48 protein-coding genes (1 of these 48 cut by a window edge) are annotated in these 57671 nt (G+C 73.0%); 32 read left to right on the top strand and 16 right to left on the bottom strand.

The genetic code is table 11. From position 1 onward, the window contains the following. Positions 1-595 precede the first annotated feature (595 nt). On the top strand, positions 596-1336 hold the full coding sequence (locus tag H297_RS43725; RefSeq protein ID WP_027737413.1) for a tetratricopeptide repeat protein: 741 nt from the start codon (positions 596-598) through the stop codon (positions 1334-1336). Positions 1337-1455: 119 nt separating this feature from the next. Here H297_RS43725 and H297_RS0113010 read toward each other — a convergent pair whose 3' ends face one another. The 5 genes from H297_RS0113010 to H297_RS0112990 all read right to left on the bottom strand — a co-directional run bounded on the left by H297_RS0113010 (position 1456) and on the right by H297_RS0112990 (position 8276). After that, positions 1456-3285 carry an IucA/IucC family protein gene (locus H297_RS0113010; RefSeq protein WP_027737412.1) on the bottom strand — a complete coding sequence of 610 codons (1830 nt, stop codon included), beginning with the start codon at positions 3283-3285 and terminating at the stop codon, positions 1456-1458. Further along, positions 3282-3863: a GNAT family N-acetyltransferase gene (locus tag H297_RS0113005; protein ID WP_027737411.1), complete on the bottom strand. Its 582-nt coding sequence runs from the start codon at positions 3861-3863 to the stop codon at positions 3282-3284. The genes H297_RS0113010 and H297_RS0113005 overlap by 4 nt, the downstream gene beginning before the upstream one ends. Continuing rightward, positions 3860-5197: a SidA/IucD/PvdA family monooxygenase gene (locus tag H297_RS36095; RefSeq protein ID WP_106959605.1), complete on the bottom strand. Its 1338-nt coding sequence runs from the start codon at positions 5195-5197 to the stop codon at positions 3860-3862. Before H297_RS36095 ends, H297_RS0113005 begins: the two co-directional genes overlap by 4 nt. A gap of 32 nt (positions 5198-5229) precedes the next feature. Then, a complete protein-coding gene (locus H297_RS0112995) occupies positions 5230-6747 on the bottom strand; it encodes a pyridoxal phosphate-dependent decarboxylase family protein (protein WP_027737410.1) in 1518 nt (505 codons plus the stop codon). 209 nt (positions 6748-6956) lie between these two features. Next, positions 6957-8276 (bottom strand): DUF1015 domain-containing protein, encoded by a 1320-nt coding sequence (locus H297_RS0112990; RefSeq protein ID WP_027737409.1) that lies wholly within the window; start codon positions 8274-8276, stop codon positions 6957-6959. A 194-nt stretch (positions 8277-8470) separates the two neighbouring features. Here H297_RS0112990 and H297_RS0112985 point away from each other — a divergent pair, with 194 nt between their 5' ends. Beyond that, positions 8471-9541, top strand: coding sequence for an HAD hydrolase-like protein (locus H297_RS0112985; protein WP_027737408.1), 1071 nt, complete (start codon positions 8471-8473; stop codon positions 9539-9541). Positions 9542-9587: 46 nt separating this feature from the next. On the opposite strand, the gene H297_RS0112980 is transcribed toward H297_RS0112985, so the two are convergent. Together H297_RS0112980 and H297_RS0112975 are read right to left on the bottom strand one after the other, a co-directional pair. Further along, entirely contained in the window at positions 9588-10475 is an 888-nt protein-coding gene (locus tag H297_RS0112980) for a siderophore-interacting protein (protein WP_027737407.1), read from the bottom strand. Positions 10476-10549: 74 nt separating this feature from the next. Further along, complete coding sequence (locus tag H297_RS0112975; protein WP_027737406.1) at positions 10550-11572, bottom strand: ABC transporter substrate-binding protein; 1023 nt, start codon at positions 11570-11572, stop codon at positions 10550-10552. Positions 11573-11738: 166 nt separating this feature from the next. Between H297_RS0112975 and H297_RS0112970 the strand changes: the two genes are divergently transcribed. From H297_RS0112970 to H297_RS0112945, 6 genes are all read left to right on the top strand, one after another. Then, positions 11739-12818, top strand: coding sequence for an iron chelate uptake ABC transporter family permease subunit (locus tag H297_RS0112970; RefSeq protein ID WP_027737405.1), 1080 nt, complete (start codon positions 11739-11741; stop codon positions 12816-12818). Then, on the top strand, positions 12815-13846 hold the full coding sequence (locus H297_RS0112965) for an iron chelate uptake ABC transporter family permease subunit (protein ID WP_027737404.1): 1032 nt from the start codon (positions 12815-12817) through the stop codon (positions 13844-13846). The genes H297_RS0112970 and H297_RS0112965 overlap by 4 nt, the downstream gene beginning before the upstream one ends. Before the next feature lie 59 nt (positions 13847-13905). Then, positions 13906-14793: an ABC transporter ATP-binding protein gene (locus H297_RS0112960; protein ID WP_027737403.1), complete on the top strand. Its 888-nt coding sequence runs from the start codon at positions 13906-13908 to the stop codon at positions 14791-14793. An 89-nt stretch (positions 14794-14882) separates the two neighbouring features. Further along, on the top strand, positions 14883-15449 hold the full coding sequence (locus H297_RS44215) for a hypothetical protein (RefSeq protein WP_486589493.1): 567 nt from the start codon (positions 14883-14885) through the stop codon (positions 15447-15449). A gap of 3 nt (positions 15450-15452) precedes the next feature. Then, positions 15453-16259, top strand: coding sequence for a TlyA family RNA methyltransferase (locus H297_RS0112950; RefSeq protein ID WP_027737402.1), 807 nt, complete (start codon positions 15453-15455; stop codon positions 16257-16259). Between the two features lie 50 nt (positions 16260-16309). Then, on the top strand, positions 16310-17248 hold the full coding sequence (locus H297_RS0112945) for an NAD kinase (RefSeq protein ID WP_027737401.1): 939 nt from the start codon (positions 16310-16312) through the stop codon (positions 17246-17248). Between the two features lie 60 nt (positions 17249-17308). Here H297_RS0112945 and H297_RS36085 read toward each other — a convergent pair whose 3' ends face one another. Further along, positions 17309-18727 carry a S41 family peptidase gene (locus H297_RS36085; protein ID WP_064744814.1) on the bottom strand — a complete coding sequence of 473 codons (1419 nt, stop codon included), beginning with the start codon at positions 18725-18727 and terminating at the stop codon, positions 17309-17311. Between the two features lie 285 nt (positions 18728-19012). On the opposite strand from H297_RS36085, the gene recN reads away from it, so the two are divergent. Together recN and H297_RS0112930 are read left to right on the top strand one after the other, a co-directional pair. Further along, positions 19013-20764, top strand: a complete 1752-nt coding sequence (gene recN, locus H297_RS0112935; protein ID WP_027737400.1) for a DNA repair protein RecN — start codon at positions 19013-19015, stop codon at positions 20762-20764. 208 nt (positions 20765-20972) lie between these two features. Further along, positions 20973-22199 (top strand): glycosyltransferase family 4 protein, encoded by a 1227-nt coding sequence (locus tag H297_RS0112930; protein ID WP_027737399.1) that lies wholly within the window; start codon positions 20973-20975, stop codon positions 22197-22199. A 109-nt stretch (positions 22200-22308) separates the two neighbouring features. Here the strand turns inward: H297_RS0112930 and H297_RS0112925 are convergent, their stop codons facing one another. After that, complete coding sequence (locus H297_RS0112925) at positions 22309-24141, bottom strand: glycoside hydrolase family 15 protein (RefSeq protein ID WP_078513949.1); 1833 nt, start codon at positions 24139-24141, stop codon at positions 22309-22311. A 426-nt stretch (positions 24142-24567) separates the two neighbouring features. Between H297_RS0112925 and pyrG the strand changes: the two genes are divergently transcribed. The 9 genes from pyrG (at position 24568) to H297_RS0112880 (ending at position 36566) form a co-directional block, all read left to right on the top strand. Beyond that, positions 24568-26217, top strand: coding sequence for a CTP synthase (pyrG, locus tag H297_RS0112920; protein WP_027737397.1), 1650 nt, complete (start codon positions 24568-24570; stop codon positions 26215-26217). 5 nt (positions 26218-26222) lie between these two features. Beyond that, positions 26223-26861, top strand: a complete 639-nt coding sequence (locus H297_RS0112915) for an NUDIX hydrolase (protein ID WP_027737396.1) — start codon at positions 26223-26225, stop codon at positions 26859-26861. Positions 26862-27060: 199 nt separating this feature from the next. Then, entirely contained in the window at positions 27061-29601 is a 2541-nt protein-coding gene (locus H297_RS41530) for a tetratricopeptide repeat protein (protein ID WP_078513948.1), read from the top strand. A gap of 461 nt (positions 29602-30062) precedes the next feature. Further along, positions 30063-31187, top strand: a complete 1125-nt coding sequence (gene ald / locus H297_RS0112905; RefSeq protein ID WP_158693669.1) for an alanine dehydrogenase — start codon at positions 30063-30065, stop codon at positions 31185-31187. Positions 31188-31724: 537 nt separating this feature from the next. Continuing rightward, entirely contained in the window at positions 31725-32789 is a 1065-nt protein-coding gene (locus H297_RS0112900; protein WP_486589499.1) for a ParA family protein, read from the top strand. Further along, the gene (locus H297_RS0112895) at positions 32786-33460 is read left to right on the top strand and encodes a hypothetical protein (RefSeq protein ID WP_027737393.1); all 675 of its coding nucleotides are present in this window, start codon (positions 32786-32788) and stop codon (positions 33458-33460) included. The genes H297_RS0112900 and H297_RS0112895 overlap by 4 nt, the downstream gene beginning before the upstream one ends. Positions 33461-33485: 25 nt before the next feature. Then, a complete protein-coding gene (locus H297_RS0112890) occupies positions 33486-34706 on the top strand; it encodes a segregation/condensation protein A (protein WP_078513945.1) in 1221 nt (406 codons plus the stop codon). Continuing rightward, positions 34699-35427 carry an SMC-Scp complex subunit ScpB gene (gene scpB / locus H297_RS0112885; protein WP_078513944.1) on the top strand — a complete coding sequence of 243 codons (729 nt, stop codon included), beginning with the start codon at positions 34699-34701 and terminating at the stop codon, positions 35425-35427. Before H297_RS0112890 ends, scpB begins: the two co-directional genes overlap by 8 nt. Further along, positions 35427-36566, top strand: a complete 1140-nt coding sequence (locus H297_RS0112880; protein ID WP_027737390.1) for a pseudouridine synthase — start codon at positions 35427-35429, stop codon at positions 36564-36566. The genes scpB and H297_RS0112880 overlap by 1 nt, the downstream gene beginning before the upstream one ends. 84 nt (positions 36567-36650) lie before the next feature. Here the strand turns inward: H297_RS0112880 and H297_RS0112875 are convergent, their stop codons facing one another. Next, the gene (locus tag H297_RS0112875; RefSeq protein WP_027737389.1) at positions 36651-36971 is read right to left on the bottom strand and encodes a DUF952 domain-containing protein; all 321 of its coding nucleotides are present in this window, start codon (positions 36969-36971) and stop codon (positions 36651-36653) included. Positions 36972-37074: 103 nt separating this feature from the next. Between H297_RS0112875 and aroH the strand changes: the two genes are divergently transcribed. The 5 genes from aroH (at position 37075) to der (ending at position 41877) form a co-directional block, all read left to right on the top strand. After that, positions 37075-37452, top strand: a complete 378-nt coding sequence (gene aroH / locus H297_RS0112870; RefSeq protein ID WP_027737388.1) for a chorismate mutase — start codon at positions 37075-37077, stop codon at positions 37450-37452. Beyond that, positions 37452-38543: a prephenate dehydrogenase gene (locus tag H297_RS0112865; protein WP_027737387.1), complete on the top strand. Its 1092-nt coding sequence runs from the start codon at positions 37452-37454 to the stop codon at positions 38541-38543. Before aroH ends, H297_RS0112865 begins: the two co-directional genes overlap by 1 nt. 325 nt (positions 38544-38868) lie before the next feature. After that, positions 38869-39639 carry a (d)CMP kinase gene (cmk, locus tag H297_RS36075; protein ID WP_486589492.1) on the top strand — a complete coding sequence of 257 codons (771 nt, stop codon included), beginning with the start codon at positions 38869-38871 and terminating at the stop codon, positions 39637-39639. A 65-nt stretch (positions 39640-39704) separates the two neighbouring features. Continuing rightward, on the top strand, positions 39705-40292 hold the full coding sequence (locus H297_RS0112855; protein ID WP_078513993.1) for a lysophospholipid acyltransferase family protein: 588 nt from the start codon (positions 39705-39707) through the stop codon (positions 40290-40292). Positions 40293-40398: 106 nt separating this feature from the next. Then, the gene (der, locus tag H297_RS0112850) at positions 40399-41877 is read left to right on the top strand and encodes a ribosome biogenesis GTPase Der (protein ID WP_027737385.1); all 1479 of its coding nucleotides are present in this window, start codon (positions 40399-40401) and stop codon (positions 41875-41877) included. A 25-nt stretch (positions 41878-41902) separates the two neighbouring features. Here der and H297_RS0112845 read toward each other — a convergent pair whose 3' ends face one another. Both H297_RS0112845 and H297_RS0112840 read right to left on the bottom strand, forming a co-directional pair. Further along, positions 41903-42163 (bottom strand): hypothetical protein, encoded by a 261-nt coding sequence (locus tag H297_RS0112845; protein ID WP_027737384.1) that lies wholly within the window; start codon positions 42161-42163, stop codon positions 41903-41905. A 274-nt stretch (positions 42164-42437) separates the two neighbouring features. Then, positions 42438-43280 carry a hypothetical protein gene (locus tag H297_RS0112840; RefSeq protein ID WP_027737383.1) on the bottom strand — a complete coding sequence of 281 codons (843 nt, stop codon included), beginning with the start codon at positions 43278-43280 and terminating at the stop codon, positions 42438-42440. A 464-nt stretch (positions 43281-43744) separates the two neighbouring features. On the opposite strand from H297_RS0112840, the gene H297_RS0112835 reads away from it, so the two are divergent. The 5 genes from H297_RS0112835 to H297_RS0112815 all read left to right on the top strand — a co-directional run bounded on the left by H297_RS0112835 (position 43745) and on the right by H297_RS0112815 (position 48493). Beyond that, on the top strand, positions 43745-44389 hold the full coding sequence (locus H297_RS0112835) for a transglycosylase family protein (RefSeq protein WP_027737382.1): 645 nt from the start codon (positions 43745-43747) through the stop codon (positions 44387-44389). A 284-nt stretch (positions 44390-44673) separates the two neighbouring features. Continuing rightward, on the top strand, positions 44674-45927 hold the full coding sequence (locus tag H297_RS0112830) for a glycosyltransferase family 4 protein (protein WP_027737381.1): 1254 nt from the start codon (positions 44674-44676) through the stop codon (positions 45925-45927). Further along, positions 45924-46946, top strand: coding sequence for a hypothetical protein (locus H297_RS0112825; RefSeq protein ID WP_027737380.1), 1023 nt, complete (start codon positions 45924-45926; stop codon positions 46944-46946). Before H297_RS0112830 ends, H297_RS0112825 begins: the two co-directional genes overlap by 4 nt. Positions 46947-47009: 63 nt before the next feature. After that, on the top strand, positions 47010-48002 hold the full coding sequence (locus tag H297_RS0112820; RefSeq protein WP_027737379.1) for a helix-turn-helix transcriptional regulator: 993 nt from the start codon (positions 47010-47012) through the stop codon (positions 48000-48002). Positions 48003-48277: 275 nt separating this feature from the next. Continuing rightward, positions 48278-48493 (top strand): hypothetical protein, encoded by a 216-nt coding sequence (locus H297_RS0112815; protein WP_027737378.1) that lies wholly within the window; start codon positions 48278-48280, stop codon positions 48491-48493. 36 nt (positions 48494-48529) lie between these two features. Here H297_RS0112815 and H297_RS36070 read toward each other — a convergent pair whose 3' ends face one another. After that, positions 48530-49429: a phosphatase PAP2 family protein gene (locus H297_RS36070; protein WP_051351776.1), complete on the bottom strand. Its 900-nt coding sequence runs from the start codon at positions 49427-49429 to the stop codon at positions 48530-48532. Positions 49430-49707: 278 nt separating this feature from the next. Continuing rightward, on the bottom strand, positions 49708-50874 hold the full coding sequence (locus tag H297_RS0112805; protein ID WP_027737377.1) for a glycosyltransferase family 39 protein: 1167 nt from the start codon (positions 50872-50874) through the stop codon (positions 49708-49710). A gap of 332 nt (positions 50875-51206) precedes the next feature. On the opposite strand from H297_RS0112805, the gene H297_RS0112800 reads away from it, so the two are divergent. Further along, positions 51207-52883, top strand: coding sequence for an MFS transporter (locus H297_RS0112800; RefSeq protein ID WP_027737376.1), 1677 nt, complete (start codon positions 51207-51209; stop codon positions 52881-52883). A 45-nt stretch (positions 52884-52928) separates the two neighbouring features. Continuing rightward, positions 52929-54122: an acyl-CoA dehydrogenase family protein gene (locus H297_RS0112795; RefSeq protein WP_027737375.1), complete on the top strand. Its 1194-nt coding sequence runs from the start codon at positions 52929-52931 to the stop codon at positions 54120-54122. An 89-nt stretch (positions 54123-54211) separates the two neighbouring features. On the opposite strand, the gene H297_RS0112790 is transcribed toward H297_RS0112795, so the two are convergent. Further along, the gene (locus H297_RS0112790) at positions 54212-54679 is read right to left on the bottom strand and encodes a cell division protein SepF (protein ID WP_027737374.1); all 468 of its coding nucleotides are present in this window, start codon (positions 54677-54679) and stop codon (positions 54212-54214) included. A 798-nt stretch (positions 54680-55477) separates the two neighbouring features. Here H297_RS0112790 and H297_RS0112785 point away from each other — a divergent pair. Further along, the gene (locus H297_RS0112785) at positions 55478-56521 is read left to right on the top strand and encodes a S1 family peptidase (RefSeq protein WP_027737373.1); all 1044 of its coding nucleotides are present in this window, start codon (positions 55478-55480) and stop codon (positions 56519-56521) included. 125 nt (positions 56522-56646) lie between these two features. On the opposite strand, the gene H297_RS0112780 is transcribed toward H297_RS0112785, so the two are convergent. Next, on the bottom strand, positions 56647-57671 hold the 3' portion of the coding sequence (locus tag H297_RS0112780; RefSeq protein ID WP_027737372.1) for an aspartate-semialdehyde dehydrogenase. Its footprint extends 4 nt past the window's final position; only the last 1025 of its 1029 coding nucleotides appear in the window; its start codon lies off the right edge, out of view; it ends in the stop codon at positions 56647-56649.

Genomic DNA, 57671 nt, shown 5'->3' with positions numbered 1-57671 from the left:
CGACCGCCCCCGGAGTGAGCGTCCGCGTGGTGACCGTTCCCGTGAGGAGCGGCGTAACGACCGCCCGCGTGACGAGCGTCGGCGTGACGACCGCGACCGTGATGGGCGGGACGATCGCCGGGGTGGGGGCTTCCGCCGCGACCGGGACCGTGAACCGGGCCGGGACCGCGATTCCTACCGGCGCGACGACCGTGATCGGGACCGGGGGAGCTCCTACCGGCGCGATGACCGGGACCGGGATCGCGGCTCCTACCGGCGTGACGATCGTGGCGGCGCCCCCGCGCGGCGCGACAACCGGGACCGTGGTGGTTACCGGCGGGACGACCGGGACCGGGAGCGTGCAGGTGGTCGGCCGCAGGGTGGCCGTGGGCCGCGAAGCGAAGGGGACCGGGACCGTGGGCGGAGGCCGTACGGGGGTCAGGACGGTGGCCGTGGACGGGGTGACCGGCGGGACGAGCGTCGGGGCGGCGGATTCCGGCGGGACGACGACCGTGCGGGCGGGTTCCGGCGGGGCGGCCAGGACCGGGGCCGGCCGTACGGGCGGGACGACCGTGAGCGGGGCCGTGACCGGCACGACCGTGAGCCGCTGCGGCGGTTGCCCGTCGACGAGGACGTGACCGGCGAGGAGCTGGACAAGGACGTCAAGCAGGAGCTCAGGAGCCTGCCGAAGACGCTGGCCGAGGACGTGGCGCGGAACCTGGTGATGGTTGCGCGGCTGTTGGACGAGGAGCCGGAGCGGGCGTACGCCTACGCGAAGGTGGCGTTGCGGCTGGCGTCCAGGGTGCCGTCCGTGCGGGAGGCGGCGGGTTTCGCCGCGTACGGCGTGGAGAAGTACTCCGAAGCGCTGGCGGAGTTCCGCGCGGCGCGGCGGATGACGGGTCTGCAGCACCTGTGGCCGGTGATGGCCGACTGCGAGCGCGGGCTGGGGCGTCCGGAGAAGGCGCTGGCGATGGCCGGTGAGCCCGAGGTGCGTCAGCTCGACAAGTCGGGGCAGGTCGAGATGCGGCTGGTCGCCGCGGGGGCCCGGCGCGACATGGGGCAGGCGGACGCCGCGGTGGTGACGTTGCAGAGCCCGGAGCTGGCGTCCACGTCGATACAGCCGTGGACTGCGCGGCTGCGGTACGCGTATGCGGACGCGCTGCTGGAGGTCGGCCGTGAGGAGGAGGCCCGCGAGTGGTTCGCGAGGGCCCTGGAGTCCGACCAGAGCGGTGTGACGGACGCATCCGACCGGCTCGCCGAGCTGGACGGTGTGGAGTTCATCGACGCGTTGGACGAGGACGCGGAGGAACCCGGAGCGGGCGAGGACGGCGGCGACGGCGCGGCGTCGCACAGCTGAACGCACGCCCCAGGCCGTGGCGGCGTCTTTGAAGACATCGGCCTCGGTCCGGGCAAGAAGGCGGACACATGGATGAGGGCGGGCCCCCGGCCGGGGCCCGCCCTTCCTCGTTCGTCCCGCTACGCGTGCCGGGCCAGCGGGTTTCGTAGCGTGCCGGTGAGCTGGAGGGCGCCGGCGGGGTCCTGGAGGTCGACCATCTGCTGGTTGTTGCGCAACTGGAGACGGTTGAGGCAGGAGAGGGCGAACTCGTCGGTGAACAGGTCGTAGCGGGCATGCCGCTCGGCCAGGTGCGGGGTCGCCTTCTGGTAGGTCTTCACCACGTCGGCGACGGTGGCCCAGAAGGTGTCCTCGTCCAGGACTCCGGCGGTCTCCAGCGTGGGGGCGAGGAAGCGGAAGAAGCAGTCGAAGACGTCCGTGAAGAGGGAGAGGAGCTTCACGTCCTCGGGGACGTCGGCGCGGACGCGTTCGACCTCGGGCGGGAGCTGTGCGTCCTCGCTCATGACGGCGATCTCTTCGGCCAGGTCCTTGAAGAGGGTCCGGCGGGGGACGCCGTGTTCGTCCAGGACCAGGATGACGTTCTCGCCGTGCGGCATGAACACCAGGTCGTAGGCGTAGAAGCAGTGCAGCAGCGGGGTGAGGTAGCCCTCCAGGTAGCTGCGGAGCCACTCGGTGGGCTCCAGGCCCGAGGAGCGGATGAGGGCGGCGGCGAGGGAGTTGCCGTCGCGGTCGACGTGGAGGAGCGCGGCCATGGTGGCGGGCTTCTCGCCGCCGCGGAGGAAGGGGACAGGGCTCTCGCGCCAGAGGGCGGCGAGCATCTTCAGGTAGGGGGAGCCCTTGGGGGCGGCTGCCTCGTAGGGGGCAGGGTGGTAGCCGACGGCGGCGCGTTCACGCAGCAGGCCGAGGCCGGTGTCGCGCAGGATCTCGTCGCCGGACACCAGCTCGGCCAGCCAGTCGTTGATGGCCGGGGTGGCTTCCATGTAGGCGGCGGACAGGCCGCGCAGGAAGCCCATGTTGAGGACCGAGAGAGCGGTCTTGACGTAGTGCTTGGTGGGGTGGGTCGCGTTGAAGAAGGTGCGGATGGACTGCTGGGGCAGGTGCTCGTCGTCGCCGTGGCCGAGCGGCACCAGGTGGCGCTGGGCGACCTCGGCGGCGAAGGTGACCGACAGCTTGTTCCACCACTGCCAGGGGTGGACGGGGACGAGGTAGTAGTCGTCCAGGTCGAGGCCCTGTGCGGTCATGGCGGCCGAGAAGCGGCGCAGGGTGGCGCCGGAGAGTTCGGAGAGGACGAGTTTGTCGTAGCTGAGGTCGGCCCCGGCGGTGAAGGTGGCGTGGTCGCGGTGCGCCGCGACCCAGACGAGGCGGACGGGGGAGCCGGTCTCGGGGGCGTAGGCGCGGTACTCGGCGATGTCGAAGCCGAGGCGCCCGTTGTTGGCGATGAAGCAGGGGTGGCCCTCGGTCATGCCGGACTCGATGTCCTGGAAGCCGGAGGCGGCCAGCTGTTCCGCACTCACGTGGGGCGCCGCGAGTTTGTAGGCGGTGCTGGCCAGGGTGGAGCTGATCTCTTCCAGGTAGACGGGGAGGATCTTTTCACCCAGGCCCAGCGAGGTGCGCAGCTCGGTGATGAACGCGAGCGCGTCGAGGGGGAGTTCGTGCCCGTCGCGGTGGCGGGTGACGCTGTCGGCGTCGACCTGCCAGTGGTCGAGGGCGAAGCGGCGGGCGGCGAAGCGGTATTCGGTGGTGCCGTCGTCGGAGCGGACGGCGTACCGGTGGGTGCCCGCTTCGGTCGGGGTCTCCCCCTCCAGCGGAGTGGGGGTGAGGAGGCGTTCGTGGGTGAACTCGGCCAGGGCCTTGCGGACGAGGAGCCGGGTGGCCTGCGCCCAGCGTTCGGGCGTCAGATGGCTGACGGGGGCGTGCGGCGGGGTCGGCTGGGGGGTGGTGGGGAGACTCATGCGGGGGTCACTCCTGTGGCGGCCTGGAACTGCTCGCGGGTGCAGAAGCTGAGCAGGGCTTCCTTCTCCGGTTTGGTGAGGGTGGCTGCGGGGCGGAAGCCGACCGCTTCGTTGAGGGTGTGGACGGCGGTGTTGCGCACGTCCGGTTCGACGACGACGCGGCGGGTGTCCGGGTCGCTGAAGAGCATCGCCATGACGGTGGTGAGGACGGCCCGGGTGAAGCCGTGGACGGGCGCTTCGGCCGGGGCGCACAGGAAGTGCATGCCGACGTCGCCGTCGGCGTGCGGGTAGAGCCCGGCCAGTTCGATGTGGCGGGGGTCGTAGCGCTCCATGAGGAAGGCGGGCTCGCCGTTGTGGTGGCCGAGGAAGGCGTCGTGGTGGGGCGAGGCCGCGATGCCCATGAACTCGCGTTCGACGTCGGGGAGCGTGGCGTCCTGGAGCAGGTAGAACGCCGACTTGGGGTGGGTGACCCAGGTGTGCAGCAGCTCCGCGTCGGTGAGCGGGTCGACGGGGCGCAGCGAGAAGGTGCCCAGTTCCGCGTCGGTGCGGGAGAAGACGGTGGCGTCGGCGGGGGTCACAGCGTGGCCTCCGCTTCAGCGGTGGGATCGGCGGTGGGGGCGGTGAACTCCTGGAAGGCGATGGACCGCTCGATCGGGTACACCTCGCGGCCGAGCAGGGCACGGATGATGCTGGAGTTGCGGTAGGCGGCCATGCCCAGGTCAGGGGCGACGAAACCGTGGGTGTGCAGCTCCGCGTTCTGGACGTAGATGTCCCGCCCGGCGGTGTCGACGCTGTAGTCGCGGCGTACGGCGAACCGGCCGCGCGGGTCCCATTCGATGCGGTCGGTGATCGCGTCGAGGAAGGCGGGACGCTGGTAGCGGTAGCCGGTGGCGAGGACGAGGCCCTCGGTGGTGAGGGTGAAGTCCTGCTTCTGTTCCTCCTGCCGCAGCTCCAGGGTGTAGCTGCCGTTCGGCTCGTCGTAGGAGGCGCCGGTCAGTGCCGTGTTGGTCATCAGCCGGGTGGGGCAGGAGCGGAGGCGGTTCTTCCGGTAGAGCAGGTCGAAGATGGCGTCGATCAGCTCGGAGTTGATGCCCTTGTACAGGTTCTTCTGCGAGGCGACGAGGCTGTCGCGGGTGTCGGGCGGGAGGGAGTGGAAGTAGTCCACGTACTCCGGCGAGGTCATCTCCAGCGTCAGCTTGGTGTATTCGAGAGGGAAGAAGCGGGGGGAGCGGGTCAGCCAGGTCAGGGAGTAGTCGTGGCTGTCGATGTCCTGGAGGAGGTCGTAGTAGATCTCCGCCGCGCTCTGGCCGCTGCCCACCAGGGTGATGCTGTCCTTGCGCTGGAGGGCTTCCTTGCTCTCCAGGTAGCGGGAGTTGTGGATCAGGTCGCCGCCCAGGCCCCGGCAGGGCTCGGGTATGTACGCGGGGGTGCCGGTGCCCAGGACCAGGCGCGGGGCGCGGAAGAGGCGGGTCCCGCCGGTGGGCAGGTGGGTGGCGTGGACGGTGTAGAGCCCGTCGGTCTCGTCGTACTCGACGGTGGTGACGTGGTGGCCGAAGCGGACGGTGTCCGTGCCGAGGCGTTCGGCGGCCCAGCGGCAGTAGTCGCTGAACTCGGCGCGGAGCGGATAGAAGCTCTCGCGTATGTAGAAGGAGTACAGCCGGCCGGACTCCTTGAGGTAGTTGAGGAAGGAGAACGGCGAGGTCGGATCCGCCAGGGTGACCAGGTCGGACAGGAAGGGGGTCTGCAGCGTGCTGTCGTCCAGCATCATGCCGGGGTGCCAGGCGAACTCCGGCTTGTCGTCCAGGAAGACGCCGTTCAGGTCCGGTATCGGCTCGGTCAGGCAGGCGAGGCCCAGGTTGAAGGGGCCCAGGCCGATGGCGACGAAGTCGTGCACGGGGGAGTCGGGGATCACGTCGGGGCTCCGTGGTGTGGGGACGGCGGTGGTCAGCAGGCCTGGGCGGCGCTGAGGGTGGGGGTGTGCCGCTGGAGGTACTGCTCGGCGTGGCCGGCGATCAGGTCCAGGACCGTGGTGATGTCGGCCAGTGACGTCTCCGGGTTGAGCAGGGTGAACTTGAGGTGGTGGCGGCCGTCGACCACGGTGCCGGCGACGAGGGCGTCGCCGGAGGCGAACAGCGCGTCGCGGGCGTGCAGGTTGGCGCGGTCGGTCAGCGACTGTGCGGCCTCCTCCTCCGCGGGGAGTCCGCCGGCGGGGACGTACCGGAAGACGAGGGTGGACAGCTCCGGCTCGACGACGACCTCGAACCTGTCGTCGGCGGCGAGTGTCTGCCAGGCGTCGGCGGCGCGGTCGACCACCTCGTCGAAGAGCTCGCCCACCGCGTCGGCCCCCATGACGCGCAGTGTCATCCACAGTTTGAGCGCGTCGAAGCGGCGCGTCGTCTGGAGGGACTTGTCGACCTGGTTGGGCAGGCCCTTCTCCACGCTGCGGGTGGGGTTGAGGTAGTCGGCGTGGTAGGTGACGTGGCGGAGGGTCTCCTTGTCGCGGACGAGGACGGCGCTGGAGGAGACCGGCTGGAAGAACGACTTGTGGTAGTCGACGGTCACCGAGTCGGCGCGTTCGATGCCGTCGAGCAGGGCCCGGCGGCGGGAGGCGAGCAGCCCGCAGCCGTAGGCGGCGTCGACGTGCAGCCAGGTGCCGGTTTCCTCGCACAGGTCGGCGAGGGCGGGCAGCGGATCGATGCTGCCGAAGTCGGTGGTGCCGGCGGTGGCGACGACGGCCATCACCGTCTGCCCCTCGCTCTCGCAGCGGGTGAGCTGCTCGGCCAGCGCGTCGACGCGCATCCGGCGCCGCTCGTCGCAGGGCACCGACACGACGGACTCGGGGCCGAGTCCGAGCAGGACGGCCGCCTTCTCGATGCTGAAGTGGCTGCACTCGGAGGTGAGGATGCGCAGCGTCGGCAGGATCTGCGGGGTGTTCAAGGGGGTCGCGGAGTTCTTGCGCACCAGGCGGCAGGCCTCTTCGCGGGCCAGCAGCAGGGCCTGGAGGTTGGACTGGGAGCCGCCGCTGGTGAAGATGCCGTCCGCGTCCCGGCCCAGACCGATCCGCTCCGCCGTCCACGATACGAGGCGGCGTTCGATGAGGGTGCCGCCGGCGCTCTGGTCCCAGGTGTCCAACGAGGAGTTGACGGCGGCGATGACGGCTTCGCCCAGTACCGCCGGGATCACGACGGGGCAGTTGAGGTGCGCGAGATAGCGGGGGTGGTGGAAGTAGACCGCGTCGCGCAGGTAGACCTGCTCCAACTCGTCCAGCGCCGCGCCGGCCGTGCCCAGGGGCCGGTCCAGGTCGACGGCGGCGACGGTGGGGGCGAGCTCGGCGGGGGTGACGCCGGTGAACGGCTGTGCGGTCCCGGCGAGTTTCGCGGCCACACGCTCGACCCCGTCGTGCAGGGAGCGACGGTAGTGCTCCGCTGTTTTGTCGTTGAGCAGGTGGGACCTGCTGCTCATGAAAGTGTCCTCCTGACACGGGCGTGGCACACCGCGCGGCTCGCGCGGCCAAGTAAGGCTAGCCTAACTTGGCTGGTCGGCCGGGTCGCAAGGGGACCTACCCGGTCAGCCGCAGGGGTGCGGGGCGGGACGGAATTGGGCCGGAATGACCAGGCCCCGAGGGCGGGTTGGGCGGGTCGACGGGGCGGGGGAGCGGTGCGCGGTGCTGGTCAGCAAGGGGCGTCGGCGAGCGTGCGCAGGACGAGCCCGGTGGCCGGTTTCGGACCGAACGAAGTGGACTTACGGGGCATCGTCACGCCCTGCTCGGCGAGTGCCCGCACCGTCTCCTCCGGCACCGGCCGCATCAGCACCGCCGTACCGCCGTTCGCCGCCGCCTGCGCGAGGGCGGCCTCCGTGTGGTGGAGGTAACGGATGTCCGCCGGACGGTCGGGGACCCGCCAGACGGTGTCCAGCAGCGTCGCGTGGAGCACCGTGGCGTCCAACTCCCGCCACGCGGCGGGCCGCCCGTCCGGCACCGTGCGGTCGAGCAGCGCCGGGTCCGGCCGGTCCAGCAGATGGAAGACGCCGTCACCGGAGGTCAGCAGATAGGCGTTGCCGGATACCGACGCCAGCTCCTTCAGCGCCTCGGCGAGCGGCACCTCCAGCCGGCGTACCCGGAAAGCGGCCTGGCCCCCACCCGCACCGTGACCTTTCCCACCCGAGGTGCCGAGCAGATCGAGCGCCCTGCCCAAGGGCAGCCTGGGCAGTACGCGGTGGATGGCGCGCACCTGGAGCGGGTAGCGCGCGGTGTCGACCAGCAGCACCAGGCCGTAGTCCCACGGGGACGGCGCCGCATCGGGTCCGGCAGCCTTCTCCTCCCGCAGCCGCAGATACGTCGCCCAGCGGTGGTGCCCGTCGGCGATCAGCGCGTGCCGGGCGGACAGATCGTGCTCCACCGCAGCGGTCTCGTCGGCGTCGGTGACCGCCCACAAGCGGTGGGAGAAGCCGTCCTCCGTCGTGGTGGCCACCAGCGGCGGGCGCCGACTGGCCCGCTCGATCACGGCGGTGGCACCGGTCCGGGCGCCGTCGCCCCGGTAGGAGAGCAGCAGCGGCTCGGGGTTGGCGGCCATCTGCCGCATCAGCGCCGCCCGGTCGGCGACGACCTCCTCTATGACGTCCTCGTGCGGCAGCACCACGCCCTCCTCGGGCGGCGTCAGCCGCAGGGCGCCGATCAGGCCGCGCTGCACCAACTCGCCCTTGCGTTGCTCGTACACGTACAGCGCGGGTTGCGCGTCGTGCGCCAGCACGCCGTCGGCCTGCCATCGGCGCAGGGTCTCGGCCGCCTGGTGGTGGCGGGTCGCCGGGTCCGCGGCCTGCGGCAGGATGAGCCGCACGATGTTGTACGGGTCGGCCGTCTCCAGGTGCCGCAGCCCATCGGGCCTGACCACCACGTCGTAGGGGGGAGAGGTCACCGCGGCGAGGCTGCCCACCCTCTCGGGCGCGTAGCGCAGTCCCCGGAACGGGGCGAGTCGGAGGCCTCGGGCGGTCATCCGAGCATGGTATGCCCCGAACGTGCGGTTCGGGGAGCGGGGGACAGGGGGCGCAGGGGAGGGCGGGGTGCGTGGCGAGGTGCGAGAGGATCGGGACGGCGCCCCAGCCGTCCGGGCCCGGCACGTGGGCCCCGGCCCCGCGCCCGCAGCGCCGTGACGACCAGCGCCGCGACGACCAGGAGAGAGCGAGCCCCATGCACGACAGCCCGTCCGCGGACCAGTCCGCCTCCCGCCCGCAGTCCAGCGAGCGCGCCCTGCATGTCTCGTACGACACCGCGCTGCTCGACCTGGACGGGGTGGTCTACGCGGGGGGCGAAGCGCTGCCGCACGCCGTCGACTCGCTGGCCGAGGCCCGTCGGGGAGGCCAGCGGCTCGCGTTCGTGACCAACAACGCAGCCCGTACCCCGCAGACCGTCGCCGGGCACCTGACGGAGCTGGGTGTCGCCGCCGAGCCGGCGGACGTCGTCACCTCGGCGCAGGCCGTGGCGCGGCTCATCGCCGAGCGCGTCCCGGAGGGAGCGCGGGTACTCGCCGTGGGGGCCGAGGGGCTGCGGGTCGCCCTGAAGGAACGCGGCCTGCACGTCGTCGAGTCCGCCGACGACGCGCCCGCCGCCGTGGTCCAGGGCTACGGCGGCCCCGACATGGAATGGGGGCGGCTGGTCGAGGCGGCGCTGGCCGTGCAGCGCGGCGTACCGTGGTTCGCCTCGAACACCGATCTGACCATCCCCAGCGGGCGCGGCATCGCGCCCGGCAACGGTGCGGCCGTCGAGGTCGTGCGCCTGGCCACCCGCTGGATGTCCCGTCCGCCCGAGCCGGAGGTGGCGGGCAAGCCGCTGCCGCCGATGCACCGGGAGTCCGTCATCCGTACCGGGGCGCGGCGCCCGTTGGTCGTCGGAGACCGGCTCGACACCGACATCGAGGGGGCGCACGCCGGGCGCGTGGACTCGCTGCTGGTCCTCACCGGCGTGACCGACGCCGCTCAACTGCTGGCCGCACCACCGCTCCACCGCCCCACCTATGTGGCCGCGGACCTGCGTGGTCTGCTGGAGACCCACCCCGACGTGACGGGCGACGCCGAGGCGGGTTTCACCTGCGGCGGCTGGCGGGCGCACGCCGGCGCGGGGCAGCTGGAGGTGGAGGGCGACGGCGCCCCGATGGACGGGCTGCGCGCCGCGTGCGGGGCCGCCTGGTCGGCGGCGGGCGCCACGGGGTGCCGACTCGACGCGGACGAGGTGCGCAGGGCGCTGACCCGGCTGGGCCTCTGACTCTCACGCAGCCCGTGCGGTCACCTCACGCGGTGGCCGGTCCCGCTCAGGCGGTGGCGGTCGCCAGGGCCTCCGCCACGAGCTGTTCCTCCGAGGCGCCCAGGCGCCAGTACCCGGTGAACTTCACGGCACGGCGGTCCATACCGCGCTCGTGCACCAGGTGGCGGCGGAGCGTCCGGACGGTGGCGGCCTCGCCCGCCAGCCAGGCGTACGGCGTTCCGGCGGGCAGCTCGGCCGCGCGGACGGCCTCCACCATCCGCTCGGTCCGCGACCTGCCGGGCGCCTCGTCGCGCACCAGCCAGGTGATCCGCGCCGCGGAGACCGTCGGGAGATCCTGCACGTCCTCCAGGTGCGGGACCTCGGCGAACACGCGCACGGGCAGGCCGGCGGGCAGCCACTCCAGGATGGCGCCCAGCGCGGGCAGCGCCGTCTCGTCGCCGCTCAGCAGTACCCAGTCGGTACCGGCAGGCGGGCGGAAGTCGACGCCGCCGTTGTTCTCGACGACGGGCCCCAGCAGCGTGACCCGGTCGCCGGGCGCGGCGCGCAGCGCCCACCGCGAGGCGGGGCCCGTCTCGCCGTGCAGCGCGAAGTCGATGTCGAGCTCGTCGGCTGCGCCGTACTCACTGCCCCGCCGCAGCGCCCGCACCGTGTAACTGCGCATGATGCCGCGGATGTTCTCGTCCATCGCGCGCCAGGCGGGGAACCAGTCGTTGCCCGCGTCGGTGGGCACCACCGGCGCCGTCTGGCCGGGCTGCGGGAGGAACAGCTTGATGCGCTGGTCCCGGCCGCCGGAGGCGAAGCAGTCCAGCCGCGCGCCGCCGAGCGTGACCCGCAGCATGGTCGGGCCGAGCCGGCGCGTCCGTACCACGTGCAGATCGAAGAACTCGAACGGAACGGCGGGGGGCGCGGGCTGCGTCGTGGTGACCGTGCTCATCGTGTCTGCTCTTCCTTGAAGGGTGTGCGGGGTCGAAGGACTCTGGGCGGCTGGGGCGGGGCTTCGGCGGCCTGTCAGCGCACCTTCTTCGCCTTCTCGATCGCCTCGGCGAGGTCCTCCAGCAGCGGCGCCGCACCGGCGTAGGAGAAGCGCGGCTCGGCCGCCCACTGCGCGACCTGTCCTGCCTTGACGGCGGGCAGGTTGTTCCACGACGGCTTCGACTTGAGCGCCTTGGGCTGCAGGGACTGGGTGCGGTTGTCCAGGATGATCAGGTCCGCGTCGTACTTGTCCGCGTTCTCCCAGCTCAGTTCCTCGAAGTAGCCCTGCTTGCTGACCTTCTTCGGAGTGATGAGGTCGACGCCGAGCTGCTTGAAGTACTTCAGGTCCGCGTTGGCCTTCGGGTCGGAGACGTAGAACAGGTCGGGCGCGCCGGAGGCCGCCATGACGCGGATGTCGCCCCTGGCGGCCTTGCGCAGCCGCTCGGCGGCCTTCTCGAAGCGCGTCTTGGCCTCGGTGACGGACTTCGCCTTCAGGTCCGCTCCCAGCGACTCGGCGAGCTTGCCGAACTGCTGGATGATCTCGTTCATCGGCACGTGTGCGGCGGTCATGCCCACCTGCGGGGCGAGCTTGAAGATCTTGTCCTTGCTCTCGGCCGGGACGTAGAAGAACTCGCCCTTGTTGTACATGTTGCTGACCAGGAGCTGCGGGCGGACCTTGGCGTACTTCTCCAGGTCGAACTCGCCGAAGGCGTTGCCGATGATCGTCAGCTTCGACAGGTCGAGGTCGCCGGCGAGGACGTCCGGCTCGCCGTTCTTCTGCTTCGTCGGCCCGAAGACCCCGACGATCCTGTCCCGGACGCCGAAGTCCCACAGCGCGGCGGCCGTGCCGGTGTAGGCGACGATGCGCTCGGGTACGGCGCCCAGGCTGACCTTTTTGCCGCGGCCGTCGGTGAAGGACCAGCCGTCTCCCTTGGAGCCGCTTCCCGAACCCGAACCGTCGCCACCGCAGGCGGCGAGCAGCGCACCGAGACCGGCTGCGCCGCCCGCGGCCAGCAGGCCGCGGCGCGAGAGGTGGGGCGTAGAGGAGGGGCTGGGCATCTTCACGGGCCTTCTCTCACTGTCCTGACGACACACCGCGGGCATGCCGCGGATCATCCGTACGGGGCGGCCTGAGGCCGACTTCGCAGTTAGGCTAACCTAACCAAAGTCGTTGTTGTCCAGTGGCCGGGCGGCCCGATCTCCCGGCCCCGACCGGAGCGCGTACGTGACTCTCACCAAGTCCCCGCAGCTGCAAGCGGGTCCGGCGGCCGGAGGGGGGCCGCCGACCGCCGGGCCGGAACGGCCCGAGCGCGCACGCGCCTCACTCGCGCGGGCCGCCGGGCTGGTGGCCTCCCTGCTTCTGCTGCTGCTCGTCGTGCTGCTCAGCCTGGCCTTCGGGGCCCGGCAGCTCTCCCTCGTGCAGGCGTGGTCCGGGCTGGTCGACAGCGGCTCCGCGAACTGGACCGTGGTCCACGAGATGCGGCTGCCCCGCACACTCCTCGGCCTGCTCGCCGGGGTGGCCCTCGGCCTGGCCGGCGGCGTGATGCAGGCCCTCACCCGCAACCCGCTGGCCGACCCCGGACTGCTGGGCATCAACGCGGGCGCGGCCGCTGCCGTCGTCACCGCCCTCTCCTTCTTCGGCGTCGCCGGCTACACCGGCTACATCGGCTTCGCCTTCCTGGGCGCGGCTGCCGTCTCGGTGCTCGTCTACGCCGTCGGCGGCGGCCGCGGCGCCACCCCCGCCCGGCTGGCCCTCGCGGGAACGGCGCTGAACGCCGCCCTCGTCTCCTACGTGAGCGCCGTCCAGCTCATGGACAGCGCCTCGCTGGACCGGATGCGGTTCTGGCAGGTCGGTTCGCTGGCCCGCGCCCAGGACGCGACCGTCACCTCCGCGCTGCCCTTCATCGCCGTCGGCGCCCTCATCGCCCTGGCGCTGGCCCGGCCGCTGAACGCGCTCGCCCTCGGCGACGACGCCGCCCGTGCGCTGGGCTCCCGGCCCGCCCGGACGCGGGTGGCCGCCATCGTGGCCATCACCCTGCTGTGCGGCGCGGCCACCGCCGCCTGCGGCCCCATCGTCTTCGTCGGGCTGATGGTGCCGCACATGGTGCGCGCCCTGACCGGACCCGACCAGCGCTGGATGCTGCCCTACTGCGCCGTCCTCTCGCCCGTGCTGCTGCTCGGCGCCGACATCCTCGGACGCATCCTGGGGCGGCCCAGCGAACTCCAGGTCGGCATCGTCACCGTGGTGCTCGGCGGCCCGTTCTTCCTCTACTTCGTGCGCCGGCGGAGGGTGGCCCAGGCATGAGCGTCCTGCGCACCTCCGGCGGCCTGTCCGTCAGCTACCGGCCGCGGGCGCTGCTGGTCGGCGCGGGGTGCCTGGTGCTCGCCGCCGTCGCCGCCGTCCTCGCCATCGGCAGCGGCGAGTACCCCATGGCGCCCGGCGACGTGCTCCGCACCCTGGCGGGGCAGGGCGACCCGGCCGACGCCTTCATCGTGCAGGAGCTGCGGCTGCCCCGTACCGTCACCGCGCTGCTCGTGGGCGCGGGGCTGGGCCTGTGCGGCGCCGTCTTCCAGGCCGTGGTCCGCAATCCGCTGGGCAGCCCGGACATCCTCGGCTTCACCACCGGAGCCTCCGCCGGCGCGCTGGTGGCGATCGTCCTGGCGGGCGCCGGCAGCGCCTTCCTCGCGGGCGGCGCCGTCCTCGGCGCCCTGGCCACCGGCCTGCTGATCTACGCCCTCGCCTGGAAGGGCGGGATGCACGGCTACCGGCTGGTGCTCGTCGGCGTGGGTGCGACGGCCATCCTCACCGGCGTCAACAGCTACCTGATCACCCGCGCTGACATCACCGACGCCTCCCGGGCCGTGCTGTGGATGACCGGCAGCCTGGACGGCCGCGGCTGGGACGACGTGCTGCCGCTGGCCGTCGGCATGGTGGTGCTCGTCCCGCTGATCCTGCTCGGCTGCGGGCGCGCCCTGCGGATGATGGAGATGGGGGACGACGCCGCCGCCGCGCTCGGTGTCCGGGTGGAGCGCACGCGGGTGGCGCTGCTGGTCGGCGCGGTGCTGCTGGTGGCGCTCTCGGCCGCCGCCGCAGGACCCGTCGCCTTCGTCGCGCTGGTCGCCCCCCAGGTGGCCCGCCGGCTCACCAAGGCGCCGGGCCCCAACCTGCTGGCCTCGCTGAGCATGGGCGCGGCTCTGCTGATCTGCGCCGATCTGGTGGCCCAGCGGGCCTTCGCCGGCCACCAGCTGCCGGTCGGTGTGGTCACCGGCGTCCTGGGCGGCGGCTACCTGGTGTGGCTGCTGGCCACCGAACGCAAGGCGGGACGGATATGAGCGGCCGCACGGACGCGGGCACGGACGCAGGAACGGACACGAGGGAGGCGCAGGGGACGATGAAGACGGCGACCAGCTCGACGGACGAGGCGGCGGCGACGGGTACGGAGCCGGGTACGGAGGCCGCGCCCCTGCGGGGCGGCGCGGGTGCGGCGCGCGACGGGGCGGCGCGGCTGACCGGCCACGGCCTCACCCTGGCCTACGACCAGCGCACCATCGCCCGCGAGCTGGACGTGACCGTGCCGGACCAGTCCTTCACGGTCGTCGTCGGCCCCAACGCCTGCGGCAAGTCCACGTTGTTGCGCGCCCTGTCCCGGATGCTCAAGCCCGCGCAGGGCCAGGTCCTGCTGGACGGTCAGAACATCGCGGGCATGCAGGCCAAGGCGCTGGCCCGCACCCTCGGACTGCTGCCCCAGTCGTCCATAGCCCCCGACGGCATCACCGTCTCCGACCTGGTGGCCCGCGGCCGGTACCCGCACCAGGGGCTGCTGCGCCAGTGGTCGCGGGACGACGAGCGGGTGGTGGCCGAGTCGATGGCGGCCACCGGCGTCGACGACCTCGGCGACCGCTTCGTGGACGAGCTCTCCGGCGGCCAGCGGCAGCGCGTGTGGATCGCCATGGCCCTCGCTCAGCAGACGCCCCTGCTGCTGCTGGACGAGCCCACCACCTACCTGGACATCGCCCACCAGATCGAGATTCTCGACCTGTGCGCCCGGCTGCACGAGGAGGAGGGGCGCACGCTGGTCGCCGTGCTGCACGACCTCAACCATGCGGCCCGCTACGCCACCCATCTGATCGCGATGCGCGACGGCCGGATCGTCGCCCGGGGCGAGCCGCGCGAGGTCGTCACCGCGGAGCTGGTCGAGGAGGTCTTCGGCATGCCGTGCCGGGTCATCGACGACCCGGAGACCGGCACCCCGCTGGTGGTGCCCGCCGCGCGGCGCTGAGACCGCCGCCCGGAGTCCGGTACGACGGATTCCGGGTGCCGCCGATCGCGGTCGCCCCCGATGTCGGACCCGGGAGGTAGCGTCGGGGCATGAGCGAGTTCGCGCAGGGGGCCGGGCCCCGGCACGCCCCCGACCAGCACCGGTTCGAGGACGGCAGCGAGCGGCACCGCCCGCCGGAGCGCCGCGGAGCGTACGAAGCGTCCGGGCCGCGGGAGGCCGCTCCTGCGGCCGGGCCCGCTGCCCCTTTTGCCGCCGCTGCCGGCGCCGGGCCCGACGCCGAAGAGGACCCCGCAGCCCCGGGACGCTTCGCCGCGGCCGGTGCGGCGGAAACGGGGACCCCGGAGGCCGGTGCCAGAACGTCCGACGAGCCGACGGCCGGTGCGGGTGCGGCCGCCTCCGAGCACCCTTCCGAAGGGCCGGAGACCGGTTCCGGCGACCCGGAGGCCGACTCCGGCGCGGCGGAGGACGACGGTCCTCGGCCGCTGGGCGTTCCCCGGCGCCCCACCGGGTACGGCCCCGTCGACGGGCGGATGAAGCGGTTGGAGGACGCCGACCACCTCGCCGTCTCCGGCCACCAGGAGGTGTACGAAGATGTCCACCGTGGCCTGCGGGAGACGCTGGCCGCGCTGGACCGCCCCCACACCCCCCGGAGCTGACCCGTGGCACGACGCCGACTCGACGCGGAGCTGGTGCGCCGTAACCTCGCCCGTTCGCGGGAGCACGCCGGCCAGTTGATCGCCGCCGGCCGGGTCACGGTCGGCGGCAACGTCGCGGCCAAACCGGCCACCCAGGTCGAGACCAGCGCCGCCCTGGTCGTGCGGGAGGACGCGAGCGATCCGGGCTACGTCTCCCGGGGCGGCCACAAGCTCGCAGGCGCCCTGGAGGCGTTCGTCCCCCGCGGGCTGCGGGTGGAGGGCCGCAGGGCGCTGGACGCGGGCGCCTCCACCGGCGGTTTCACCGACGTGCTGCTGCGCGCCGGTGCCGGCCACGTGGTCGCCGTGGACGTCGGCTACGGGCAGTTGGCCTGGTCCTTGCGCAGCGACCCGCGGGTCACCGTCAAGGACCGCACCAATGTCCGGGAGCTGACGCTCCCGGACCTCGACGAGAAGCCCGCGGAACTCGTGGTGGGGGATCTGTCGTTCATCCCCCTGGGGCTGGTGCTGCCCGCGCTCGTCCGCTGCGCCGTGCCGGAAGCCGATCTCGTGCTCATGGTGAAACCGCAGTTCGAAGTGGGCAGGGAAAGGCTGGGCAGCGGCGGTGTCGTCCGCAGTCCGTCGCTGCGTGCCGAGGCGGTCCGCACGGTCGCCGGGCACGCGGCCGCCCTGGGTCTGGGCGTGCTGGGTGTCACCTGGAGCCCGCTGCCGGGGCCCTCGGGAAACGTCGAATACTTTCTGTGGCTGCGCGCCGGGGCCGACGACCTCGACCCGGCCGAAGTCGAGCGAGCGGTGGCGGAGGGGCCCAAGTGACCGAGGACAGCCGAACGACGACGCCCTCCGGCAGCACCGGCGCGGGCCCGGTGCCCCCCGCCGCGGCGGCCGACGACCGTACGGTCTTCCTTCTCGCCCACACCGGCAGACCGGCTGCCGTCCGCAGCGCCGAGCTGGTCGTCCAGGGGCTGCTGCGCTGCGGCATCGGCGTGCGGGTGCTGGACGACGAGGCCGCCGACCTGCCGCTGCCCGGCTCGGTCGAGGCAGTCGCCGCCAAGCCCGGCGCCGCCGAGGGCTGCGAGCTGCTGGTGGTGCTCGGGGGCGACGGGACGCTGCTGCGCGGCGCCGAGTTCGCCCGCGCCTCCGGCGTGCCCATGCTCGGCGTCAACCTCGGCCGTGTCGGCTTCCTCGCCGAGGCCGAACGGGACGACCTCGACAAGGTCGTCGACCGCGTCGTCTCCCGCGCCTACGAGGTGGAGGAGCGGATGACCCTCGACGTCCTGGTACGCAACGGCGGCGTCACCGCGCAGGGCCGCAGCGGCGGGCACGTCGTGCACGCCGACTGGGCGCTCAACGAGGTCTCCGTCGAAAAGGCCGCACGGGAGCGGATGCTGGAGGTCGTCATCGAGGTCGACGGCCGCCCCGTCTCCAGCTTCGGCGGGGACGGCGTGGTGTGCGCCAGCCCCACCGGCTCCACCGCCTACGCCTTCTCCGCGGGTGGGCCCGTGGTGTGGCCCGAGGTGGAGGCGCTGCTGATGGTGCCCATCAGCGCCCACGCCCTGTTCGCCAAGCCGCTGGTGACCGCGCCGGATTCGGTGCTGGCCGTCGAGGTACAGCCGCAGACGCCGCACGGAGTGCTGTGGGCCGACGGGCGCCGCAGCGTCGAACTGCCGCCCGGGGCGCGGGTGGAGGTGCGGCGCGGTGCCGTCCCGGTGCGGCTCGCGCGGCTGCACCACGCCTCGTTCACCGACCGCCTCGTCGCCAAGTTCGCCCTGCCCGTCACCGGCTGGCGAGGCGCCCCGCGCTGACCGGCGGGGCCACCTTCGCCGACGGCGGCCGGGCGCGCCGTGGCTCCCGCCGGCCTCCTGTCAACCTTCGGGCCGACGCCCGCCCAGCAGGTGGCGGGCCAGGCCGAGGGCGGAGTCCCGGTGGTGGGCGAACTCCTCCTCGGTGAAGACCGGGGTGCGGTGACGGGGCGGGATGCCCGTGATGTCGAATGTGCGGCCAGCGCGGGTACGGAACTCCTCGTTCGGCAGTACGAAGCTCCAACCCCCCGGCAGTGAGCGTTCCATCGTGTCGGAGAACACCCCCTGGGTGTTCTCACCGATCAGCACGGGCGCGGGGCGGCGGTCGAGCAGCGCCTGGGTGAAGGTCTCACCCGCGCTGACGGTCAGCCGGCCGGTCAGCACCGCCACCGGACCGGTGAAGACGGGGCCGTGGTGCGGGCGCACGGTCACCGGCTGCTCCGCGGTGAAGCCGCGGGGGTCCGCCGGATCGTTGCGGGCGCGCTTCGCGTAGGCACGGTAGGCCCGGTCGGTCAGCCGGGCGGCGACGCGCAGTCCGAGCCGGTCCGAGCCCCCGGCGTGGAAGCGGACATCGACGATCAGCCCCTTCATGCGCCGCACCCGGTGTGCGGTGAACACCTTGTCGAGCGCCTTGTCCATCGTCCGCGTGTCCCCGGCGAAGTCGCCCTTGTCGGTGAGGTCCTGCAAGCGGGTGAGCCGCAGGTAGCCGGTGCCGTCGGGAAGGTCCGCGAAGGAGACCGCCCCCTGGCCCCAGGTGTGCAGGGGAACCCCCACGGCCCGGGAGGTCGCTTTGTCGATGCGGGCGATCGACTGCGGTGTCGGGGCGGGGGTGCCCTGCCGCCTGCCCGCGTAGCGGCGCTCGCCCGCGATCAGCGCCGTGTGCGCGTCGTGCAACGGCGCGATCATCGCCCGCAGAATCGCGAAGAGCCGGGCGTCGGCGGTGTCCCGGTTGACCTTCGGCCGCCAGCGCGCGCGTGCGGCCTGCCAGTCGACGCCCCGCCGTGCGAAGAACGGGTAGTTCTCCGCGTAAGTACGCCAGAAGACGTCGAAGACGGCCCGCGGGTCGTCCTCGGGCTTCCGTGCGCACCGCTGCGGCAGCTCCGCGATCCGGTGCAGGGTCCGCCACCCCACACCGTCGGCGAACCGGAGCCGGGCCCTCCCGGCCCCTCGGGGTTCGAGGGTGACGGGAGCTGCACCCGCGACGTCGTACGTCCTTGTGCCGCTCGCCGCGGCCACGCCCGCTCGGCGGCCCGGCGTCCGCTCGGTGCCCCGCAGGGTGCCCGGCAGGCAGCTCGTCCGCGTCGTCTCGTACGTGCGCAGCTTGCCCTTGCCGACCGCGACGAGGAGCCCGTAGCCGTCCATCCGCCACAGCCCCGCCACCCGGCCCGCCGTGTGTGAGGCCGCATGCGCCGGAGCGGACGGTGTGGCGGGCCGCGACGGCCCGCACCCGGCGACGACCAGCACGCCGACGACCGCCGGCACACCGACACGGGCGGCTACCCGGCGCGTCCCGGACAAGTGCGGCCGAAATGAGACCGATCGGCGCAAGTACGGCCTGATGCGGCGATGCCGCAGGAAGCGGCGTGAACCTTGTGGAACGTCCTGAAACCTCATGAAGGACCCCGTGCATACGTGCGGAAACTGGGGCGCCGCGGGCTGTGCGAACCCCCGCGGACGTGCTGTTCGGCAGCCTGCCGGAGCCCGGTGCCCTCCCACGATCCGGCTACCACCCCGACCACAGGTGTGGCCACCACGAGGGAACCTCGTATGGTCGTATCCGTGTTGGAGGAGATGCGGATCAAAGCCCTGGGCGTGATCGACGACGCCGTTGTCGAGCTGTCGCCCGGCTTCACCGCGGTGACCGGCGAGACCGGTGCGGGCAAGACCATGGTCGTCACCAGCCTCGGACTGCTGCTGGGCGGACGCGCAGACGCGGCACTGGTCCGGGTCGGTGCCAAGGCGGCCGTCGTCGAGGGCCGGATCGCCGTGGCTCCGGAGGCGCCCGCCGCCCGCCGCGCCGAGGAAGCCGGTGCCGAGCTGGACGACGGCGCCCTGCTGGTCAGCCGGACGGTCTCGGCCGAAGGACGCTCACGCGCCCATGTGGGCGGGCGCGCCGTGCCGGTCGGACTGCTGGCGGAGCTGAGCGACGACCTGGTGGCGGTGCACGGCCAGACCGACCAGCAGGGCCTGCTGCGCGCCGCCCGGCAGCGCGAGGCCCTCGACCGCTACGCGGGGGACGCCGTGGCCGGCCCGCTGTCCGCCTACCGGACGGCGTACACCAGGCTGCGCGCCGTCTCCGCGGAGCTGACCGAGCTGACCACCCGGGCCCGTGAGCGCGCTCAGGAGGCCGACCTGCTGCGCTTCGGGGTCGAGGAGATCGAGGCCGCCGCACCGCAGCCCGGCGAGGACACCGAGCTGGCTGCCGAAGCGGAACGGCTCGGCCACGCCGAGGCGCTGGCGAGCGCCGCCACCGCCGGGCACGGCGCCCTGGCAGGCGACCCCGCCGACCCCGAGGGCGTGGACGCCGCCACCCTCGTGGCCGGTGCCCACCGGGCCCTGGAAGCGGTGCGCGCGCACGACCCGGCGCTCGCCGCGCTCGCGGACCGGCTGGGCGAGGTGCACATCCTCCTCTCCGACATCGCCGGCGAACTGGCCGGATACGCCGACGACCTGGACGCCGACCCGCTCCGGCTGGCCGCCGTCGAGGAGCGCCGCGCGACGCTGTCCCAGCTCACCCGCAAGTACGACGAGGACGGCGAGGGTGTGGCCGCCGTCCTCGCCTGGGCCGAGCGGAGCAGCGAACGGCTGACCGAACTGGAGGGCGACGACGACCGGATCGGTGAGCTCGGCGCCGAGCGCGACGCGCTCCGCGCCGAACTGGCCACGCTCGCTTGTGCGCTCACCGAGGCCCGCACCGACGCCGCCAAGCGGTTCGCGGACGCGGTCACCGAAGAACTGGCGGAGCTGGCCATGCCGCACGCCCAGGTCTCCTTCGATCTCAAGCACACCGAGGACACCGACGGGCTCGACATCGACGGCCGCAGCCTCGCCTTCGGTCCGCACGGCACCGACGAGGTCGAACTGCTGCTCGCCCCGCACCCGGGGGCTCCGCCGCGTCCCATCGCCAAGGGCGCCTCCGGCGGTGAGCTCTCCCGCGTGATGCTCGCCGTGGAGGTCGTCTTCGCCGACTCCGACCCGGTCCCCACCTATCTGTTCGACGAGGTGGACGCGGGCGTCGGCGGCAAGGCCGCCGTCGAGGTCGGCCGCCGGCTCGCCCGGCTCGCCAGGTCCGCGCAGGTCGTCGTCGTCACCCACCTTCCCCAGGTCGCTGCCTTCGCCGACCGCCACCTGGTGGTCCACAAGACCGACGACGGCTCGGTGACCCACAGCGGCGTCCGGACCATGGAGGGCGAGGACCGGGTACGGGAGCTGTCCCGGATGCTCGCCGGGCAGGAGGACTCCGAACTCGCCCGCGCCCACGCGGAGGAACTGCTGGAGGCGGCCCGCGCCGGCGCCTGAGCCCGGCCGGGACCCGCGGCTCGCGCGGCGCACCGGTGCGCGCGGGAGCGCGCGGAGAAGCGAACACGCGCTCACCCGTGTGAGTGGCAGTGGGCGGTCTCCGCCCCGAGGTGTCACGGTCCGGAACCGCGGTACGGTGCGACACCCGAGCGGCACCTGGCATCCTGGGCAGTCCCTCCCCCCGACCCCGCCCAGGAGCCCTCCTGCCGTGAGCCCGAGCCGCACCCCCGCCTCGCGCCGGTCCCCGGTCGGCGCGCGCCCGCCGCACGCCGTGCACGTACTCGGCGGCGCGGGCGACGGGAGCGGCACCCCCTCGGCCGGCGCCACCGCGCACGCGCGCTCCCTCGCCCAGGGGCTGAGCGCACGGGGTGTCCGGGTCACCGTCTGCGCCCGGCAGGACGGCGCCCTGCGGCACGTCTTCACCGGTACCGGCGCGGACTTCCGGGCGCTGCCGGGCCGTTCGGAGGCGGAGACGGCCACGGCGCTGCGGGCCGCCTGCGCGGACGCCGACCTCGTGCACGCGCACGGGCAGCACGCCGGGCTCCTGGCCGCCCTGGCGCTGGGCGGACGGCGCCACGGAGAGCTGCCGCTCGTCGTCGCCTGGCACCCCCCGCCGGGACCGGCAGCGAGCCAGGCCGCCCGTGCCGAGGCCGCACGCGACCTGGTGGCGAGACTGCTGGCCCGGCGGGTCGCCCGGGCGGCCACGGTCGTCCTCGGCGCCACCACCGCGCTGGTCGACGCCGCCCGCCGCAGCGGCGCCCGGGACGTGCGGCTGGCTCCCGCCCCGATCCCCGTCGACAATCCGGATGTCCCCGGGGCACAGGCGCCGCACGGGGACGGCGAGCAGGCTGCCGGGCACAAGGCACGGGCGGGGATCGGTGCGCTCGACCGCCCGCTGGTGCTGACAGCCGGCCGTCTCGACGGCCGGCGCGGACACGAGACCGCGCTGACCGCCTCCCGCGCCTGGCGCCGGCTCGACCCGCCGCCGCTGCTCGCCGTCGCGGGGGAGGGCCCGAAGCGGGCCGTGCTGCAGCGCCGTATCGACGACGAGGCACTGCCGGTCCGGCTGCTGGGGCGGCGCGACGACGCGCTGCAACTGCTGGCGGGCGCCGACATCGCGCTGCTGCCCGGGTACTGCCAGGGCCGCTCGCTGATCGCCCAGGAGGCGCTGCGCTGCGGGGTGCCGCTGGTGGCCGCCGACGCGGGTGGCGTGCCCGAACTGGTCGGGGACGCCGCCGTCCTGGTGCCCCGGGGCGACGCGGACTCCCTCGCGGCCGCCGTCCTGGCTCTGCTGGCCGACCCGGACCGCCGTGCGGCGCTCACCGAGGCGGGGCGGGCCCGCGCGCGGACGTGGCCGAGCGAGGACGACGCGGCGGCACAGGTCCTCAGCCTCTACGACGAGGTCGTCACCCGGCCCGCCCTCCCGGCCCGCTGAACAGGGCCCCGCCTGGTGACGCGGGAAGCGCGGCTCCCTGCCGACGGACGTGAACAGGCGGAGAACGGCGGCCCGGGGCGCCGTCACGCACCCCGGGCCGCCGTCCGCCTCACACTCCGTAGGCCCCCGAGGCGGTCAGTCGCAGGGCGGTGTCGATCAGCGGCACATGGCTGAAGGCCTGCGGGAAGTTGCCCACCAGCCGCTGGTGGGCCGAGTCCCACTCCTCCGCCAGCAGACCCAGGTCGTTGCGCAGGGACAGCAGCTTCTCGAACAGCTTCCGGGCCTCGTCCACCCGGCCGATCATGGCCAGGTCGTCGGCGAGCCAGAAGGAGCAGGCCAGGAAGGCGCCCTCCTCGCCCGCGAGACCGTCCACGTTCTCGCACGGCTCGCCGTCCGGGCCCGCCTCGGCGCTGGTCGGGTAGCGCAGCACGAAACCGTCCTCGGTGGACAGCTCCCGCTGGATGGCCTCGATGGTGCCGATGACCCGCTTGTCGTCCGGCGGCAGGAAGCCCATCTGCGGGATCAGCAGCAGCGAGGCGTCCAGCTCGCGGGAGCCGTAGGACTGGGTGAAGGTGTTGCGCTCCTTGTCGTACCCCTTCTCGCACACCTCGCGGTGGATCTCGTCCCGCAGGTTGCGCCACCGCTCCAGCGGTCCGTCCACGTCGCCGGACTCGATCAGCTTGACCGTACGGTCGACGGCCACCCACGCCATCACCTTGGAGTGCACGAAGTGCCGGCGCGGGCCGCGCACCTCCCAGATGCCCTCGTCCGGCTCGTCCCAGTGGTCCTCCAGGTAGCCGATGAGCTTGAGCTGGAGGAGCTGGGCGTAGTCGTTGCGGGCCAGGCCCGTCATGTGGCCCAGGTGCAGCGCCTCGACGACCTCGCCGTACACGTCGAGCTGGAGCTGGCCGGCCGCGCCGTTGCCGACTCGCACGGGCTGCGAGCCCTCGTAGCCGGGCAGCCAGGTCAACTCGGCCTCGGACAACTCGCGTTCACCGGCGATGCCGTACATGATCTGAAGGTTCTCCGGGTCGCCGGCCACCGCGCGCAGCAGCCACTCCCGCCAGGCCCGCGCCTCCTCCCGGTAACCGGTGCGCAGCAGGGAGGAGAGGGTGATGGCGGCGTCCCGCAGCCAGGTGAAGCGGTAGTCCCAGTTGCGTTCGCCGCCGAGCTCCTCGGGCAGCGAGGTGGTGGGGGCGGCCACGATCCCGCCGGTCGGCGCGTAGGTGAGCGCCTTCAGCGTGATCAGCGAGCGGATCACGGCCTCCCGGTAGGGGCCGTGGTAGGTACAGGTCTCCACCCAGTCGCGCCAGAAGTCCTCGGTGGTGCGCAGCGCCTCCTCCGGCTCCGGCAGGGGCGGCGGCTCGCGGTGCGAGGCCTGCCAGCTGATGGTGAGGGCCACCCGGTCGCCGGGCCCGACGGTGAAGTCGGAGTAGGTCGTCAGATCCTTGCCGTAGCTGTCGATCTCGGTGTCCAGCCAGACCGAGTCGGGGCCGGCGACGGCGGCAGTGCGCTGGCCGAGCTTGTGCACCCACGGCACGACCCAGCCGTAGGAGAACCGCATGCGCAGCGAGGACCGCATCCGGACCCGGCCGCTGACGCCCTCCACGATCCGCACCAGCTGGGGCGCGTGGGATTCGCGGGGAGGCATGAAATCGATGACGCGAACGGTGCCCCTGGGGGTGTCCCACTCGGACTCCAGTACCAGGGAATCGCCCCGGTAGCGGCGGCGGTCGGACCGCGGCGGGTCGCCGCCCGCCGGGTGGGCGGGGCCCACCCGCCAGAAGCCGTGCTCCTCGGTGCCGAGCAGGCCCGCGAAGACGGCGTGGGAGTCGAAGCGTGGCAGACACAGCCAGTCCACCGCCCCGTCTCTGCCCACCAGGGCCGCCGTCTGCATATCCCCGATGAGTGCGTAATCCTCGATGCGCCCAGCCACGTGCATCTCCAGTCGAACGAAAACGAACTGCGACGCCCCCGCGGGACGTGCTGGATGACCTGTGCGTTTCTGTCTGTCCTTGGCAAGTGTCCGTGCAGGATACGACGCAGCGATCCCTTCCGCCCGACGGTCGGCTGAGTCTGTCTGCGCCGATGGGGTGACCTTCGCTACCGCGTTCACCTGCCGCGACGCGGCCGTCACACTGGGGCGCCCGGGGCCGCGCCCGGGCGGGCCCGCCGACGGTGGCAGCCGCGGCGGTCCGACGGCACTGTTACGCTGGTAGCCCGTGGAGCGGTGGGCATGCGAATGCGATCTGTTCGAGACGGCAGCCCCCCGAACCGCAGCGAGGCCGCCTCGGGAAGCCCATCCCGGTCGATCCCAGGATGCCGCCTCCGCACCCCACCAAGCGACCACGGGAGCCCCCTCTTGGCCATGCCGCCTACGTCCATGACGACCAAGCACCTCTTCGTCACCGGGGGTGTCGCCTCCTCGCTCGGCAAGGGGCTCACCGCCTCCAGCCTGGGCGCTCTGCTCAAGGCGCGGGGCCTGCGGGTGACCATGCAGAAGCTCGACCCCTACTTGAACGTCGACCCGGGGACGATGAACCCCTTCCAGCACGGCGAGGTGTTCGTCACCAACGACGGCGCCGAGACCGACCTGGACATCGGCCACTACGAGCGCTTCCTCGACGTCGACCTCGACGGCACCGCCAACGTCACCACCGGCCAGGTCTACTCCACCGTCATCGCCAAGGAGCGGCGCGGCGAGTACCTGGGCGACACCGTGCAGGTCATCCCGCACATCACCAACGAGATCAAGAGCCGCATCCGGCGCATGGCCACCGACGACGTCGATGTCGTCATCACCGAGGTCGGCGGCACCGTCGGCGACATCGAGTCGCTGCCCTTCCTGGAGGCCGTCCGCCAGGTCCGCCACGAGGTGGGGCGCGACAACGTCTTCGTCGTCCACATCTCGCTGCTGCCCTACATCGGCCCCTCCGGCGAGCTGAAGACCAAGCCCACCCAGCACTCGGTCGCCGCCCTGCGCAACATCGGCATCCAGCCGGACGCCATCGTGCTGCGGGCCGACCGGGACGTGCCCGTCTCCATCAAGCGGAAGATCGGGTTGATGTGCGACGTGGACGACGCCGCCGTCGTCGCCTGCAAGGACGCCCGCTCCATCTACGACATCCCCAAGGTCATCCACTCCGAGGGCCTGGACGCCTACGTCGTGCGCAAGCTCGACCTGCCCTTCCGGGACGTGGACTGGACGCAGTGGGACGACCTGCTGCGCCGCGTCCACCAGCCGGACCACGAGGTGACCGTCGCCCTGGTCGGCAAGTACATCGACCTGCCCGACGCCTACCTCTCGGTCATCGAGGCGCTGCGCGCGGGCGGCTTCGCCAACCGGGCCCGCGTCGAGATCAAGTGGGTGACCTCCGACGACTGCCGCACCCCCGAGGGAGCCAAGCGGCAGCTCGCCGACTGCGACGCCGTCTGCATCCCCGGCGGCTTCGGCGAGCGCGGCGTGGACGGCAAGGTCGGCGCCATCACCTACGCCCGCGAGAACCGCGTCCCGCTGCTGGGCCTGTGCCTGGGCCTCCAGTGCATCGTCGTCGAGGGCGCCCGCAACCTGGCCGGCATCAAGGACGCCAACTCCACCGAGTTCGACCAGTCCACCGCCCACCCGGTGATCTCCACCATGGAGGAGCAGCTCGACATCGTCGCAGGCGAGGGCGACATGGGCGGCACGATGCGGCTGGGCATGTACCCGGCCAGGCTCGCCGAGGGGTCGATCGTGCGCGAGGCCTACGACGGCGCGGCCTGCGTCGAGGAACGCCACCGCCACCGGTACGAGGTCAACAACCACTACCGCGCCGAGCTGGAGAAGAAGGCCGGACTCGTCTTCTCCGGCACCTCGCCCGACAACAAGCTGGTCGAGTACGTCGAGTACCCGCGCGAGGTCCACCCCTACCTGGTGGCCACCCAGGCCCACCCCGAGCTGCGGTCCCGCCCCACCCGCCCGCATCCGCTCTTCGCCGGCCTGGTCAAGGCCGCCGTCGCGCGCCGGCAGGGAGAATGATCCCTATGGCCACCCGCATCTCCGACACCCCCGAGGAGTGGGAGGTCACCGCGACCTCCACCCCCTTCCGGGGCAACAAGACCGGCGTCCGCACCGACCAGGTCGTCATGCCGGACGGCTCCGTCGTCGGCCGTGACTACCAGACGCACCCCGGCTCCGTCGCCATCCTCGCCCTCGACGAGAAGGACCACGTGCTGGTCCTCAACCAGTACCGCCATCCCGTCCGCGAGAAGCTGTGGGAGATCCCGGCCGGACTCCTCGACGTGCCCGGCGAGAACCCGCTGGCCGCCGCCGAGCGCGAACTGTACGAGGAAGCCCACATGAAGGCCGAGGACTGGCGGGTCCTCGTCGACGTCTACACCACGCCCGGCGGGAGCGACGAGGCCGTACGGATCTTCCTGGCCCGTCAGCTCTCCGAGGCGGCGGGGGAGCGCTTCGAGGTCTCCGAGGAGGAGGCCGACATGGAGATCGCCCGCGTGCCCCTCGAAGAGCTCGTACGGGGCGCCCTCGCCGGCGAGCTGCACAACAACTGCCTCGTGGTGGGGTGTCTCGCGCTGAACGCGGCGCTCACCAGCGGCGGCGGACCGGGCGCCCTCCGGCCCGCCCAAGCGCCCTGGCCTGCGCGCCCGTTCGCAGCGCAGTGAGCACCGGGCCCCGCTCCCCGTCGCCGGGAGCGGGGCCCGCTCCGCGCCCCTGAGCGCGGCGCCCCGCTCGTGAGCCGATGTGGTGATTTTCGGCACGGTGGCGCAGCCCGTTGACCCCGGCCGGCAGCACGCGGTGAACTACGCTCGCTACCGATCCGACCCGCGCACACCAGGTGAACAGCGAACGGGAGCGTAGCCCGTGACAGACCAGGCGGTGGAGCCCACAGCCACGGGGCGGCGCCCCCACCCCTTCACCGGCCGCGACCGCGAACTCGGCGCCCTGCGCGAGGACATCGAACGCGTCGGGCTGCACACCCTCTCCGGCCGCCCCCTCCCGCACTGCCGCATCCTGCTGATCGCCGGCACACCCGGCTCGGGCCGTACCTCCCTCGCCGAGGAGTTCGTCCGCCGCATCGCCGACCGCTACCCCCGCGGCCTGCTGCGGGCCCGCCTCACCGATCCGGGCGGCACCCCTGTGCCGACCGAACGCACCGCGCGCGACCTGCTGGCCGGCCTGGCGCGACTGGACACCCGGGACACCCGGGGCCGCGCCGCGCCCCGCCCGCGCGACATCCGCCTGCCGCCGGCGCCGCCGCCCGGCGCCGACGAGGCCGCGGTCGCGGAGGCGTTCCGCACCGCCCTCACCCGCCGCGGCCGCACCGTTCTCCTCCTGGACGACGTGGCCGACACCGACCAGCTCCTCGACCTGGTGCCCGAGAGCCGCGACTGCCTCGTCGTCGCCGTCTCCACGGGCCCCCTGACCGGCGTGCCCGACGTGCGGCCCTGTGCCCTCGGCGGCCTCGACCGGGCGAGTGCCGTCGCACTGCTGGCCCGGTACGCCGGCTCCTCGCCCCGCGTCACCGTGGACCCGCGCAGCGCCGAGGTGCTCGCCGAGCAGTGCGGCGGCCTGCCCGCGGCCCTCCTGCTGGTCGGCAGGTGGCTCGCCGCCCGCCCCAAGCTCTCCCTCCTGGAAGCCTCCCGGGCGCTCGCGGACCACTCCGAGCCGGCACCGCCGCCGTCCGGCGGTCCGGACGTGGCGGGCGAGCGGGCGGTGCCCGGTGACGGCGCAGGGGAAGCCTCCGCTGCCGCGGAGTTGCGCGACGTCCCCGCTCGCGGGGAGGGCGGTGCGGACGCCGGACCTCCGAGCTTCCCGACCGACGGCGAGCCGGCGGCCCCGCGTGGGAACCCGGCAGCCCGCACCGCTCCGACTGCCCCCGGCACACCAGCCGCACCCGCGTGCGCGGCCCTCGACGACCACGGACTCCCGCGGGAACAGGCGACCGGGCCGGGAGCGGTCGCGCCGGGGCCGCTGACGCGTGCCTTCCGGCTGGTGTACGGCTCGCTGTCGCGTCCCTCCGCCAGGCTGCTGCGGCTGCTCTCCCTCGCGCCCGCCGGGTTCGTGGACCCGCAGACCGCCTCCGCACTGGGCGGGTGCTCCGTGAGCACGGCCTGCCTCGCCCTCGACGAGTTCGCACGCGCCGGCCTGCTGCGGGAGCTCGGTGCCGACCGTTACCAGGTGCCCGGCTGCCTCGATTCGCTGCTCCGCGCGGAGCTGACGGCCGAGGGGCGGCCCGGTGAGGTGCTGCTGGCCCGGGCCCGGCTGCTGGAGCGACTGGTACGCCGACTCCAGGCGTGCCGCGACGTGTGCGAGCCCGCCGGTTCGCCGGGCCGCAGACGCCTGGCGGACATGCCGCGCGGGCTGCGCTTCAGCCACCCGGGCGAGGCCCGCGCCTGGCTGGAGGCGCGGCGTCCCGCGCTGCTGGCGGCCGCGGGGATGGCCGTCGCCCAGGGCGGTGGCCGGCTGGACACGCTCGCCCGCCGCCTGGTCTCCGCGCTGGCCCGCGCCTTCGAGGCGCACCGCACGCCGGAGGAGGCCGCCCCCGAGCTCTACCGGCTGCACGAGCTGATGCTGCGGGTGGCCGAGCGGGCCCGTCTGCACCGCGAGCGGGCGGCGGCCCTGCTCCACCTCGGCGACCTGGACGCCCGCGCGGACCGGTTCGAGGAGGCTCTGGTGCGGTACCGGGCGGCACTGGACGCGGCGCGGGACGGCGACGACGCGTGGGCTGCCGGCCGCGCCATGGACGCGCTGGGCGGCAGCTATGCGGAGCTGGACGACTGGGAACGGGCCGCCGACTGGTACGGCAGGGCCCTGGCGCTGCGGCTGACCCGGGACGAGCACGCCGACCGGGAGGCGGCCGCGCGGCTGCACGGCCGCCTGGGCACGGTCCACGCCCACGCCGGGCGCTGGGACGAGGCGCTGCGCGCCTGGCGGGCCTCGGCCTCGGCGTTCCGCCGGCTCCACGACCCGGGGGCGCAGGCCCTGGCCCTTGCGGAGGCCGCCCGTGTGCAGGAGCGCGCCGGGCGGCAGCACGAGGCGCTGCGCTCCTGCGAGCAGGCGCTGACGGCGGCACGTGGCGCCGGGGACCCCGCACTGGAGGCCGGCCTGGAACGGCGGGCGGCCGAGGTGTGCGAGCGGCTCGGCAACCTGCGGGCGGCCCGGGCCCACCGCACCGCCGCCGCCCGCCTGCTGGGGGACCCCGCCCCGGCCGGACCCCGTCCCCCCGCGGCCCCCACCGCGCGGGCCCCGGTCCCCGCCCCGGCTCCGGCGCCGGACGGGGAAGAGCCGCGTCCCGGCACAGGCGTCCCCGGGGAGGCCGACGGTCCCGACGGCGTACCCACGGGTGGGCCCGCCGAGCCGGTGTCCCAGGACGCCGACGGCGCGTCGAGCGACGGACCGTAGTACCCGCTCTCCCTCCGTATCCCCTGCCGCCCCGTGCCCGCCGGAACCATCGGCACTCCGCGCGTGCGGGCCGCAGGAGCCCGCGTGGCCCGCACTGCGAGCACACCGGTGGGGCACGGGTGCGGCGTGCATCGAGCCGGGCTGCGGGGTGCGGGCACCGGCGCCATCCGGAATCCACCGGGAGCCGGGCGGTCCAGGGGGGAGGCGGGCAAGAGGAGGCCGGTGCCGGGGTACCCCGAGGGCAGTGACGAGGGCCACTCGGAGGGCCGCCGGGCGGGCCACCACGGGCCCGGCAACCCGCAACCTGCGAAACGTATAGCAATCTTCGAAAAGATCGACTGTTTGTAAGGCTAGACAGCTAAGCCTCCTTCATTAAACTGGTCGAGCCGTGGTCCCCCCGGTGTTTTCGAGCATGTGCGACCCGGCGTCCCTACAGCCTTCTGCACCCTGAGTGAAGGACCGTGATCGACGTGAAGGTCGGTATCCCCCGCGAGGTCAAGAACAACGAGTTCCGCGTCGCCATCACCCCCGCCGGGGTGAACGAGCTGGTGCGGAACGGCCATCAGGTGTTCGTCGAGAGGAACGCCGGGGCGGGCTCCTCCATCCCGGACGGTGAGTACACCGCTGCCGGCGCCGCCGTCCTGGACACCGCCGACGAGGTGTGGGCGACCGCCGACCTGCTGCTCAAGGTCAAGGAGCCGGTCGCCGAGGAGTACCACCGGCTCCGCAAGGACCAGACCCTGTTCACCTACCTGCACCTCGCGGCCTCCCGCGAGTGCACCGACGCCCTGCTGGAGTCGGGTACCACGGCCATCGCCTACGAGACGGTCGAGCTTGCGAACCGCACGCTGCCGCTGCTCGCGCCGATGTCCGAGGTCGCGGGCCGCATCGCCCCGCAGGTGGGCGCGTACCACCTGATGGCGTCGGCCGGTGGCCGCGGCGTGCTGCCGGGCGGGGTGCCGGGCGTCAATCCGGGCCGCGCGGTGGTGATCGGCGGCGGCGTCTCCGGCTGGAACGCGACGCAGATCGCGGTGGGCCTCGGCTTCCATGTCACGCTGCTGGACAAGGACGTCAACAAGCTCCGCGAGGCCGACAAGATCTTCGGCAACCGGGTGCGCACCATCAGCTCCAACGCCTTCGAGCTGGAGCGGGCGGTCCTGGAGGCCGACCTGGTCGTCGGTGCCGTGCTCATCCCGGGCGCGAAGGCTCCCAAGCTGGTCAGCAACGATCTGGTCTTCCGGATGAAGCCGGGGAGTGTTCTTGTCGACATCGCGATCGACCAGGGCGGCTGCTTCGAGGACGCGAAGCCGACCACGCACGCCGAGCCGACCTTCCGGGTGCACGACTCGGTCTTCTACTGCGTCGCCAACATGCCCGGCGCGGTCCCGAACACCTCCACGCACGCGCTGACCAACGCGACGCTGCCGTACATCGTCGAGGTCGCCAACCGCGGCTGGCGCGAGGCGCTGCGCCGCGATCCGGCGCTGGCCAAGGGCCTCAACACCCACGACGGCGAGGTCACTTACAGCTCCGTCGGGGAGGCGCACGGCTTGCCGGTGCGGGACGTGGCGACGCTGCTGGGCTGAGCCGGCCACCCGGCGGCGGCCGACCGGGACGAGGAGCGGACCGAGGCAGGGTCCGCCCCCGCGGTCAACCCGCGGAGTCAACGTCGGCAACATCACGTCACCGTCCGGACCTTGGAGGGAGGGCCCGGACGGTGACGTCGTCATACCTCCGTACAGCGGCGCCGATTCGCCGAGAATGGCACCGTCTCACCGATTTGACCCCCGGTGAAACGGAGCTCGGGTCACCCGGTGGCCTCTTGACACGGGGGTGCGCGCATACCGACACATCGTGCCGTCTCCGGCGGATTGTGTTGCTGCGGACCGCCGACACGCCATAGAGTCGCCAACCGTCGGCATGGTGTCACGCTGACTAGTCGAGAAATTTCCTGGTCACCATTGGAGGTAAGACGACTTGTGAACGAGTCGACATTTTCTCCCGGGGGTGGTCAACCAGGAGCGCCTGTGCGAGGCCAGGAATCCTTGGGTCCCACAGGGCCCGAGGGTGTCGGCTCCGTCGCTGTCCGCACCTTCGCGGCCCACCAGAATCCGACGCCCACCATGACAGCCAACCAGAGCACGGACGGCCAACACGTGAACGCCACGGCCGGCGACGCTACGAACGGTCAGTCCGCCGAGCGTTTCGCCGACTACACGGAACCGCACCACGACACCCACTACGGCGAACTGCCCGAGGGCCACTTCTACGATCCGGACGCGGAGTACGAACCCGATCCGGAGTACGCGGCCACGCTCGCGCCCGACGCGGCCCGCCAGCGTCGCGAGCGCATCGGCCCGACCGGACGGCCGCTGCCCTACTTCCCGATCCCCGGCCCCGTCAACGAGCACGGTCCGGCCAAGATCATCGCGATGTGCAACCAGAAGGGCGGGGTCGGCAAGACGACCTCGACCATCAACCTGGGCGCGGCGCTCGCGGAGTACGGACGGCGGGTCCTGCTCGTCGACTTCGACCCGCAGGGCGCCCTCTCCGTCGGCCTCGGTGTCAACCCGATGGAGCTGGACCTGACGGTCTACAACCTCCTGATGGAGCGCGGCCTGGCCCCCGACGAGGTGCTGCTGAAGACCGCCGTCGCCGGGATGGACCTGCTGCCCAGCAACATCGACCTGTCGGCGGCCGAGGTCCAGTTGGTCAGCGAGGTGGCCCGCGAGTCGACGCTCCAGCGTGCCCTGGGCCCGCTGATGAACGACTACGACTTCATCGTCATCGACTGCCAGCCCTCGCTCGGCCTGCTCACCGTCAACGCGCTCACCGCGGCGCACAAGGTGATCGTCCCGCTGGAGTGCGAGTTCTTCGCGCTGCGCGGCGTCGCGCTGCTGACCGAGACCATCGAGAAGGTCCAGGAGCGGCTCAACCCGCAGCTGGAGCTGGACGGCATCCTGGCGACGATGTACGACTCCCGCACCGTGCACAGCCGCGAGGTGCTGGCCCGCGTCGTGGAGGCGTTCGACGACAACGTCTACCACACGGTCATCGGGCGTACCGTCCGCTTCCCGGAGACCACCGTCGCCGGCGAGCCCATCACCACGTACGCCTCCAACTCCGTCGGTGCCGCCGCCTATCGCCAGCTCGCCAGGGAGGTGCTCGCCCGGTGCCACGCCGAGTGAGTCTCCCGGCAGCCGACGAATTGTTCCGTACGACCGGTGGCGCCGCGGTCCAGCCGTCGGCGCCCCAGCAGGGGCCGTCCTCACAGGTCGGCCAGGCGAACGGCGAGACCTCGAAGGCGTCGCAGCGGGAGGCCGGCCCCGCGCCGTCCGCCGCGCCCAAGGTGCCCGCGCCCGCCTCCGAACCGGCGGCCGAGTCCGAGGGGGGCGAGCACACCGCGGCCGGTGACGCCGACGGTGAGGCGGGCAGCCCTGCCGAACACGCGGCCCGTCGCGGCCGTACCGCCGACCAGTCGGACTCTCCGCGTGCCACTGCGCCGCCCCCGCAGGGCGGGCCCGCACAGGCCGAGCGGTCCGCACGGCGCGGCTCCACCAAGAGCCGTGGCGCCGGGGGCGCTTCGGCGTCCGCCGGTGCCGCCTCCGGCTCGGCCCCCCGGCGCGGTCGCGCGGGCCGCCGCCCCAGCGGCCGAGAACGCCACGACGAGAAGATCACCGTCTACGTCTCGGCCGAGGAGCTGATGGATCTCGAACACGCGCGGCTGGTGCTGCGCGGCGAGCACGGACTGGCCGTCGACCGCGGCCGGATCGTGCGCGAGGCCGTCGCCGTGGTCCTCGCCGACCTGGAGTCGCGGGGAGACGCGAGCATTCTCGTACGGCGGTTGCGCGGGCGCTGACCTGCTTGCCAGTACGCTGCCTGCGATGCCCCCTCCGACGCCTGACGACACCCTCCGCAGCCGGGGCTCCCGCCGACCGCTGGGGCGGGGGCCCGGCTCCTCGCCGGACGCCGCCGGGCAGCCGGAGCCGGGCCCGGAGCCCGAACCCGCCTTGCCGTCCCCACCTGTTACGGCTCCCTCCCCGGCCTCCGTGCCGGCCCCCGCGGCGGAACCCGCCCCCGGACCTGCACCGGCCTCCGCGCGGCAGTCCGAGGCGGACCCCGCGCCCGAGTCCGAGGCGCACGCCGCAGCGCAGCCCGAGACGGACCCCGCGCCGGAGACCGGGGCGGACCCCGCCCAGGATCCGGGGGCGAACCCCGCGTCGGGATCCTCCGCCGACTCCGCGGCCCGGCTCTTCGCCGACTCCGCGTCGGACGGCTCGGGCGGGGAGGGCGAACCGGACGCGGACGACGGGCGGTTCCGCGTCGTCCTCGACAACTTCGAAGGCCCCTTCGACCTCCTGCTCCAGCTCATCTCCAAACACAAGCTGGACGTCACCGAGGTCGCGCTCTCCAAGGTCACCGACGAGTTCATGGCGTACCTGCGCGCCATGGGCCCGGAGGGAGACCTCGACCAGACCACCGAGTTCCTCGTGGTGGCCGCCACGCTGCTCGACCTGAAGGCCGCCCGGCTGCTGCCGCAGGCCGAGGTGGAGGACGAGGCCGACCTCGCCCTCCTGGAGGCCCGCGACCTGCTCTTCGCGCGGCTGCTCCAGTACCGCGCCTACAAGGAGATCGCCGGCATCTTCGCCGACCGCCTCGACCAGGAGGCCCGGCGCTTCCCGCGCACCGTCGGCCTGGAGCCGCACCACGCCGAGCTGCTGCCCGAGGTGGCGCTCAGTGTCGGCCCCGAGGGCTTCGCCAAGCTGGCGGTCAAGGCGATGCGGCCCAAGCCCAAGCCGCAGGTGTACGTCGAGCACATCCACGCCCCGCTCGTCAGCGTCCGCGAGCAGGCCGAGGTGGTGGTCGCACGGCTGCGGGAGCGGGGCGAGGCGAGCTTCCAGGAGCTGACCGAGGACGCCGCCGACACCCTCACCGTCGTCGCCCGCTTCCTCGCGCTGCTGGAGCTGTACCGGGAACGGGCCGTCGAGCTGCACCAGGACGAGGCGCTGGGGGCGCTGCTGGTCACCTGGAGCGGCGCGGAGGACACCGCGCCGCTGGTGACCGACGAGTTCGACCAGGAGCCAGGAGAAGCCAAGGATGAGTGACACGGCCGACACCAGGACGGCGGAGGAGAGCTACGAGATCCAGGAGGCCGCCGCCGGCACGGACGGCGTGCCGTCCGCCGCACCGCCGCAGGGCGGACCGCCGGCGGGCGCCTCCGAGGTCGCCGGACTGGAGCTGAAGCCCGCGCTGGAGGCCGTCCTCATGGTCGTCGACGAGCCCGCCACCGCCGAACACCTGGCCAAGGTGCTGGAGCGGCGGCCCCGCGAGGTCTCCGACGCGCTGCGCGAGCTGGCCGACGAGTACACCGTCCAGGGCCGCGGTTTCGAGCTGCGGCTGGTGGCGGGCGGCTGGCGCTTCTACACCCGGGGCGACTATGCGGACGCGGTGGAGCGCTTCGTCCTGGACGGTCAGCAGGCGCGGCTGACCCAGGCCGCGCTGGAGACCCTCGCCGTGGTCGCCTACCGGCAGCCGGTCAGCCGCTCCCGGGTCTCGGCCGTACGCGGCGTGAACTGCGACGGCGTGATGCGCACCCTCCTGCAACGGGGTCTGCTGGAGGAGGCGGGCACGGAACCCGAGACAAGTGCGATCCTTTACAGGACGACGCATTACTTCCTGGAGCGGATGGGCCTGCGCGGCCTGGACGAGCTTCCGGAGCTGGCTCCCTTCCTGCCGGAAGCGGAGGCCGTGGAGGGGGAGACCCCGGAAGGCATGCCGTCGTTCGACGTAGACGATCCTTCCCCCGACTCCCAGACGGAACTTTGATGCGAAGCAGCGGCAGGAACACCGGCGGTAACCGAGGCGGCAGGCAGGGCGGCTCCGGCCGCGGTGGCCAGGCCTCCCAGAGCGGCCGAGGAGCCCCGCGCGGCAGGACCGGCGGTCAGGGCGGCGCACGCCAGCAGCCCCGCACCCCGCGGCAGCCGCGCCCCGAGGAACGCCGCTACACCCAGGGCAGCGGCGCCCAGCCCGCAGGCGGCAAGGGCGGCCAGAGCGGCCAGGGCGGCAAGAGTGGCAAGGGCGGCAACGTCCGCAAGAACGTCACCGGGAGCGGCGCCCCCAAGGCACGCGACCGCAGGGCGTCGGCGCCCGCCCGCCCCCGCGAGTACGAGGCACAGGTCGAGGAGCGCAACCGCGCCCGGCACTCCAAGCCCGCGGTCAAGCTCCCCAAGACGTTCGGGGGCCAGGAGGGCGAGCGCCTCCAGAAGGTGCTCGCGCGGGCCGGCATGGGCTCGCGGCGGGCCTGCGAGGAACTGGTCGAGCAGGCCAGGGTCGAGGTCAACGGCAAGATCGTCCGCGAGCAGGGGCTCCGGGTCGACCCGGAGAAGGACGAGATCAAGGTCGACGGGCTGACCATCGCCACCCAGTCCCACGTCTTCTTCGCCCTCAACAAGCCGGCCGGTGTCGTGGCCTCCATGGAGGACCCCGAGGGCCGCCAGTGCCTGGGCGACTACGTCCAGAACCGGGAGACCCGCCTCTTCCACGTCGGTCGGCTCGACACCGAGACCGAGGGCCTGATCCTGCTCACCAACCACGGTGAGCTCGCCCACCGGCTCACCCACCCCCGGTACGGCGTCAAGAAGACCTACCTGGCCGCTATCCAGGGCCCGCTCCCGCGCGACCTGGGCAAGCAGCTCAAGGACGGCATCCGGCTGGACGACGGGTTCGCACGGGCCGACCACTTCCGGGTGGTGGAGAACCACGGCAAGAACTACCTGGTCGAGGTCTCCCTCCACGAGGGACGCAAGCACATCGTGCGGCGCATGCTGGCCGAGGCCGGCTTCCCCGTCGAAAAGCTCGTGCGCACCCGCTTCGGACCCATCGCCCTGGGTGACCAGAAGTCCGGCTGGCTCCGCCGTATGACCAACACGGAGGTCGGCATGCTGATGCGGGAGGTCGATCTGTAGACGTCATGCTCGCCCCCTCTCATGTGGAGGGGGCTTCGCCCCCGGGAGGGCCCCTCCGAGAGGGCTCCACCCCGCGGGAGCGGGTCAGGACCACAGGGCGAAGGAGAGGGCCCGCCCCTCTCCGTCCCGCTGGACCTCCAGCATGCCGGCCACCGCCGACCGATTGACCCGCCCGTAGATCAGCGGCGCCGGCTCCCAGTGGACGCGGGCATCCAGCCGGTGCTCGTCGATCATGAGGGCCATCACGGGCCCCACCGCCTCCCGGAACCGGGCGTCCGCAACAGCCAGCGCCTGCTGCTCGTCGGCGGTGCACGGGATGAACCCGTCCTCGGCGAGCACCCGCGGGGAGTAGGGACGGTCCGGGGCCAGCAGCCAGTCGTCCAGCGGGACCACATGGAAGATCATGTCTCCACTTGTACCGTCTCACTGGGCGAGCGGCCCGCCCATGCGCGCGTGCGCAGTACCTACCCTGCTCCCGGCCAGGTAGCCGGCGCAGTGAGGAGAGGCAGTGGCGGAGCGAGTGCGGGCGGTCCGCGCGGTGCGGGGCGCGGTCCAGCTGGACCGGGACGACGCGGCACACATGCACGAACGGGTCGGTGAGCTGCTCACCACCGTGCTGGAGCGCAACGGACTGAGCGCCGACGACCTGATCAGTATCTGGTTCACGGCCACCCCTGACCTGCACAGCGACTTCCCCGCTGCCGCCGCCCGCAAGCTGGGCATCGTGGACGTGCCGCTGATCTGCGCGCAGGAGCTGGAGGTGGCGGGCGCGATGCCGAGGGTGGTCCGTATCCTGGCCCACACAGAGACCGAGCTGCCCAGGGCCGACCTCAGCCACGTCTACCTCGGGGCGGCCGCCGCACTCCGCAAGGACATCGCACAGTAATGCGCACAGCCCTCGTGCTCGGCACGGGACTCATCGGCACCTCGGCGGCCCTCGCGCTCGCCGCACGCGGCGTACGGGTGCACCTTGTCGACCGTGACCAGGAGCGGGTCCGTACGGCCGCCGCGCTCGGCGCCGGGACGGAAGGCGAGCCGGAGCCGGACGAGCCGGCCGACCTGGCAGTCGTCGCGGTGCCGCCCGCGCACATCGCGGCGACGGTCGTGGACGTGCAGCGCCGGGGGCTGGCACGCGGCGTCATCGACGTCGGCAGCGTCAAGGGCGGCCCGCGCAGGGAGCTGGCTGCGCTGGACGGCGACCTGACGAGCTACCTGGGCAGCCACCCGATGTCGGGGCGCGAGCAGTCCGGCCCGCTGGCGGCGACCGCGGACCTGTTCGAGGGGCGGCCCTGGGTGCTGACCCCGACGCCGGGCACGGACACGGAGGTGCTCAACCTCGCCCTGGAGCTGATCGCCCTGTGCGGGGCGGTGCCGGTGGTCATGGACGCGGACGCGCACGACCGGGCGGTCGCCCTCGTCTCGCACACCCCGCAGCTGCTCTCCAGCCTGGTGGCGGCGCGGCTTGCGCAGGCCGCCGAGACGGATGTGCGGCTGTGCGGCCAGGGCATCCGCGACGTCACCCGCATCGCGGGTTCCGACCCGGGGATGTGGGTGGACATCCTGTCGGCCAACCCGGGGCCGGTCGCCGACATCCTGACCGAGGTCGCCGCCGACCTCGACGCGGCGGTACGCGCCCTGCGCGAGCTGGCCTCGGCCGACGAGTCCGAGCGGGCCGGCGGGGCCGCGGACGTCGAGGCCCTGCTGCGCCGCGGCAACACGGGCCGGGCCCGCGTCCCGGGCAAGCACGGCCAGGCACCCGCCGCCTACGAGACCGTCACCGTGCTGATCAGCGACCGCCCCGGCCAGCTGGCACGGATCTTCGCGGACGCCGGTTCCGTGGGCGTCAACATCGAGGACGTCCGCATCGAACACGCCACCGGACAGCAGGCGGGCCACATGCAGCTCATGGTGGAGCCGGGCGCGGTGCGGGTGCTGGAACAGGAGCTGCGGGACCGCGGCTGGTCCCTGCGCCAGTAGGGCGTCCTCCGGGAGCTACGGTCGGCCCCTCCCCGACGTAGGGCCGCGGCGCCTCCCGGCCCCGGACGTACGGCTGACCCCTCCCCGGGCGGAGGCCGGGCCACGGTCCGTACGCGGGCGCCGGGCCCGTGCCCCGGACCGCCGGGCCGGACGGTGGAGTCGGACCGCCGGGCCGGGCCGCTGCGGCCGGGTGTCCGCGGCAGGGACGCGCGGCGTGGGGTGTCCGCGGCAGCCGGTAGCCTGGTGCGGGGATCCAGGCCCACCCCGCCGCCCCACGCGCCGTGTGCGCCGAGAGCCCGAAGACCCACGAAAGGTGCCCACCACCGTGTCCGCGACCCCCGCAGCAGTGATTGTCGCCATCGACGGCCCCTCCGGCACGGGCAAGTCGAGCACCTCCAAGGCCGTCGCGGCCCAACTCGGGCTGAGCTACCTGGACACCGGCGCCCAGTACCGGGCGATCACCTGGTGGATGCTCAGCAACGGCGTGGACGTCTCGGACCCCGCCGCGATCGCAGCCGCCGCGGGCAAGCCCAGCATCGTCTCGGGCACCGACCCGCGGGACCCGGCCATCTCCGCGGACGGGCTGGACGCCTCGGGGCCGATCCGCACCCAGGAGGTGACGGCCGCGGTCAGCGCAGTCAGCGCCGTGCCCGAGATCCGTACCCGGATCACCGAACTGCAGCGGGCCATCGCCGCCGAGGCGGACGGCGGCATCGTCGTCGAGGGCCGGGACATCGGCACCACGGTGCTGCCGCGGGCCGACCTGAAGGTCTTCCTCACGGCGTCGCCCGAGGCGCGGGCCGCCCGGCGCAGCGGCGAGCTGAAGACCACCGACGGCAAGCCCCTTCCGGACCTGGCCGCCACCCAGCAGGCGCTGGCCGCTCGCGACAAGGCGGACTCCAGCCGCAAGACCTCCCCGCTGAAGAAGGCCGACGACGCGGTCGAGGTGGACACCACCGAGCTCACCCTGGAGCAGGTCATCGAGTGCGTGGTCACGCTCGTGGAGAAGGCCGCCGAAGAGAAGGGGCAGGCCGGGCCGGGGACGAAGGCCCCGTCGGCGGCGGACACGGAACCGGTGGAGAAGGCGGCCAGGTGACCGGGAACGAGTCCACCGGCAGCGAGCGGGGAGCCGCAGTCGGCCGCAGGATCGGCCTCGGCCTGATGCACGGCCTGTGGCGGCCCCGCGTGCTGGGTGCCTGGCGGGTGCCGCCGGGCGGCCCGGTGATCCTGGCGGTCAACCACGCGCACAACATCGACGGCCCGATGCTGATGGGAACGGCGCCCAGGCCGGTGCACTTCCTGATCAAGAAGGAGGCGTTCGTCGGCCCCCTCGGCTCCTTCCTGCGCGGCATCGGACAACTGGAGGTCGACCGCTCCACCGCCGACCGGAACGCCGTCACCACCGCCCTCGGCGTCCTGGAGCGCGGCGGTGCCCTCGGGATCTTCCCGGAGGGCACCCGGGGCGAGGGCGACTTCGCCGCGCTCCGCTCCGGCCTCGCCTACTTCGCGCTGCGCTCCGGCGCTCCGGTCGTCCCGGTCGCGGTGCTCGGCAGCGCGGACCGTCCGGGACGGCTGATACGGGCACTGCCGCCGCTGCGCAGCCGGGTCGACGTGGTCTTCGGCGACCCGGTCACCGTGGGCGACGGATCGGGGCGCCGGACGCGGAAGGCGCTGGACCACGCCACCACACAGCTCCAGGAGCGGCTGGCCGCGCACCTGAAGGATGCCAGGCGGCTCACCGGCCGCTGACCACCGACGACCGGACAGCCCGGCCACGACCCGGCCGCCGACGCCGATCGGCCCCGGCCCGCCCCGGACCCTGCACGGAATCGCTGAACGACGAGGACGAGACGTCATGAACGACCAGATCCACCCCGCCGACGACGGCACCGGAGAAGGCCACGGTGAGCTGGGTGACGCCGAGTTCGCCGAGTTCTTGCAGCTTGCCGCCGAAGAGGGCTTCGACCAGGACGAGGTGGAGGGCGCCCTCGGCGAGGCCGGACACGGGCCGCTGCCCGTACTGGCCGTCGTCGGCCGCCCCAACGTCGGCAAGTCGACGTTGGTGAACCGCATCATCGGCCGCCGCGAGGCCGTCGTGGAGGACCGCCCCGGCGTCACCCGGGACCGGGTCACCTACGAGGCGGAGTGGGCGGGCCGCCGCTTCAAGGTCGTCGACACCGGCGGCTGGGAGCAGGACGTGCTGGGCATCGACGCCTCCGTCGCGGCGCAGGCCGAGTTCGCCGTGGAGGCGGCCGACGCGGTCGTCTTCGTGGTGGACGCGATGGTGGGCGCCACCGACACCGACGAGGCCGTCGTCAAGCTGCTGCGCCGCGCGGGCAAGCCGGTGGTGCTGTGCGCCAACAAGGTGGACGGGCCCTCGGGCGAGGCGGACGCCGCCTACCTGTGGTCGCTCGGCCTGGGCGAGCCGCACCCGGTCTCCGCGCTGCACGGGCGCGGCACCGGCGACATGCTCGACGAGGTGCTCAAGGCGCTGCCCGAAGCGCCCCGCGAGACGTTCGGCGGCCTCACCCTCGGCGGCCCCCGCCGGGTCGCCCTCATCGGCCGGCCCAACGTCGGCAAGTCCTCGCTGCTCAACAAGGTGGCGGGCGAGGAGCGCGTCGTCGTCGACGAGTTGGCGGGCACCACTCGGGACCCGGTGGACGAGCTGATCGAACTCGGCGGCAAAACCTGGAAGTTCGTGGACACCGCCGGTATCCGCCGCCGCGTGCACATGGCCGAGGGCGCCGACTACTACGCCTCGCTGCGCACCGCGGCGGCGCTGGAGAAGGCCGAGATCGCCGTGGTGCTGATCGACGTCAGCGAGTCGATCAGCGTGCAGGACCTGCGCATCATCACCATGGCCGTCGAGTCGGGCCGCGCCGTCGTCCTCGCCTACAACAAGTGGGACACCCTGGACGAGGAGCGCCGCTTCTACCTGGAGCGGGAGATCGAACGGGATCTGGTCCAGGTGCAGTGGGCGCCGCGGGTCAACGTCTCGGCCCGCACCGGGCGGCACATGGAGAAGCTGGTGCCCGCCATCGAGACCGCGCTGGCGGGCTGGGAGACGCGGGTGCCGACGGGGAAGCTCAACGCCTTCCTCGGGGAGATCGTCGCCTCGCACCCGCACCCGGTGCGGGGCGGCAAGCAGCCGCGCATCCTCTTCGGCACCCAGGCGGGCACCAGGCCGCCGCGGTTCGTGCTGTTCGCCTCCGGCTTCCTGGAGGCCGGCTACCGCCGCTTCGTCGAGCGGCGGCTGCGCGAGGAGTTCGGGTTCGAGGGCACACCGATCCAGATCTCGGTGCGGGTGCGGGAGAAGCGCGGCCGCAAGAAGTGAGCCGCCGCCCGCCGCGGCCGCTCCCTCAGTGGTGGTGACCGTGGCGGGGGGCGGGCGGCAGCGCGGGCAGGTGCCAGGCCGGTGTGTGCCACGCGGCGGCCGAGGGCTCCTCGTCACCCCAGGAGCCCGTCCCCGTGCCGTGCACGGTGCCGAACCCCACGAACTGCAGCTCCTCCTCGCCCGTGCGGTCCCCGGGCAGCGCCCGGAAGAGTCTGCGGTACTCCGCGTACAGCGAGTCGTAGATGGGCGTGGACCCCTCCGGTGACGCGCTGTGCGGTGACCGCATCCGGGGCACGACGAAGGTCCCCGCCGGAGCGGGGACCCGGCTGCCGCCGGGGTGGACGTGGTGGGCTCGAATCGGCTCGTATGGCTGCACGTCTGCCCAACGACCGTCCGCCGCCCCGGATGCGGCCCACCGTCCCGTTTGACCTGATCGCGGTCGGCGCCCCCACCGCTCCCGGCTCGCGGGGATCACCCGCCCACAGGGGCACCTGTCCAGCCGGGCGCCCGTTCCACCGGGCGTGCCGGGCCCACCCGGCGGGCACCGCCGTCGGCGTGGCTCAGGTGCCTGCCAGCGGCATCGTGCCGGCGACCAGTACGCCGCTCGCCGCCGCCTTCTCCAACGCCTCCCGCAGCAGGTCCTCGCGGGGCTGCTGGCCGATCGAGCCGGCGGGGGCCGCGTAGACCAGCACGGTGTGGCTCTTGGCCGCGGCGGTGCGCCAGCCCTCGGTGACGGCGAGCGGCTGGTGCGCCTGCCACCAGGCCACCGGCTGGCCGCCGGGCACGGCCGGGGGCTGGAGAATCGCGTGGAGCTGCCCCATCGCCAGCAGCACCGACCAGCCGGCGATCGGCGCGGGCCGTGCGGCCACATCGGTGACGGGCAGGAAGCCGTGCTCGATCAGCAGCGGCAGGAAGTCGTCCCCCGGCCCCTCGGAGCCGGGGCGCGCGATGGGGCCGGTGGGCTCGACCACGACGGCCGGGTGCAGGACGTCGTCGAGGAGGACCTGGCCGCAGGTGACGCCCAACACCGCCTGCCGGGGGGTCGGTTCCGGCCCGGCCGGGGCGGTGGGGGAGACGGGGGCGGAGGCACCGACGGGAGCCGGCGGCTCGCCCTGCCGGGCCGCGGCCGCCTGCTCGTCCGCGGTGAGGGAGCGTACGGCGCCCTGGAGCTGGTCCTCGGAGACGGTCACCACCTGGGAGGGGATGCAGGTGGCGTGGGCGAAGGCGAGGACGGCGGTCTCCTCGCCGACGAACAGTACGGTGCTGGTGCGCTCCTGCTGGGGGTTGCCCCGGTTGCGGCACGAGGTGCAGTCGTACTCTCCTGGGGTGTTCTCTCCGGCGAGCAGCCTGTCGGCTTCTGCTTCGCCGATCTCGGCGCGTACGGCGTCGCTGACATCGAGCATGGGGGACACGGGAGCTCCTGGCTTTCGGTACCTGTTCGCCTGGACAACGGGAGACCTGTGGTGACGGTCACGCGCGGGCGCGCGGCGGGGCGGGGTACCGGTCGACATCCGGTCACACAAACGGGGCTGAGGCTCACGCACCGTCAACGGGGCGGCCCGGTACGGGAGTTCGACTCGTGAAGTGACTCACAGTGTCGGCCAGGGGCAGCCGGACGGTGTCAACTACTGTCCGGATTGCGGTAGTTCGTGGGGCGTCCGAAAATCGCCGTTATACCCGGTAACCGGCATCTGACCTGCTGAGACGAAGATCCGGTTTCAATTCGGGCGAGGTGCCCCATACATTTCACGACGGTGCAACGCGCACCACCCGGGACAGGCGGAGTCGAGTGCGGGCGCAACGGGCGCCGCGGTGCTCGTCCGCGCGGGGGAACGAGGGGGACCCGGGTTCGTGGAGAGGGTTTGATTTGTTCAAGCGTCGTACAGCAGTGGTGCTCACGGGTGCCGGTATCGCCGCCCCGCTCGCCCTGCTCGCCGCCACGGCTCCGACGGCCTCGGCGGCGTCCAACGACGGAGTGTGGGACCGCATCGCCCAGTGCGAAAGCGGCGGGAACTGGCAGACCAGCACCGGCAACGGCTACCACGGCGGTCTTCAGTTCTCGAACAGCACGTGGCAGGCCTACGGGGGTAGCTCCTATGCGCCCACCGCCGACAAGGCCAGCAGGTCGCAGCAGATCGCTGTCGCCACCAAGGTGCAGCAGGCGCAGGGGTGGGGAGCCTGGCCGAACTGCTCCGCCAAGGCGGGCGCGTCCGGTACGCCTCCGCAGGCGGCTGCGCCGAGCCGGGACCAGGGCCAGGGGCAGAGCCGCGACGGGAGTGCGGGCCAGGACCGGCAGCAGGCGCAGCCGCAGTCGCAGGACCGCCCCGCCACCCACCCGGGACGCAGTTCTGCACGCGGTGGTGACGGCAACTACACCGTGCGGACCGGCGACACGCTCGGCTCGATCGCGTCCGCGCACGGGAAGGGCTGGAAGGAGCTCTACACCGCCAACAAGGACGTCATCGGTTCCGATCCGGACCTCATCGTCGCCGGCCAGAAACTCGATGTCTGACGTGGTCGTCGGCCGCCCGGCGGCCGACCCCCACTGAGTGAGCGGCCCCGCCCGGCCACCGTGCCCGGCGGGGCCGCTGCCTGCGATGCAGGCACAGGAAGGCAAGGAAACGATCGGAGAGAACCCAAAGTTCCCCTCGTGTGGTCACAAAAAGGGAACCGTTCAGAACTCTTCTGAAACAACCTGCTCAGGGCACCCAACCCTCCCAGGTACTTAATGGTCTAGCTCGGTGACAGTGCGGACAGAGGGGGACTGACCGCAAGGACGCGACGGACTCGGGGAAAATGCACATTTCCTTTCTGCTCCACAACGGGTACGCCATCGGGGGAACCGTCCGTACCACCTACAATCTCGCCCGCTGCCTCGCCGAGCAGCACGATGTGGAAGTCGTCTCGGTCTTCCGCACCCGCGACCGGCCCGTCTTCGATCCCGGACCGGGAGTCGGGCTCCGCCACCTCGTCGACACCCGCGGGGTGCACACGCCCGCCGACCTGGGTGCCGCACACACGCGGCCGGCCCAGGTCTTTCCGGCTGCCGACGGCAAGTACCCGATGTACAGCGGACTGACCGACCGCCTCATCGGGGAACACCTGGCCCGCACCGACGCCGATGTCGTCGTCGGCACCCGCCCCGGGCTCAACACGCACCTCGCACTGCAGACCCGCCGCGGTCCCGTGCGGATAGGCCAGGAGCACCTCACGCTCGCCACTCACGCCCGCAACCTGAAGCTCGTGCTGCGCAGCGTCTACCCCCGGCTCGACGCGCTGACCACCGTCACCGAGGCCGACGCAGCCGACTACCGGCACAAGCTGCGGCTGCCCGGGGTGCGCATCGAGGCCGTACCCAACAGCGTTCCCGCGCCCGCAGTGACCCCGGCCGACGGCTCCAGCAAATGGGTCGTCGCGGCCGGCCGGCTCGCCCCCGCCAAGCGGTACGACCTGCTGATACGGGCCTTCGCCAAGGTCGTCGCGGAGCGGCCGGACTGGCGGCTGCGCATCTACGGCAGCGGGCGGGAGAGACCAGGACTGCGCGCCCTGATCGACGAACTCGACCTCTACAACCACGTCTTCCTCATGGGCGCCATCCACCCCATCGAAGCGGAGTGGGCCAAGGGGTCGATCGCCGCCGTCACCTCCAGCCTGGAGTCCTTCGGCATGACCATCGTCGAGGCCATGCGCTGCGGTCTGCCCGTCGTCGCCACGGACTGCCCGCACGGTCCCGCGGAGATCATCCGGCCCGGAGTGGACGGCCGCCTCGTTCCCATGGGCGACGAGAACGCCGTCGCCGGAGCGCTGCTGGGCCTGATCAACGACGATGCGCTGCGCCGCCGGATGGGCCGGGCCGCGCTCGCCGACTCCGCACGCTTCGACCCCGCCAGGATCGGGGCCCGCTACGAATCGATCATGCGCGATCTGATCGGCAAGGGCAGCCGTGGCCTGCACCGCACCCGTGCCTCACTGCTGGGTGGGGCCTACGCCGTCAAGGACGTCCTCCGGAACACGGGCTCCGCGGCGCTCCAGGGAGGACGTACGACATGAGCGGCAGCACCACCGACACCATGACGCACACCCGGGCGGCCGACGCCTTCCACGCCCCCGCCCTCGCCGCCTTCCCCACCCTCCCCGAGGAGGACCGCGCCGCACCGGGCGCCGCGCACCTCGCAGCGGGGACGGAGCACCACCCGAAAGCTGGAGAGACCGTGTCCGCACCGCCCGCCCCGCGCGGCCCGGAAGCCGACTGCACCGCCGACACCGCCGGCGGCCTCACCTTCGACGTGAGAGTGGCCGAGGACGAGACCCACGACGGGGACCCCGGGCTGCTGTTGCGCCGCAGGCCCGGCCCGTCCGGCGAGACGGAGGAGGTCAGGCTCCCGCTGGCACCCGTGCAGGAGGCGTCCCCCGGCATGCTGCGCGCGACGCTGCCCAGCACCGTACGGCTGAGCGAGGGCCGGTGGAACGTCTTCCTGATGCTGTCCGGGCAGGAGCCGCGCCGGCTGATGCCCGGCTGCAACGACACCCGCTCCCTGGTGGACCGCGTCCCGCGGGAGAGCCGCAGCTGGCTGGGCGTGCGCATTCCCTACGCCACCAAGCACGGAAACCTCAGCGTCCGTTCCTGGCTGCGCTGGCCGCACGCGGAAGCGGGCGCGGTGCGGGTGGACGACGGCGGGATGGAGCTGAGCGGACGGCTCCACGGGGCCGAGGTGACGCCGACCGCCCGGCTGGAGGCCCGTCCCCGGCGCGGCCAGGACACGCCGGTGACGGCGGAGGTGACCGTCCCGGGCGACGACCCGCGGGAGTTCACCGCCGTGCTGCCCTATCCGCCGCTGGCCGGGCACCGGCTGTGGGACCTGTGGCTGCGCACCTCCCACGACGCGGAGCCGGTGCGGATCGCCCGCCTCCTCGACGACGTTCCGGACAAGAAGCGGATCTTCACCTATCCGGCCTGTGCCGTCGATGCCGAAGAGGCCGAGGGGAGCGAGGCGGCGGCGCTCACCGCGCGGCCCTACTACACACTCAACAACGACCTGGCCGTGCGGATCGACCGCGTGGAAGCCTGAACGGACGGGCCGTCGCACCGCTCGCGGACACGCCCTGTCCGCGAGCGGTGCGAGACTCGGCACATGCTGGAGACCTCGGCGCGGCTGCTACGGCTGCTCTCGCTGCTGCAGACCCGCCGCGACCGGTCGGGGAGTGACCTGGCGGAGCAGCTGAGGGTCAGCCCCCGCACCGTGCGCCGGGACGTCGAGCGGCTGCGCGAACTGGGCTACCCGGTGCACTCCACCAGTGGCACGGCGGGCGGCTACCAGCTGGGCGCGGGCGCGCAACTGCCCCCGCTGCTGCTGGACGACGAGGAGGCCGTCGCCGTGGCCGTGGGGCTGCGCGGTGCCGAGGGCGGGATCGAGGGGATCGGCGACTCCTCCGCCCGCGCCCTGGCCAAGCTGGAGCAGGTCCTTCCGCACCGGCTGCGCCGCCGGGTGGGGGCCCTGAACGAGTTCACCGTTCCGGTGGCCGGCGCGCACCGGGGCCCTGCCGTGGAGGCGGCGACGCTCACCGAACTCGCCCATGCCTGCCGCGACCGGCAGCAGCTGCGGTTCCGCTACACGAGCCACGGGGGTGCTGACTCCCGGCGGACCGTCGAACCGCACCGGCTGGTGACCACCCATCGCCGCTGGTACCTGGTCGGGTGGGACGTGGACCGGACCGACTGGCGCACCTTCCGCATCGACCGGATCGGCCTGACCCCGCCGCACGGCCCCCGCTTCCGGCCCCGTACGCCCCCGGCCGAGGACCTGGCGGCCTGGGTCGCCGAAGGGGTCTCCGTACGCGTCCACCCGGTGCGGGCCACCGTGCTGGTGCACGCGCCCATGGAGCGGGCGGCCGAGCGGGTCTCGGTGTCCGCCGGCACGCTGGAGCCCGTCGACGCGGAGCGCTGCCTGCTGCACACCGGTGGCCCCTCCCTGCGCGTACTCCTCGTCCACGTGCTGATGCTCGGGCTGGACTTCGAGGTGCGCGAACCGGAGGAACTGAGGGCGTATGTCGGTGCGTTGCGTGATCGTCTCTCCCGCTCTCTGGGAGAGACGGCTTCGGGCCGGACGGCCTCGCCGCGCTCTTGAACCGGCAAGCCGTCAATCGCACTTCGGCAACTCTTCCGACTGTCTTAAGGTGCCCTTCGCGTACTGTTCCGGAATTCCTGAGAACCGCGCCGGGGCGGTGAATTCCCACGCTCGGCACACAATGCGGAATCCCTCGAATTGCGGTCCCGCAAAGGACACGTACGAGTGACACAGGCAACCGCGCTCCGTGCACCCAGCGTTGTGACACAAGCGTGACGGCGTCGCCATGGAGGCCGGACTTCCGGGTGTGCGCGCCCTGCGCTTACGGTGACTCCATGGCACCGGATTCCGTGAACTCCCCCCTTCCCGACGACGACCCCGAGGGCTACGTGGGCCTGGCGGCGCAGGAGGCGGAGCGGCGCGCCCGCGAGCGCGGTTGGCTCAGCGTGCGGCACCTGGAGCCGAACGCGATCATCACCATGGAGTACGTCGTCGGGCGGCTCAACCTGGCAGTCCAGGACGGCCAGGTGGTGCGCTGCTGGAAGGGCTGACCGGCCGCGTACGGCCCCGTGCGCGGGTCTCCGCGCTCAGTAACGGGAGACCCGCGCACGGGCCTCGTCCGCCGCCCGCGGCAGGGCGGTGCGGGTGCCGCCGGTGGAGTCCTGCGCCGGCATCCGCGGCCCCACCAGTTGCTGACGGGTGGAGACGGCCTGCCCGGCGGGGGTGGAGGCGGGTTCGGGCGCCCATGGCGACCCGGCCGTGGTGAACCGTTCACGCAGGGCGAAGACGAGGCTCTCCACCCGTACGAGCGCGGGCTCGCACCAGGGCAGTCCGAGCAGGATCAGCAGCCCGGCGGCCCAGCCCAGCAGCACGTCGCTCACCCAGTGCGTACCGAGGTAGACGGTGGTGGCGCCCACACCGAGGGCGAAGACGGCCGCGACGACGGACAGCCAGCGGCGGGCGCGGGGAGTGGTGGCCAGGTAGGCGAGGATGCCCCAGGTCACGACGGCGTTGGCGGTGTGGCCCGAAGGAAATATATCGCCGCCCCTGAGCAGTTCGGCCGAGCCGATCTCCGTCGCGTAGTGCGGCCCCAGCCGTCCCAGGCCGATCTTGACGGCGCCGACCGAGGCGTTGAGCAGCAGCAGCGCGAAGGCGAGGGCGAGCAGGGGGCGCAGCGTGCGTTGCCGCCAGGACCGCCAGCCCAGCCACGCGGCCACCAGCACCGCGGTGGGCCCGCGCTGGCCCAGCACCACGAAGGCGTCCAGGAAGCTGTGGATGGAGGGCCACTGCTTGTACGGGCGGAACAGCATGACCTGCCAGTCCAGCTGGACGAGCCATGTCGTGCCCAGGACGGCGACCACGATCGCCAGGTAGAAGGCGACCGTGACGCTGAACAGACCCAGCCGGACGCGGCTCATCCGCGGGAACGGGCCGCAGGGCCGGTGAGGCTCCTGCTCCAGCCGGGAGAAGATTCGGTCGGTACGCACCTCATCGAGATTACCGCGCGTGAAGAGTGGGTTCGTCGAGGGCGGGCCTTTCGTGATGCCGATGTGATGTGCGGAGGCGATGTGCGAGGGGGTGTGCCGGAGCGGCCAATACGCACCTGTGCGGGCTTAGGCGCTGTTTATCTCGGTCGATTCCCGGGCCGATTGATTCCGTGGCGGCGAGGGCGAAGCGACTTCCGTCACAACGGTGTTGAGGTGAGATTTTCCCATTCCCCGGTGGCCGTACCGCATTCGTGTGGCGCCGGAGGCCGAACGGTCGGTCAGGGTGGGCCCGAGCCGTTCAGCCACCAGGCGCCGTAGCCGGCCGAGAGCGCGGCGAGCGCGCCCAGCACCAGCCCCGCACGGACGGGCCGGCAGCGGGCGAGCGCCGCCGCCGGAGGAAGCAGCAGTGGGAAGGCGGGCAGCAGCAGCCGGGGTTTCGACCCGAAGTACCCCTTGGCGCACAGTGCGAGTACGACCACGATCCCCGCGTAGGCCAGCAGCGCCGGGGGCTGTCGGCGGCGCAGGCACAGCACGTACAGCCAGAGCACCAGCGCGACCCCGGCGAGCAGGCCGAGGCCGCCGACGACGGTGCCGGCCAGGTTCTGCCCGATGAAGCAGGCGAACGCCCAGCCGCCGTCGAAGCCGTTGCCCCACGCGCCCTGGATGTCCAGGTATCCCGTGACACTTCCGGTCCGGACGCCCACCCAGGCGACGTACCCGCACCACCCCAGTGGGGCCAGTGCCAGCCCCAGCGCCGTCCGCCCGCGCGGCGCCCGCCGCTCCCGCCACGCCTCCTGGAGCGCCGCGCACCACAGCGCCGCCACCACCGCTGCCCCCACCGGGCGGGTCAGCCCCGCCAGTGCGGCCAGGGTGCCGGCCCATACCCACCGGCCGGTCAGCACGGCCCACAGCGCCCACGCGGCCAGGGCCGTGAACAGCGACTCGCTGTAGGCCATCGACTGCACCACGCCGACGGGTACCGCCGCCCACAGCGCCGCGAGGCACACGCCCGCGCGGCGTCCGTGCAGCCGCTCACCGATCAGGTAGAGCGCGCCTGCCGCCGCCAGCGAGGCCAGCCCGCTCACCAGCAGCCCCGCGTCGGGCGCGGACAGCGGTGAGACCTCCGCCACTCCGCGCTCCAGGGCGGGCAGCAGCGGGAAGAACGCCAGGTCCGAGTGGATGCCGCCGTCCGGCAGCCGGGCCTGGTAGCCGTACCAGCCCTCGGCGACCCGCGTGTACCAGAGCGAGTCCCAGCGGGCCGTCAGCAGGGTGTGGGGGCTCGCGCCCCGCGCCGCGCTCCAGACCACCAGCACGGCCAGCCCCAGCGCGCGTACGCCCGCGAACACCAGCACGGCCGGTGCGGCCCGCCGCCACGCCGCCGTGCGGGCATCCTGGGGAACATCCGTACGAGGACGGAGGGAGCCGGCATCCGCGAGTTCAGTCATCCGGACGATTATTGGTCACCTCTCCCGCACCCTGAGCAGCGGGCGGAAACTCGGCAGAGCGGGCAGGAAGCCGAAACCGCAGGAAACCCGCCGCCATGCACGGGCACATCCCGGGCAGATGCACCACAGCCGATCCACCCGTTGAATGGGGGAGCGGTGGACGCTCGCTACGACTCGCGTACGCTGACCGGCACTCGCCCTCTTCACCGGGCCGGAGCCGACGCCACCCGGGTCGCGCGGACAGACCATCGCGTCGGCCGGCGCCCCCACGCCCGGCCACCCGGGACCCCACGGGACGGCCCCCAGGTGCGAGAGCAACAGGAGGTGCGGACATGACCGGGACGACCACGCCCATATCGCGGCATGCGGACGTCCCCGAGCCACCGGCGGGCGCGGGCTCCGGCGAGGGCCGGCACAACCGCTGGGTCGTCCTCGTCGTCCTGTGCGCGAGCCTGCTGCTGGTGGCCGTCGACGCCACGGTGCTGCACGTCGCCGTCCCCGCCGTCTCCGAGGACCTGCGGCCCGGCTCCATCGAGCTGCTGTGGATCGTGGACGCCTATCCGCTCGTCTGCGCCTCGCTGCTGATCCTCTTCGGGACGCTCGGTGACAAGGTCGGCACCCGCAGAGTGCTGCTGTTCGGCTACGCGCTCTTCGCCGCCGCCTCCGCCGTCGCCGCCTACGCGACCAGCGCGGGTGTCCTGATCGGCGCGCGGGCCCTGCTCGGCGTCGGCGGCGCCATGATCATGCCCGCCACCCTCTCGATCCTCCGCCAGGTCTTCCCCGACCGGCGCGAGCGTGCCCTGGCCGTCGGCATCTGGAGCGCAGTCGCCGCCGTCGGCGCCGCGGTCGGGCCGCTGGTGGGCGGCGCGCTGCTGGAGCACTTCTGGTGGGGCTCCGTCTTCCTGATCAACCTGCCGCTGATGGCCGCCAGCCTGCCGCTGGGGCGGTGGCTGCTGCCCGAGTCCGCCGGCGGCAGCGACGGGCCGTGGGACGTGCTGGGCGCCCTGACGGCCGCCGCCGGGCTCTTCGGCGTGATATTCGGGGTCAAGCAGGCGGGCGGCGGCGAGCTGCTCTCCCCGCTGTGCTGGCTCCCCCTGGCCGCCGGAGCCGTGCTCATCGCGCTCTTCGTCCGCCGCCAGCGCAGGCGGACCCAGCCGCTGATCGACTTCGGCACCCTCACCCGCGCCGCCTTCGGCACCTCCGTCGGCTGCATCGTGCTGACGGTGCTGGCGCTGGTCGGGCTCGCCCTGATCGCGGCCCAGTACCTTCAGCTCGTCCTCGGGCTCTCGCCGCTGGAGACCGGGCTGCGGCTGCTGCCGCTGTCCGTCGCCGCGATCGCCGCAGGGCTCCTCGGGTCCCGGCTGCTGGCCCTGCTCGGGCCGCGCACGATGGTCGCGCTCGGGTTCCTCGTCACCGCGGTCGCCGTGCTCTGTCTGGTCGGAGTGGGCCAGCACGACCGGCCCGGGCTGCTGGTCGGCGGCTTCGTCCTGCTGGGCTTCGGGCTGGAGACGACACTCTTCGGCTGCTACGAGTCGATGCTCAGCGAGGCCCCCGCCGAACAGGCCGGCGGGGCCGCCGCCGTCGGCGAGACCGCCTACCAGCTCGGCGCCGGCATCGGTATCGCCCTGCTCGGCAGCGTGATGAACGCCGCCTACGGGCCGGGCGTCCGCAGCGCCGCCGAGCGCCACCACATCCCCGGCGGTGACGCGGCCGACGCCGGTCATTCGCTGGGCGAGGCGTACGAGGTCGCCGACCACCTCGGCGGCGACGCGGGCGAGGCGCTGCGCCAGGCGGCGCGCTCCTCCTTCGTGGCGGGGCTCCATGTAACGCTGCTGGTCAGCGCCGCCCTGCTGGTACTCGGCGCGCTGGCGGCGCTGCGGCTGCCCCGCCGGATGGAGGGCACGGCACGCAGCGAGGACCGGGGCGGCGCGGCCGAGGGCGCCCCGTGCGCACCGGAGGCGGCGGGTGGCGCCGGGCAGCCCTTGTCGCGGGGCATCACCCAGTCGTAGCGTCGGCCGGTAGCCGTGATCGTTTCAGCCCCCGGAGGCGCAGCCATGAGCACGAGGTCGACGACGCCGGCGTTCGACGCCTCCGACCCGCTGGGCATCGACGACCTGCTCGACGACGAGGAGCGTGCCGTGCGCGACACCGTCCGCTCCTGGGCCGCCGACCGGGTGCTGCCGCATGTCGCCGACTGGTACGAGCGCGGTGAACTGCCCGGCATCCGTGACCTCGCCCGCGAACTGGGCTCCCTCGGCGCACTGGGCATGACCCTGACGGGGTACGGCTGCGCGGGGGCCGGCGCCGTCCAGTACGGGCTGGCCTGCATGGAGTTGGAGGCCGCCGACTCCGGCATCCGCTCCCTCGTCTCCGTCCAGGGCTCCTTGGCCATGTACGCCCTCCACCGGTTCGGCAGCGAGGAGCACAAGCAGCAGTGGCTGCCCTCGATGGCCGCGGGCGAGACCATCGGGTGTTTCGGGCTGACCGAGCCCGACCACGGCTCCGACCCCGCCGGCATGCGGACCTACGCCGAGCGCGACGGCTCGGACTGGGTGCTCACCGGTCGCAAGATGTGGATCACCAACGGCTCGGTGGCGGGGGTCGCCGTGGTGTGGGCCCGCACCGACGACGGCATCCGCGGGTTCGTCGTCCCGACGGACACCCCCGGGTTCTCCGCCCCCGAGATCAAGCACAAGCTCTCCCTGCGGGCCTCGGTCACCAGCGAGCTCGTGCTGGACGAGGTACGGCTGCCTGCCGACGCCGTGCTGCCCGAAGCACACGGGCTGCGCGGGCCGCTGAGCTGCCTGAGCCACGCCCGGTACGGCATCGTGTGGGGCGCCATGGGCGCTGCGCGCGCCTGCTTCGACGCCGCGCTCGCCTACACCCGGGAGCGGGAGCAGTTCGGCAAGCCACTGGCCGGGTTCCAGCTCACCCAGGCCAAGTTGGCGGACATGGCCGTCGAGTTGCACAAGGGGGTGCTGCTCGCCCACCACCTGGGGCGGCGGATGGAAGCCGGGCGGCTGCGGCCGGAGCAGATCAGTTTCGGAAAGCTGAACAACACCCGGGAGGCCATCGAGATCTGCCGGACAGCCCGTACCGCGCTGGGGGCCAACGGGATCTCGCTGGAGTACCCGGTGATGCGGCACAGCACCAACCTGGAGTCGGTGCTGACCTACGAGGGAACCGTCGAGATGCACCAGTTGGTGCTGGGCAAGGCGTTGACCGGGCTCGACGCCTTCCGCGGCTGACCGCCCCGCCCGCCCTGCCCCTCCCTTCCCCGCGGCAGGACCGCCGCCGGGGGAGGGAGGAGAGTGCTTCCTCGGCCGAGGCCGGAGACTCAGCTCTGGTTGAAGAAGCCGCCGGGGTCGCGGCGGTCCTCCTGAGTGACCACGCTGTAGTCGGGCGGGGTCAGCAGGAAGACCCGGTTGGCGACCCGTTCGATGGATCCGCGCAGCCCGAAGGTCAGCCCGGCGGCGAAGTCGACGACGCGCTTGGCGTCGGCCGGGTCCATCGCCGTGAGGTTCACGATGACCGGTACGCCGTCCCGGAAGAGCTCGCCGACGCCCCGGGCGTCGCGGAAGCAGTCCGGGCTGACCGTGGCGATCTTGGTGCCCTGGCCCTGGGCGGTCTCGGCGGTGACCCGGACCCGGGGGTCGGTGACCCACGGTTCACGGGCGGCGTCTCCGGGCACCGGTACCGGCCCCTCGGCCGGGCCGTCGTCCGTACCGTCGGGGTAGTCGTAGTAACGCATCTCGCTGTCGTCGACGAGGCCCAGCCAGGCACTCGCCTTGCGCACCGATCCCATGGACGCCTCCTTTCCTTCGCGCGGTGTCCCACTGTTCTTAGCGCTCCGCTGCGGGTCCGCAACCCCCATGGTCGTCCATGATGCTGATGATGCGCCAAGCGGATACCCATTCTGCCCGGGTTTCGTGACGGTTCTGGTGCAGAACATGTGGCGTGCGATCAGGGATCTTGTGTTAGACGGCAGGTGACGGAGCGCAGGATGATCCGCATTGTCCCGTTCCGGCCGGATGGGTGGCCGTCAGGGACATCCGACTGAGCGACAGCTTCCGCATGCACCTCGGTTGACCCGGCGTCGACCAGGACTGGCTCCTCCCCGCTCCGTCCCGCCTCAAACGGATATCGGCTGCCCCGCTCGGTGCGCATCGGCCGTGCGCGCCGGCCACGCGCGCCGGGACGGGGCCCGCGGGGTCGGCGGGGCGGTATGGAACCGCAGGCGGGAGGGTCTGAGCCGAGCCGAAATCCGGCCGCCCCGGGGGCGATTACCAGCCAGGTCTACGCCTTACAGGGCGAAAACGCGTTGTCGCCCCGGGTGTTCGTCGGGGTGGACTTCCCGGACACGAAGGGACGTTCGGCACCTTGACAGAAGAACCGAACTTCCGGTCGGCTGACGTGATCTGCACCTTGTGCGGGGGAGCACGGCTCGCAATACTCGGCGCCACAAGTTGGCATGGACGCGACTTCTTGTTGGGTAAGAGGTCGTTGTCCGTACATCCTCCTGGGCCGCCCCGACCCTTCGGCGGTCCAACCCCCCACTGGAGGTTTCACGTTGTCACAGCACCGACGCATATCCAAGCGCCGCATGGTCCTGGCCGGTTCGGCGGTCGCCGCTCTCGCCGTCGGGACGCTCACGGCCACCACGGCCAACGCCTCCCAGGGCGCTCCCGCGCTCAAGACCCTCTCCTCGACGTCGGCGGCCAAGCTGGCCACCAAGCTGACCTCGGACATCAAGGGTGACGCGGGCTCCTACTACGACGCCAAGGCCCACAAGCTGGTCGTCAACGTCACCGACGAGGCGGCCAAGGACAAGGTCGAGGCGGCCGGAGCCCAGGCCAAGGTCGTCGAGCACACCATGGCCCAGCTCAACTCCGCGCAGAAGACCCTGACCGGGCAGAACATCGCCGGTACGGCCCGTGCGGTCGACGTGAAGAGCAACAAGGTCGTCGTCACCGCCGACAAGACGGTCAAGGGCGAGAAGCTGGCCAAGCTGAAGAAGGCCGTCAAGGCCCAGGGCGGCAAGGCCGAACTCAAGCAGACCGCGGGCAAGTTCACCACCAAGATCGCCGGTGGCGACGCCATCTGGGGCGACGGCGGCCGCTGCTCGCTCGGCTTCAACGTCACCACCGCGGACGGCGAGCCCGGCTTCCTGACCGCCGGACACTGCACCACCGCGATCTCCTCGTGGTCCGACAGCGAGGGCGGCCAGGAGATCGCCAAGAGCGGCGACGGCAAGTTCCCGGGCAACGACTACGGCATCGCCACCTACACCGGCGACACCGACCACCCGAGCGAGGTCAACCTCTACGACGGTGGCACCCAGGCCATCTCCGGTGCCGGTGAGGCCGAGGTCGGCCAGAAGGTCACCCGCAGCGGCAGCACCACCCAGGTCCACGACGGCACCGTCAAGGCCGTGGACGCCTCCGTCACCTACCCGGAGGGCACCGTCGACGGGCTGATCCAGACCGACGTCTGCGCCGAGCCGGGCGACAGCGGCGGCTCGCTCTTCGCCGGTGACAAGGCGGTGGGCCTCACCTCCGGTGGCAGCGGTGACTGCTCCGCCGGTGGCGAGACCTACTTCCAGCCGGTGCCCGCCGCGCTCGACGCGCTGGGTGCCAAGATCGGCTGACACCACGATCAGGTGATCCCCCCACGACGAAACCCCCCGGACCTGGTCCGGGGGGTTTCGCACGTCGGCGCTCGCCGCGATCGGACAGGGCGTTCCCGGAAGGACGGGACGTCTGCCGGAGGGGGTCAGCCCAGCTCGGCCGCGACCAGCTCGGCGATCTGCACCGCGTTGAGCGCGGCGCCCTTGCGGAGGTTGTCGTTCGCCAGGAAGAGCGCCAGGCCGTTCTCCGCCGTCTCGTCCGTCCGGATGCGGCCCACGTAGCTGGCGTCCCGGCCCGCGGCCTGGAGCGGCGTGGGGATCTCGGACAGCTCCACGCCCGGCGCCCCGGCCAGCAGTCCGGCGGCGCGCTCGGGGCTGATCGGGTGCGCGAAGCGGGCGTTGACCTGGAGCGAGTGGCCGGTGAAGACGGGGACGCGCACGCAGGTGCCGGAGACCTTCAGTTCCGGGATGTCCAGGATCTTGCGGCTCTCGTTGCGGAGCTTCTGCTCCTCGTCCGTCTCGGCCAGGCCGTCCTCGACGATCGAGCCGGCCAGCGGCAGCACGTTGAAGGCGATCGGCCGCTTGAACTTGTCCGGCTCGGGGAAGTCCACCGCCCCGCCGTCGAAGGTCAGCGCGGCGGCGTCGCCCTCCACCGCCTTGCGGGCCTGCCCTTCCAGTTCGGCCACGCCCGCCAGGCCGCTGCCGGAGACCGCCTGGTAGGTGGCGACCACCAGCGCGGTCAGCCCGGCCTCGTCGTGCAGCGGGCGCAGCACCGGCATCGCGGCCATGGTGGTGCAGTTCGGGTTGGCGATGATGCCCTTGGGGCGGTTCCTGGCCGCGTCCGGGTTCACCTCGGAGACGACCAACGGCACCTGGGGGTCCAGCCGCCAGGCCGAGGAGTTGTCGATGACGACCGCCCCCTGGGAGGCGACCTTCTCGGCGAGCGCCTTGGAGGTGGCTCCGCCGGCCGAGAACAGGACGATGTCCAGCCCGGTGTAGTCGGCGGTGGCCGCGTCCTCGACGGTCACCTCGCCGCCCTGCCAGGGCAGCGTCCGGCCCGCGGAACGGGCGGAGGCGAACAGGCGCAGTTCGTCGACCGGGACCTTGCGCTCGGCCAGAATCTCGCGCATCACTGTGCCGACCTGCCCGGTGGCTCCGACAATCCCGACCT

Source organism: Streptomyces sp. CNT360 (assembly GCF_000424785.1).
This window is presented reverse-complemented; position numbering and strand designations above follow the sequence as displayed.

Excerpts from the sequence above, each read along its gene's own strand:
- H297_RS0113010 (WP_027737412.1), bottom strand. The coding sequence starts at position 3,285 with ATGAGTCTCCCCACCACCCCCCAGCCGACCCCGCCGCACGCCCCCGTC.
- H297_RS0112995 (WP_027737410.1), bottom strand. The coding sequence starts at position 6,747 with ATGAGCAGCAGGTCCCACCTGCTCAACGACAAAACAGCGGAGCACTAC.
- H297_RS0112990 (WP_027737409.1), bottom strand. The coding sequence starts at position 8,276 with ATGACCGCCCGAGGCCTCCGACTCGCCCCGTTCCGGGGACTGCGCTAC.
- H297_RS0112985 (WP_027737408.1), top strand. The coding sequence starts at position 8,471 with ATGCACGACAGCCCGTCCGCGGACCAGTCCGCCTCCCGCCCGCAGTCC.
- H297_RS0112980 (WP_027737407.1), bottom strand. The coding sequence starts at position 10,475 with ATGAGCACGGTCACCACGACGCAGCCCGCGCCCCCCGCCGTTCCGTTC.
- H297_RS0112975 (WP_027737406.1), bottom strand. The coding sequence starts at position 11,572 with ATGCCCAGCCCCTCCTCTACGCCCCACCTCTCGCGCCGCGGCCTGCTG.
- H297_RS0112965 (WP_027737404.1), top strand. The coding sequence starts at position 12,815 with ATGAGCGTCCTGCGCACCTCCGGCGGCCTGTCCGTCAGCTACCGGCCG.
- H297_RS0112960 (WP_027737403.1), top strand. The coding sequence starts at position 13,906 with ATGAAGACGGCGACCAGCTCGACGGACGAGGCGGCGGCGACGGGTACG.
- H297_RS44215 (WP_486589493.1), top strand. The coding sequence starts at position 14,883 with ATGAGCGAGTTCGCGCAGGGGGCCGGGCCCCGGCACGCCCCCGACCAG.
- recN (WP_027737400.1), top strand. The coding sequence starts at position 19,013 with ATGGTCGTATCCGTGTTGGAGGAGATGCGGATCAAAGCCCTGGGCGTG.
- H297_RS0112925 (WP_078513949.1), bottom strand. The coding sequence starts at position 24,141 with ATGCACGTGGCTGGGCGCATCGAGGATTACGCACTCATCGGGGATATG.
- pyrG (WP_027737397.1), top strand. The coding sequence starts at position 24,568 with ATGCCGCCTACGTCCATGACGACCAAGCACCTCTTCGTCACCGGGGGT.
- H297_RS0112915 (WP_027737396.1), top strand. The coding sequence starts at position 26,223 with ATGGCCACCCGCATCTCCGACACCCCCGAGGAGTGGGAGGTCACCGCG.
- H297_RS0112900 (WP_486589499.1), top strand. The coding sequence starts at position 31,725 with ATGACAGCCAACCAGAGCACGGACGGCCAACACGTGAACGCCACGGCC.
- H297_RS0112890 (WP_078513945.1), top strand. The coding sequence starts at position 33,486 with ATGCCCCCTCCGACGCCTGACGACACCCTCCGCAGCCGGGGCTCCCGC.
- scpB (WP_078513944.1), top strand. The coding sequence starts at position 34,699 with ATGAGTGACACGGCCGACACCAGGACGGCGGAGGAGAGCTACGAGATC.
- H297_RS0112880 (WP_027737390.1), top strand. The coding sequence starts at position 35,427 with ATGCGAAGCAGCGGCAGGAACACCGGCGGTAACCGAGGCGGCAGGCAG.
- H297_RS0112875 (WP_027737389.1), bottom strand. The coding sequence starts at position 36,971 with ATGATCTTCCATGTGGTCCCGCTGGACGACTGGCTGCTGGCCCCGGAC.
- H297_RS0112865 (WP_027737387.1), top strand. The coding sequence starts at position 37,452 with ATGCGCACAGCCCTCGTGCTCGGCACGGGACTCATCGGCACCTCGGCG.
- H297_RS0112855 (WP_078513993.1), top strand. The coding sequence starts at position 39,705 with ATGCACGGCCTGTGGCGGCCCCGCGTGCTGGGTGCCTGGCGGGTGCCG.
- der (WP_027737385.1), top strand. The coding sequence starts at position 40,399 with ATGAACGACCAGATCCACCCCGCCGACGACGGCACCGGAGAAGGCCAC.
- H297_RS0112845 (WP_027737384.1), bottom strand. The coding sequence starts at position 42,163 with ATGCGGTCACCGCACAGCGCGTCACCGGAGGGGTCCACGCCCATCTAC.
- H297_RS0112840 (WP_027737383.1), bottom strand. The coding sequence starts at position 43,280 with ATGCTCGATGTCAGCGACGCCGTACGCGCCGAGATCGGCGAAGCAGAA.
- H297_RS0112830 (WP_027737381.1), top strand. The coding sequence starts at position 44,674 with ATGCACATTTCCTTTCTGCTCCACAACGGGTACGCCATCGGGGGAACC.
- H297_RS0112825 (WP_027737380.1), top strand. The coding sequence starts at position 45,924 with ATGAGCGGCAGCACCACCGACACCATGACGCACACCCGGGCGGCCGAC.
- H297_RS0112820 (WP_027737379.1), top strand. The coding sequence starts at position 47,010 with ATGCTGGAGACCTCGGCGCGGCTGCTACGGCTGCTCTCGCTGCTGCAG.
- H297_RS0112815 (WP_027737378.1), top strand. The coding sequence starts at position 48,278 with ATGGCACCGGATTCCGTGAACTCCCCCCTTCCCGACGACGACCCCGAG.
- H297_RS0112805 (WP_027737377.1), bottom strand. The coding sequence starts at position 50,874 with ATGACTGAACTCGCGGATGCCGGCTCCCTCCGTCCTCGTACGGATGTT.
- H297_RS0112800 (WP_027737376.1), top strand. The coding sequence starts at position 51,207 with ATGACCGGGACGACCACGCCCATATCGCGGCATGCGGACGTCCCCGAG.
- H297_RS0112795 (WP_027737375.1), top strand. The coding sequence starts at position 52,929 with ATGAGCACGAGGTCGACGACGCCGGCGTTCGACGCCTCCGACCCGCTG.
- H297_RS0112790 (WP_027737374.1), bottom strand. The coding sequence starts at position 54,679 with ATGGGATCGGTGCGCAAGGCGAGTGCCTGGCTGGGCCTCGTCGACGAC.
- H297_RS0112785 (WP_027737373.1), top strand. The coding sequence starts at position 55,478 with ATGGTCCTGGCCGGTTCGGCGGTCGCCGCTCTCGCCGTCGGGACGCTC.